The following is a 44,445-nucleotide window of genomic DNA, read 5'->3' as shown; positions in this document are numbered from 1 at the left end:
TTAAGTTGACACCAATGAGCACTGCTAAACCCCTACCCACAGAATCAAATAATTAAGCCGTGTTTAGTATAGACGTTTGGTGAAAATTAAACCTTCACTTCCTATTATCTCTATCAGAAACTCCTCACCGCAACCAGATACACTAGATCATGAACCTGCATAATAAATTTTAATAACTTATGAGTACAGATAGCCCTGTTAATGGTAAACTCGATCCTGGATCTACACTTGGCAAGCGGGTGAGAAACTTTGTAATTGCCATTGTCGCGATCGCTTTGGGTGTTACTCTATTTTTAGGACTACGAGCAGAGTCCAATTCAGTTTCTTTAGCTCAACTAGATCAAGCTTCCACACCATTAGAAGTAGCAGTCACTAACGGTAAACCCTCACTTGTGGAGTTTTATGCTGACTGGTGTACTGTCTGTCAAAAAATGGCTCCTGACATAGCACAGCTAAAACAACAGTATGCTGACAAATTAAATTTTGTCATGTTAAACGTAGATAATAACAAATGGTTGCCAGAACTGCTCAAATATAGAATTGATGGAATCCCCCATTTTGTATTTTTAAATCAGCAAGGAGAAACCATAGCCCAAGCAATTGGGGATCTTCCTCGTAGCGTCATGGATGGCAACCTAGCCGCCTTGGTTACAGGTTCTACTTTACCTTATGCTCAAGCGATCGGGCAAGTTTCCACATTTTCTGCCCCCGTAGCCATAGAAGGTAGTCAAGATGACCCTCGTAGCCATGGGAGTCAAGTAAATCAAGGTAGTTGAAACAGGGAAGAGGTAACAGGTTAATATTACTCAAGCCCTTTGTTTTTAACCATAGAGCGAATCATTAATTGCGGCCAAATTAACAAAAAAAAGCTCATCCAAGTTAATACTGGAATAGCTACGAGGATAGTTAGCCAATTGATTTTAAAAATTAACCAGCTACTACCGATTAATACTATACTGGTGAGCATTATCGACCATGGTTGACACCACCAAGGCTTATACTGCCAAGGACTAAGTGATTTTTGTTCAGACATTGATTTAAGTTAAAACAGTTTTTGATGACAGTAGGGAAAAATAATATCTATTAATTCCTCCCAGACTATATCCCAGCTTGACACACCACAACCAAATTGGGATATTTAGTCAAAAATTTGGATTTAAAAGTCAAAATTGGCGTTATCTGCCATCAGGATTCCATTTTTCTAATGAAATGTATTTATTGTTCACCCAATCTAAAGCCTCAATTGCTCCATTAGAACTTAACACACGAAACCAATAAACAGTGCTGGTGCTTTTGTCTGGGTGATTTTCCAAGACTCTTACCACATAGTAAGGTTCTTCAGAAGTGGGTAAACTATCCACAGCAGCAGCAACACGGATACTTCCCCTAGAAAGTCGTTCAATTTCTCTGGCCTTGCGTTTGACTTGGGGTAGCTTCCAGACCAAATCAAGAGCTTTTTTTTCATCTATAGAATAGGTAGTTTGAGAAACATTAACTGTAGTAGATGGAGAGCGTGAAGATGCTATAGTCATCTCTACACCTTTTTTGTCATTTCGATCAATAGTCGAATATCCTACTAAAATTAACAGCAATGAAGCAATGAGAGGGTAATAGGTTAATTGTTTGATTAAGTTACCCCTGAGCATTATCGTATCCCTCCGAAAGAATGTAAGGTAGTGCCATGTATAATTACTATAGCAGGGGTTAGACCACCCATAATTATTTTTTCGATAAATCAAGGATTTTTACTGAGTATTGTTTGTTTTTGATTTACTGATTTTTAAGTAAATGAGCGATCGCACTTTTGGCAAACTTTATAATATATTAATAATCACCACATCTGTCTTAATAATATATAAGTTACGCATTGACAGAATCTATTAAATAAGCATTATCAATTTTATCTCTTGTAGGGTGCGTCAGACCCGATAATTGAGCATCTAACAGACTTCCTCTATCTGACGCACCGCACTAAATATGGGATGACAAAAGTGTGAAACTAGGCAATTTCTTTCATACATATCATCTGCATTTTATACAGTGCGTAAGTCCTATAATATAAAAATCCCAATTTGATATTATTTTTCATAATTACTACTCCGAATGATAAAATAACTAATTGATAAAGACAAAATAGCAATACCAAGGCCAATAATTTGTATACCTTCAGTTGCTTTCAAATCAAGAATAATAATTTTACGAGCAATGGCAATTAAAGAAGTAACAATCACCAACTCAATTTGTAAAACGTGCTTTTTTAAATAACCAGTGATATTTTCTAAAATCTCTAAAGCAATTAAAACATTTAAAAATAAACCAAAAATACTAAATAGGGTTTCACCAAAAATTTTTTCGGTTGGATAAATTATTTGCTTAACTATAAATATTGCTAAATCTCCAAGCGCTGCAAAAATCACTAAAATCATTAGCAGAGATAGCAGTTTAGCAACTAGCACTTCTACAACTTCAATTAAATGCTTAAATTTCTCATCACTTGTTAAGCTTCTAAAGCTTTTGATTAATTTCTTCATTTACCACACCCTGTCTAAAGTAGATCAAAAAACAAATAGACATCAACCGAACTTAAATTTGCGTATCCCACCAGAAGTATTTTATACAGCATATCTACTTTTTCAGAGATATTTGTAGCCCCCTCCTCGCTTGCGGGGAGGGGGTTGGGGGTGGGGTTCTTGTATCTCACTGAATCAAGTGTTAATAGTAGCACCCGATCATAGCACAAATGACTACAATAGTCCAGAAAATAAAAAAAGGAAGAACTATAACATAATTACTTCCTTTATATTCCATTAAAAGTGATTATTCAAACTATTTAAAAACCTGGAGAATATACCAACAGATTCTTATATTCTTCAATTTTGTGTATTTTTCCTTGAGCCTCAAATGACTTAATAATCGGTTCAGCATTACCCCAACCAATTGACTTTGTGTAAAACAATATTTTCCCACCAGGATTCAACTTACTCAAAAATAGAGCTATCAAAGATTCTTCATTATGATGCACAAAAGGAGCATCTTCCGGCATATAAAATTCCCCTAAATGAAAGAGTGACACCACATCTAACATAGGCAAAGAACGATCTGTTAGAGTGAAGATATCCGTACAAATCACCTTGTAATATTTAGCAAGCAAACGATCTTTAAGAGACAAACGAATATATTCTTGATGTTCAGGAGCAGAAGCAGTAATACCAATAATTTCATTTGGCTTTTCTAACTTCTGATTCTCTAGCCCTAGAATATGATGAGAGCCTGTACCAAAATGGAATATAGTCTGATCCTGAATATTCATCTTCTGCAAATATTCAATAAATTCAAGATCACATGGACAACGTTCTGGTTGTAATTCCCACGATGACTTTTCGCGGTAGTAATCTGCTCCTACCCATTGAGGTAAAACGGGACGAGAAAAACTAACAAAGTAGTAAAGTCTAGCTAATTGTCTATTAGTGAAGACAATATCACGAACTGTTTTTCTAAAAGTTGTAACCATAAATCAATCAACCTCAATATGTTGAATAGGTGAATTAAATGCTGCTATTTCTCGAATATTTCCTTCATTACGAAACTGACATAGCAATTTCAAACCCCGATGTTTTATATCCCATGCGTAGACCTTGAGATAGACAGCAAGCCAAGATAGGATGTTAAAAGTTCTCATTATTTACCTGAAGCTAGAGTAAATAACAGTAGCTATCTTCATCAACTTGCCTATATATCTAGAGAATTTCCCTGTTTTATGCTATTTCTCAATATCATCACGTACCGAGAATTAACCTAAGTCCCAAAAACTGAATGTAGATGCTTGAAGGATACTTTTGCTGAGTTTTTGGCAATACAAGCAAGCTTATCACATGAAAAATAAAGCTATCATTAAGTTCAAATGAAAATTTCATCAAGTTTTGCACTGAATAAATATATACTTAGTAGTTACGCATTGACAAAATCTATTACATAAGGATGATAGATTTTATCTATTGTAGGGTGCGTCAGACCCGATAATTTAGGAAACAACAGATTTTTTGGATCTGACGCACCGCACTGATTTAGATGAAGTCAGGTGCGTCAGAATCTGAAAGTTAGTGATTTTAGCCTAAATTATTCTGTCTGACGCACCCTACAGACTACAAAATAAAGCCTGAAACTAGGCAATTTCGTTTATACATATCATCTGCATTTTGTACAGTGCGTAAGTCCTAATACTGTTTAGACTGAACCGTATTGTCCCTAATAGTCTGTTAGTCCAACAATGATGGGTTTAGTTCCAAGACTGTGAAGTTAGAGATAAATTGGTTTGACATAAGGAAACTCAATACTTTCGAGATTTTGTTCGATTAGGCTTACTAGATCACTAATCTTGGTATAATCCAACTTATTGACTAAGATTCACGTATTTTGATCATTGCGAGGTTGACCTAACTATCTCAAACCCTGATGTTTCGTATCCCGTGCGTAAGTCCGAAAATTGATTGATAATCTGAGGAATAAAGTAAATGGAAGCATTAAAAGTAATTGAGAAAATAATTACTAACCCACCAATTCCCCACGAACCCTATAAACAAACATTGAAAAATTGGGCAATGTATTGTTTACGCGATCGCGGATTTATTGTAATTTATGCCCAAAATGCTGATTTTGCTGTACAATTTAAAACGGGAGAAAAACTATATTTTAAAGTCACAAACAACGTCATTGATGTAGATGGTAAGGTTAATTGGATAGTTTGGGATAGTACAACTAAAACTACCAGTTTGATTACTACCCAATCTTAAAGTAGGGAATTAATATTGATTACTCATCACTTTTTCATAAACTCCTGCACTACTTTTTTAGTAATTTCTTGAATAGCTGCTAAAGTTGGTGGTATTGTTTCACTTTCCATTTCCAACCATAAAAGATATTCAATATTTCCCGCAGGTCCAGTTATAGGAGACCAAGTTAAACCCTTATATTTCCATCCTAACTCCAAAGCTGCTGTTAAAACTTGAAAAATTGCATCAGCGTGATCTTCAGAGTCACGCACTACTCCCTTTTTTCCAACACGGGATTTTCCGACTTCAAACTGAGGTTTAACTAATAGAACAGCTTCTCTAGGAAATTGACTTAAACGCCACACAGCAGGTAAAATTTTAGTTAAAGAAATAAACGAAACATCCACAACCACCAAATCAGGAAATATTGCATTTTCAGAATATAATTCTTCTGGTTGAAGTTGACGTAAGTTAGTACGTTCTTTTAAAATTACCCGTTCATCATTTCGCAACTTCCAATCAACTTGTCCATAACCGACATCAATTCCATAAACTTGAATCGCACCAGATTGTAATAAGCAATCAGTAAAACCACCCGTAGAAATTCCCCCATCTAAACAAATGCGTCCAGCTACAGAAATCGCAAATTGTTCCAAGGCTTTAGCCAATTTTTCACCACCACGAGAAACAAAAGGAGGACGTTCTTTAACTTGAATTTGGGCTTTGATATCAACTTCAGCCCCGGCTTTATCAATCATCTGTTGATTTACCGTCACTTCCCCAGCCTGAATTAGCCGTTGTGCTTGCTGACGGGAGGGACATAAACCCAAATCTACTAATAGGGTATCGAGTCTTTGTTTAACCAATTAACTTGACTCTCCTGGTAATATTAGATTTAAAGCATGATAGATAATTTCTTCTCGGTTAACCAGCTTTTCTAATTCTTTTGGTTCATAACGACCTTCTTCTACTTCTAGGGAAGCTTCACCAATAGCATTTAAATAAGCTTCTTCTAAAGTTTCTAAAAGTTCCTCTTTTGTCAGATAATACCCTCCAGCTTTACGTCGCTTATTTTCACGCTGAATTTCCAGAACCGAATTCCGAATTGAGACTTCCCAGGAACGAGTTGTGCGATTTTCAGCTTTTTGTTTAATCAAGTGCAACAATAAAACTACTGCATAACTACGAATTGTCTTGATAATGTCATTTCGGCTCATTTCTTCTAATTCTTCAACTATAGTTAATGCACCTTGAAAATCACCTTGTAGGAGTAGGTTTTTGAGAGTTAAGATTTCTTCCATAATTTAATACCTAGCAACTGAATCAATGACTCATAGTTTTATTGTACAGTCATCCTACTCCACAGCCCCCAACGCCTTCAAAGTTAATATTTCCGCCCGACTTAACCCCTTCACCCCCCGAATCTTCAACCCTGCATATAACTGATGGTTAAAGGTAGCAATACATTCCCCAGTCCGGACATCCCACAGTTTCACCGTTTCATCAGCACTACCACTAGCCAAGGTCAGACCATCTCCACTCCAGGCTACCGACCTAACCGAACTGCTATGACCCCTACCGTGTACACACAAGTGGTCGCCTCATAGGTTTCAGGTTTTTTAGCCACTGAAATGCCTGATATTTTGCAAAACTCAAACCTCCATCTCTCTATAAAATTGGGATTTGGAGTGGCAAAACCAAGCGTTAGGTATGATTTCAAGACTTGTGTGTACACCGTAGCTTAAAAAGGGGGATTTAGGGGGATATGCGGATGTTAGATACCACACGAAAATCTTTTCAAACACCCTCTTATACGACTAAGTACCTTTATCTGTCAATAAATCCTTTTTTACATTACAATACTATAGCTATTTCTGTGTAGGTTGGGTTGACGTAAGGAAACCCAACGCATTTGTTGGGTTGCGTGCCTTAACTACGAATCACTGCTTTTTTCAATTTGGCTATAGTATTGACATTACAAAAAGTAAACGCACCTTGACAAAAAGGCCAAAGTGCGGTGTCTAGTGAGTCCGCGCAAACGGACTTGAATTGTGTAGCTGCGGTTTCTAATCGCCAAAATTTAGATATTAAACATCAATCTCGCTCAATTCACGGGTAATATGGTCAAAAGGCTCATCCACAAAGGCGGTATTAGCAATACCAGCCGCCGCAACTTGCGCTTTGACAATATCCTTCATAATTTGCACACCGCGAACTGTAGGACTAATGGGGACACCCAAAGAATTGTAAGTTTCCCGTAACCCTTGTAGCACACGCTCATCCAACACATTCATATTGCCCGCTACCACCGCATAAGTCGCATAGCGCAGGTAATAGTCCATATCTCGCAAACAAGCCGCAAATCGACGAGTTGTGTAGGCATTACCACCAGGACGAATCAATTCTGGCAATTCTTCAAATAACTTTGCCCCGGCCTGCTTGACAATAGCTGCTGCATTAGAATTAATCGCTGCTGCCGCTTGTACCCGTGCTGTACCGCTTTCAAAATATGACTTGAGACTATCGATCGCATTCCGATCAAAATAACGCCCAACTACGTCATAATTCTTAATCAAAGTTGTTACCGCATCACGCATTTGTTTTTCTCCCAATCATTAACTATCTATGGTTTGATATTAATTTGGCTGCATTCATGCACCAGTAAGTTTTTGTGCTATTTAAATATAGATTCAGCACAAAAGCCATCCATCCACTACTTACGGATTTTATGCTAAAGTTGACCCCTCTGAGATGAACTTTTTTGTTTTGTGCAGATTATCAGAAAGGTTAATATAACCTGTAATCCAGATGATCTGTCACAATAACTACAAAAATGTCCTAAGTCAAGTATTTACGATATTTCAGGTGGTGTGTCACAACTTGGATTAGCGCAGCAAGATGGGGACACTTTGACAGATACTTTGGTTGTACTTTAGAAAATTGGCTACAGAAGGAGTAAAAATGACAACCCCACAAGAAGTCTTGAAGATGATTCGGGACCAAAACATTCAGATGATTGATCTGAAATTCATTGATACACCAGGAACTTGGCAGCATTTGACCGTGTTCCATAACCAAATTGATGAAAGTTCATTCTCTGATGGTGTCCCTTTCGATGGTTCCAGTATTCGGGGTTGGAAAGGCATCGAAGAATCTGACATGACAATGGTACTAGATCCCAACACCGCTTGGATCGACCCATTCATGAAAGAACCAACTCTAAGTATTATTTGTAGCATTAAAGAACCCCGCACAGGTGAATGGTACAACCGTTGCCCACGGGTTATTGCCCAAAAAGCAGTAGAGTATCTGGCTTCTACAGGTCTTGGTGACACAGCTTTCTTTGGTCCTGAAGCTGAATTTTTCATCTTTGATGATGTTCGCTACGACCAAACTGCTAACTCTGGTTACTACTACGTTGATTCCGTCGAAGGTCGTTGGAATACTGGTAGAAAGGGTGAAAAGGGTGAACCGGATAGTCCTAACCTGGGTTACAAAACACGCTTCAAAGAAGGTTATTTCCCCGTTCCACCAACGGATAGCTTCCAAGATATGCGTACAGAAATGCTGTTAACAATGGCAGCTTGCGGTGTACCCATTGAAAAGCAACACCACGAGGTTGCTACCGGTGGTCAATGTGAACTAGGTTTCCGCTTTGGTAAGTTAATCGAAGCTGCTGACTGGTTGATGACCTACAAATATGTGATCAAGAACGTAGCTAGAAAATACAACAAAACCGTTACCTTTATGCCAAAACCAATTTTTGGTGATAACGGTTCAGGTATGCACTGTCACCAATCTATTTGGAAAGGTGGTCAACCCTTATTTGCTGGTGATAAGTATGCTGGTATGAGTGAAATGGGACTTTACTACATTGGTGGTATTCTCAAACACGCACCCGCACTATTGGCAATTACCAACCCCACTACCAACTCTTACAAACGCCTCGTACCTGGTTATGAAGCTCCTGTAAACTTGGCTTATTCCCAAGGAAATCGTTCTGCTTCTGTGCGGATTCCTCTTTCTGGTAATAATCCCAAGGCCAAGCGGTTAGAATTCCGTTGTCCAGATGCCACTTCTAACCCCTACCTAGCCTTTGCTGCTATGCTTTGCGCTGGTTTAGATGGTATTAAGAACAAAATCCACCCTGGTGAACCCTTAGATAAAAATATCTATGAACTTTCTCCAGAAGAGTTGGCTAAGATTCCTTCTACTCCAGGTTCTTTAGAATTGGCTTTGGAAGCACTGGAAAATGATCACGCTTTCTTAACTGATACAGGTGTGTTCTCAGAAGATTTCATTCAAAACTGGATTGACTACAAGCTTGCTAACGAAGTTAAGCAGATGCAATTGCGTCCTCATCCTTATGAGTTCTTCTTATATTACGATTGCTAATTGCAATATGTAATTTAGTAAATTTTTTAGCCACCCTGGAGGGTGGCTTTTTTTCTAAATTAATTGAGACGCGCACTCAAAAAAATACTGTAGAGATGTTTCATGTAACCTCTCTACATCTATAAACCCATTCTCATAAATAAATGGGATTAGCTCATTGCGGCATGACTGCGACTATAAAGCGCCTGAGTTGTGGAATCTATCTTCCCTTGAATGGGATTCCAATAGTGGGATATTTCTTCGGGAAGACCGAGTTCCTGTGCAGCACGCATCAGCATGGATTGTTGGCGATTCTTCACTTGCTGATGTTGACGTACCATTAACGCACGAGATTTTTCTTGAATAGACATAACCCAGTCCTCCTCTTTTTTTAGTGATAATTCGATTAATTGTTTCTCTTCACATATTCATATTAACAGAGTATTCTGTAACGTAAACTACAAAATGCCTATTTTTAACAAAACTTAATATTTTTATCCTCCCATAGAATGATGGTAGGAATCCTGTACTTTTAGTGACTAAGTGAAAAAGTTAATCAAAAATTAACAATTCAGCGATCGCTCAGGTATAGATAAGTAATGAGACAGAATTAATTACACAACTGGTTTTTCTGTTCCCTCTCTCAACGAATGAATTTAATTGTGTCCGACTACTTAAAACTGTTACCGTGCCATAAAAATAAGATATTGCCTCCAGGAGTTCAGGATGATTTTTAGTTTTTCTCGTTTTGGGTTATTAGCGGCCATAGGAGTAGTAACAATAGTAATTAGCCAGTCGGCATCTGCTAAAACGGCCAAAGAAGTAGCTCAAATTGCAATTCCGACGACAGTGCGAATTGATAATTTATTACACAGTAATTATGGCGGTTCTGGAGTAATTATTGGCAAAAATAGAAATATTTATACTGTATTAACGGCGAGTCATGTAGTGGGAAATTTAAAAAATAAATACAGTATTCGGACTAGCAACAAAAACAAATATCGAATAATTTCGCTGCAAAATTTGCAGAAAACTGAAAATGATCCTGATTTGGCAATTGTTAAGTTTGAAAGTACAAAGGAGTATCCTGTTGCACCAATTAGCAATTCCGATCAGGCTGTAATTGGTACAGATGTGTATATTTCTGGCTATCCAATGTCAATTAAAGACAATACTGAACGGGAATATGAGTTTAGAAAAGGACAAATTATTAGTCGTTTTGAGAGCAAACCTCAAGGCTATACGATGCGTTATCATCCTGTGATGGCAAGAGGTACCAGCGGTGGTCCAGTGTTTGATGTTAGTGGTCGTGTCATAGGCATCCATGGACAAGGCAATAGTGATCCGATCAGTTATAATGCCGTAATGCGAAGCAGTATGAGTGATCCTGTGATCAGAATTAATAGACAGAGCGATCGCTATGGGACTTCAGAAGTAGAAACAGAAATCAAAATTGGCTATAGCGCGGCAGTTCCTATTAATACATTCAAGAAGTTAATTTTTCAAGCTGGAATAAAGGTTACTTTTAAAGAAGATAATTCCCCTATTGAAAATCTTAAAGCTACTCAACCCACAAAGTCTGAGGTGAGAAGCTGGGAAGAAGATTTTGCTACTCAATAGACCTGTTGCATAAATACTTTGGTGTCGCCAAAATTATTCTGGAAAAGCTCACGCAAAGGCGCAAAGTTGCTTTTCTGCCTCTTAAAGAGGAACTATGAATGTTAAAGCGTGTATTAGTGATCTAGTCACCAATACACGTCAGGATTTACGCCATTACCGGATATTTTTAGGAAAATACTCAACAGTTGTGTAGTGCTTTAACTGTCTATATCCCTGTCAGAGAAAATAAAATTTTTCCGGGCTGATAAGTCATGTAGTGCTTTAACTGTCTATATCCCTGTCAAAGAAGATGAAATTCCGCCGGGCTGATAAGTCATGTAGTGCTTTTAACTGTCTATAAATCCCTGTCAAAGAAGATGAAATTTGACAAGGCTGATGAGTCATGTAGAACTGTCTATATCCCTGTTCTAGAAGTTGTGCCAAGGATGCTAAACACTTGCTGATCCGGTAATTTGATTCCTTTGTTGACACTTAAAACCTCCTGGAGAAGTTTTTAGTGATTAAGCAGCAGAATAAATATTTCCGTCATCTTCCATGAACTCTCTGCGTCCACTACCCCGATGAGGAAGTGGCTGTTCGGGTTGGGTAGGCCCAACTTTTGTTCTACTTGCAACTAACTCCTGTGAACTAGAGCTAGTCAGTAGAGAGGATAACTCAGAAATGCAGTTAAAAGCTAAGGAGCCTAAGACGAGACTAGAAACTAAAAGTGAAAATGTAGTACGCATAGTAGATGTCTATTTTAGAACTATCTAATTCACTGTTACTGAAGTTTTGGGGTCCCATCCGGAAAATTTTCTAAAAAGTATTGTATTTGACTGAACAAAAATCAATTTTATACATTGTCGATATGTTCAACAATGAACCAATTGCCAGATGAATTGGGGCGACCCCGAATAGTTAGTTTTTGTCCAGAACTCAAAGATTGTAGGGTTTCGTCAATGGGCGATCGCTCAGTTACCAACTGCCAAGATAGGCTAGATAATTCAGTTGGGTCTGTGATTTTAAATCTATAATTTTGTGGTTCAATCCGGTGGAAAACACCCGTAAAACCTAGAGAATCAGAGTAATTATCCTCATAACCCCCTAAACAAGGGCAATGACCACTAACCGGATAAAGCTCTGGATGCTCCAAATAATGAAGTTGCCAGTGGGACCATTCTGGGTGGTGAGGTGGTAAATTGTAAAAAGGAACAATAGCTGGAGGAGCGATCGCACTGTTTAATAAAGCTATTTGCAACGTCCTCACAGATAAATCCCTGGGCTGACAATTTAATTCCACACAGAGAGCCGCAGCCATACCTGCCGCTTGACCAATACCCATGACAACAGGTTGGAGTCGAGTAGCACCATTAGCAATGTGAGATACAGAAATATTTTTTTCACAAACCAGCAACCCATCTGTAGTGGCAGGAATCAAACAACCGTAGGGAATAGTAAACGGAGTACCCGTCCAGCGTCCCCCCCAGCGAATAGATTTAGGTTGCAGAAAAAACTTAAATCCTGGATAATGGTGGTCATTGGCATAATTACCAATAGCGATCGCATCTTCAAATAAAGACGCAACTCTACCCCCAGTCATCGGCAAAATATCCTGTTCACAGATGGTCTTTAATCCCACTAAACGGCGACTTTCCCGATAGTAAGGATGGAGCGCGAAACCTGGAGCAAGACTAGGAAAAACCCCTTCTGCCAAGCCATAACGCCGACCAAACTGAGTTTGAATAAAATGGGCAAAGTTTTGACTATGCCAGAAACATTCTTGAACAAACTCATGTCTCCTTACTTCCGACTCTAGCAAACGGCCAATTTCCTCACCGTAGTCATTGCCACAAATAGGCCAATTCATCATCAACTTCCCCCCTGGCAACCGACCATAATTTAAAAATGTCTCTGGGCTATAATCATCCCAAGCCCCCACAAACAAAGAAGAATCATAATTAGGTGCAGGGGTAATCTCTGGGGCAATAACTTCTCCAAAATCTTGCATCACCACTACCCCAGTCGGTGCTTGAACTGGATACCTTTCGGTCAGAGAATTAGGAAACTCTGGGGCGCTAGGTTCTCTCCATTGTGAATGCCATTCCCAACCCCAACGGCAAGGTATGGAAGCTAAAGCTAATAAATCGCCTAATTCTGTACCATCAAGAATAATTTTGGCAGTGACCGTAAAATCAGCAAAGCGCACACCAGTAACACAATCTCCTTGAGAAAATACCTCTAAAGGCACTTTTCCCGGAATCCAATGGAGATTAGGTAATTCTTGCACCCAATCGGCGAAAATCTCTGCCCCGATTTGGGGTTCATAACTAAAAAAGCTCACCCAACTATGATCTAATCCCCCTGGTTGACGTTGGCGTAATTCCTGTAAAAACGCACCCCACAACCCAGTTTGAAAAGCCTCTAATTCATTACCATCTGGCGCAGAAACCCCCGCAGAGGTCAACATCCCCCCTAACCAGCAAAATTCACTCACCAGAATCGTTTTCGCTCCCCTACGTGCCGCTTGAATAGCCGCAGCCGTCCCACCTGTTCCCCCACCTACAACTAAAACATCGGCTGTATATTTTTGAGTAAGCATTGTTTTTATGACCTATTAAGATGTAAAAGATATATATCAGGCATTGGGTGATTGGTAATGGGTAATGGGTAATGGGTAATTGGTGATTGGTGATTGGATAATCTTCTCCCCCTGCCCCCCTGCCCTCCTCCCCCCTGCTCCCTGCCCCCACAGGCACTAAAATTAACCTTACCTACCAGGGATGCCTAGAAACTATAATTTATGGGTACATTAAATCAGGGACTGTATTGAGTGAGGTAAAAACTTATATGGCAAGCTACCAAGAAAATCTGATTGACGAAAGCAATGGCGTAAATCATATAGAACTGATTGAAAATGTGATCAGCACTTTAGATCAAGATAATAGTGCAATGGTTAAACGAACTGCCGACGGGGGTTATCTGTGGAAGTTTAAATATGGCAGCGTAGAAGTATTTGTGCAACTTACTGGTATTAGCAATGAAGATACAATCACAGTTTGGTCTTCGGTGTTGAAGTTACCGGCCAGAGATGAACTTAAATTGATGCGAAATCTATTAGAGTTAAGCTGTACTAGCACCTTTGAAGCCCGATTTGGGATTATTGAAAATCAGGTAGTTGTAATTTCCATCCGTACTTTAGCAGAGTTGTCACCCAGCGAAGTCTCTCGAATAATTACCATTGTTGCCACTATTGCTGATAATAATGATGAACTGTTGCAAGCTGAGTTTGGCCTAACCTAAGCTTAATTGTGTCTGTAAATAGGTTGGCGTTAAAAATTGTCGGTGGAATAAGGCAGGGATAAAAAGGGTAGGGGTGTATTGCAATACGCCCCTTCTTTACACGTAATTTTAAATTAAAGATGGGAGTTGGCGGCATTAAATGTCCAGTAAGCAGGTTTGGCGACTAATTCCTTTACTAGAAACTTCTGGTAATGTACAAATGGCTATTGATAAATGGTTGATAGGACAACACCAGTTGGGAAAACAACCCCCATGTCTGCGGTTTTATACTTGGTCGCCACCCGCTATTTCTCTTGGTTATCACCAACGTCAATACCCGGAATTTTGGCAAAATTTAACTTGGCAAGGTCAAAAGTTAGATCTAGTGCGTCGTCCTACTGGTGGTAGGGCAGTATTACATCAAGGTGATTTAAGCTATGCTGTGGTTACATCTGGACTTGTGGGGAGTCGTTTACAGGTATATGGTCAAATTTGTGAGTTTTTAATTCAAGGATGGCGATCGCTCAATGTAAACTTACACTATGGTCAAGCTGGGCGAGACTATATCCGCAATCCTAACTGTTTTGGTACTGCTACTGGTGCAGATTTAGTTTTGGCTAATGGTAGCAAACTCATTGGTAGCGCCCAACTGCGGCAAGGTGAAGCAGTTTTACAACACGGTTCTATTCAGTTAAAGCCAGATCCAGATTTATTCAAACTGGTATTTGGTAAAGATTCTATTATCCCAGTCGAGTTAATCAAAAATTTAGACCAACAAGCAATCATAGATGCCTTAATTAACTCAGCTTGTGAATGTTTCAATATCCAGTTAGACATTCAACCCCTATCTGACTCTGAATGGGAAGAAATAATCTGAAATTTTTGGTGAAAACTAACACCCCACCCCCTAGCCCCCTCCCCGCAAGCGAGGCTACGGTGTACACACAAGTGATCTGATTACCCAAAACAAGCCCTGGCGATTAGAAATCACGGCTACACAAACAAAGTCCACCTGCGTGGACTGAAGAAAAACTACTTATTTTTAACCCACGGAGGTGGGTTTTGCCTGTGTAGTTGCGGTTTCTAACCGCCGATTTAATCTTGATAAGACTTGTGTGTACACGGTAGGCAAGCGAGGAGGGGGGACAGGAATTGGATTTGGGGGAAATCTTTTCCCTCTTTTTAATAATGATTCCCGACTTTGCGGTGGTGAACGGCTGTAAGTGCTTCTGGGTTGGATACTCTTCCTGCGTAGACGGTGCTGTAGACTGCCCAGTGATCTCCGCAATCCATTCGGCTCATTACTTCACATTCCATGTAGGCTAAGGCTTCGGTGAGAATGGGTGTACCGTTTTGCGCTGGTTGGGTTTTGACTCCTTCAAATCGATCTGCACCGGGGGCAAATCTTTTTAAGAAATGTTTCATCAATTTTTGATAGTTGTCCTCTTCTAGTACATTGAGAACAAAGCGATCGCCTACTTGCATTAATGACTCAATCGCCCGATCTTTGGCTACGGCGATGGAAAATCCCAATGGTTTAAAACTGGCTTGACTCACCCAAGACGCTAACATGGCGCTGGATACGTCGCCTTTTTTGGCGGTAATAATGTACAATCCGCCGCTAATTCTTCCCAGGGCTTTGTCTAAATCCGCACCAAGAGATTTCATGGCTTTGATACTGCGATCGCGGCTTACCCATTGTCCTAAGTCTGTTCCGGCTTCTTCACATTTTTTGTAGGTGTTTTCTGTCGGTGTTTCCCGAATCTCAATCACGGGAAAAGCTACATTCAACCCTAAAGCCCGGAATTGATTTAATAGAGGGTAGGTTGGTTCGTCGTTTCCTCCACCGGTTTCAAAGATGCCAATTGTCTGTTTTTCTTTGGCAGATCCTAAAACGGTGCTGAGGGCGGCTTGAATGGTAGGATTAGCAGAGGTTGGGGGCATTCCTACGACTAAACCGGCACAACGTCCTACGAGTTCCCGCAGTTCTTGTAGTTCTTGTCCTGCGGCTAAATCAACTAATTCCACCGCCACACCTGTTTTAGTGATACCATTGGCTATGGCTTGCACTAAGCGATCGCTATATCCATAACCACCCACATAAAACAGCCCCACTGCGGTTTCGGCTTTGGTTTGTCCTTGACTCCAACTGCGATAACGTCCAATTAATTCTTCGACGTTGTGATAAAGTAGGGGTCCGTGACCGGTGGCGACCATTTTAATTTTCGGTAATTCTGCCATCCTCTTTAAGGCAGATAATACAGAACGGGCATTGGGACCCATCAAGCAGTCATAATAATAATGGAAGTCTGCTTCAATGGCGGCTAAATCGTCGTCAAAGGTGCTATCTGAGCAGTAGTGAGCGCCAAAAGCATCGCAGGTGAACAGGGTTTGGGTTTTGTGGTCAAAGCTGAAAATGGTGTCTGGCCAGTGTAAATTAGGGGCAATCACAAATTCTATTTCGTGACCATTTCCTAAATTTAAGCGATCGCCATTCTTGACAATTTGCCGTTTAAATGCTTGGTGTACTAGATCTTCTAAAAACTGAATTGCGACTTTTGAACCAACTACAGTAATTTCTGGGTTCTTAGAGAGCAAATCTTTAACCAACCCGCTATGGTCAGGCTCAGTATGACTAATGATCAGATAATTGATTTCCAGGGGATTGATTAATCCTGTTAATGTATCAAAATACAACTGTCGAAACTTTTCATGGGAAGTGTCAACGAGGGCTATTTGCTCACCACGGATGAGGAACGAGTTGTAGGTTGTGCCATTTTGCAAGCCAAACTCAATATCAAAGCGATCGCGATCCCAATCTAAAGAACGAATAGCTGTCGTATCTTCAGCAATTTCTACAGTATTTATAGTTAGTCTTTTTACGCTGTTTAACTTTACTGTTCCTTGAGTTTGATCGGTGAGCAATACCATAACCCCCTCCTTGACAAAATGAGTATTTATGCCTTGATCTTTATTGTGGCACAGCTTTAATATTAAGTTTTATTAAAAAACCTATCATTGACTTCAGAAAAATAAAAGTGTGAACGCAAACAACGCTTGGTTAGCCTTAATGATTGGTAATTCTCGTCTACATTGGGGATTATTTCACGGAAAAACGCTGCAATTAACCTGGGATACTGATCATTTACCCGATTATCTCATAGAACAGATCATTAAATGCCAAATACCGGCTGATTTTCCTGACTCAGTTGCAGAAATTCCCTCAAAACTGGTTTTGGCTTCCGTCGTTCCCACCCAAACAGCGCTATGGACAATTTACCCCAAGGTGCATTTAATTACTTTAGACCAAATTCCACTCAAACAAAAGTATACCACATTGGGGAGCGATCGCGCTTTGGCTGTGTGGGGTGCGGGTAAAACTTTAGGATTTCCCATTTTAGTCATTGACGCGGGAACAGCTATGACGTTTACGGGTGCGGATGCTAATCAATGTTTAGTTGGTGGAGCTATTTTACCAGGTTTAGGTTTACAATTTAGCAGTTTAGGGCAAAAAACCGGACAGTTACCATTATTAAAAACCAACACGATTACGAATTTACCGCGACGTTTTGCCTTGAATACACCAGAGTCAATCCAAAGCGGGATAATTTACACAATTTTAGCAGGAATTAAAGATTTTAGTGCAGATTGGTTGACTTTATTTCCAGAAAGTAAGATAGTAATCACAGGGGGCGATCGTACCTTATTAAAGACCCATCTTCAAACCCAATTTCCAGAAATAGCAAAGCATTTGATAGTAGAACAAAACCTGATTTTCTGGGGAATTGAAAAAGTTATCACAGATATGAATTTTCCTTGTGAAGTGAGTATGTAATTATCCAACTTTAATTCATCGAATTAATTTACAGCATATTCTGTAAACTGGCGCATAAATGGAGAATGAAAACCAATGACAATATCTTGATTTGGTACTCCTTTCTTGACCAATTCTTCAGCAAAATCAACTTCTGTACCATTGTATTGCAGCCAGATTTTACCTTGTTTGATATCAAAATGTAGGATACAACCATAAACACGATGATCCTTTTCCCAACCAACATTAACGATTTGGTAATGATCATGTTCTGTATCAAAAATTAATTCGCGCTCAACATCATTTCGTCTGTAATTCTCACCAGCGTATTCTTTAATGATATTTTTAACAATTTCACGATATTTACTTAGTTTATCCATTGTTCTATCTCCTCTTTATTTGGATTATAAATAATCAATTTGATGTTTTGAGTTTTGATAACCAGTTGAATTAACTCTAATTTAAAAAATGTTTCGTAGGTTATATTGGGAACAGCTAAATACATTATGCGTTCTGGTTCTTTTTGGCTTATGGCAGTTCGATAGTTGATAAATTGACCTAAAGCTTTGTGAAATTCAGAAATGGCGGAACTGCTAACAAAACTCTTGACTTCAACCGCAATTTTTTCACCTTCTCTTTCAGCCGCAATTAATTTTTCAGCCGCTAAGTCAATATAAATTTCTACTCCACTAAAATCTAAGTACAAAGGATCATTTGTAATTTCCCATCCTGCTTTTTGTAATCCTATTTTGACTGTGTTGTGGAAAATGTCTTTGGCTGGCATGATGTTTTGATATATCACTTAACACGGCTTAATTATTGGATTATGTGGGTAAGGGTTGAGTATTGCTAAACCCTTACAAATCTCGGTTTTTCGTAATTTTGTAAAAGTCGATGTCTCAACCATTTTTAGTATGATCAAAATGAATTATTTATTACTCTTCATTGTCACCATTCTGTACAGAACGATGAAATTGGTATTAGTCTACTGAATATAAATTAATAAAATCAAGAATAGCTTCAGCGACAACTCCAGTACAGGATTCTGGTAAATTGTTTTCTCCATGCGCTATTATTTTTAATTCAACATTAGGGATATGTTGAGCATAAGTATTACTTCTAGCTTTCGCTATTGATATATCTTGTCCACCTTGTAAAATTAAACAAGGAACTTTTAGAGAATACAATCGTTTTTGCAATAATTCTGCCTCAATTTCTGGCTGCTGACGATTAAAAAGTAAATTAGAGGCTGTAGGATATTGTAAAAACTTTTTTCTTAACTGTAAATCATCTCTAATTTTATCATTCAACCTAAAAGATTTAATTAGAGGACTTAGTAACTGAAAAAATTTAGTTATTGGTGGTAGACAATTAAATAAACGTCGCCCTTTTTGCCAATATTCTTTTTGTCCTTCTACTTCTACACCTTCTGGCGCTAACAAAACTAAACCAGATATTTGTTCAGGATATTTTAAACTATAACTTGCCCCAATCCAACCGCCAAGAGAATGTCCTACTAAATAAACTTTTTCCAATTTTAACGCTTTTAAAAAATCCGCTAAACATTCGACTTGCAAATCAACCGAGTGATGAATTTTAGGATTTTCTGATTCACCAAAACCTAATAAATCTATTGCAAAACAATGGCAATATTCAGCAAGTGATTCCATTACAGATACCCATTCACTGCTATCATTCCAAGCACCATGTAAAAAAACTACTGGAGTTCCTTTACCAACCTCCCGCCAAAATAATAACCCTTGAGTACCTTTTCTCCTGGAGTTACGAAATAATGTATTCATTATTTTACAGTCAATGTAAACAATACCTACTAATTTTTGTTTTTCTATGCCAGTGTTGTTAGTCCATTTAAGTAATCTTGTAATTGCTGGGTGTGGTCATGAGACATATCTGCCTTGGGTAAGCTGTTAGGAGCAAACGCTTGAATTTCCATCACTTCTAAAGCATCTGGAATTGTCATTTCTCCCTGTACGTCAGCTTCAACAACGATACAAATTGAGTGAATGCGAGGATCACGTTCTGGTGAAGAATAAACTCCGACTAATCGCCGGATATTAGTTACTTCTAGTCCGGTTTCTTCCATCAACTCTCTCCGCACTGTACTAGGAACATCTTCTCCCCAGTCTACCATACCACCAGGCAAAGCCCAGCGACCATTATCAGTACGTCGAATTAAAACAATCCGACCATCAGGTAAAATCGGAATCACACTTGTACCAGTAATAGGGTGACGGAAGATGATACCCAATACTGTTTGTGCAAAGCGCCATAAGCTATGTATTGACTGCATCACTGGTGTAAAAAAAGCAAAATTTTTCAGTCTTCAATTTTCTACTTGGTAATTTATGGTTTTCTAAAGACCAAATCAACTCAAGGAAGAGATTATTAATTGAGTTTTAAAAAGCTCCAATTTCTGTGGTAGCTTGAATATCAGCAATAATCCATACTAAGCTAATTATGTCAATTCAGGACATTTTTATGGAGATTCTAGTTTTTTAAGTAGGTGGGTCAAAATAAATATAATACCGTAATCCTCGACTTTTTTGAAAAGTGCCGGATCTATCTCCTCAGCATTTTACATTAACAGGACTTACACAACTGGTATATCAATATGGTGCGTCAGGTATTAACAATCTATTTATTTGCAGGATCTATGCCGTCTGACGCACCCTACAACTTACACAACTTGTATACTCAAGAAGTTCATAATTTGCGTTTTTGCATCTTTGAAAGATATGCCCTTTAGGTAAAACCTCAAATTGTGACCTTGAGAAGTATACTTGACTAGATTCAAGACTATTCTTATCTTCTTCTAATTCTGACTCCTGACTCCTGACTCCTAGCCCTAACCAAAAGACTTTTTTCTCAGTATTTGAGGAATAATGATTAATTTAGCTTGACAAACAATATTTTATTAGGTTATAATTGTATGCTGTTCAATGTAAATTGCTATAACTAGGCTAAAAGTATATCAATAACATCGGTAGCTAAATATTGCCTAGATGCTCATTTTTTGTTGTTTATTCATGAGGTGAATATGGCCAAGCGCCGTAACCCGAAAAAAGAAAAGGCGCTACGAAACCAGGCTTACGCCAGAAAGTTTCGTAAACGGACTACTACAGGAAGAATGCAAAGAAGATTCCAGCAAAGACCGCCTAAGAGTGAAGAAGAAGAAGGAGCAGCAACAACAGCAGCTGATGTTGATTGATTTGTCTGTTTAGATCTTTGTCTTTCGAGTCTTTTAATATCTAAGGTGTACAATAGTATACTGTTTTTTGATTCTGGGTTGTCAGTGCTGATTACTGAGCAAAAGAAAGAAACTGGGACGGGCAAGAAGCCAGCCATAAGTGGTATTCTCACTCAGGAGTCAGCACTCAGCACTCAGGAGTTAGTAATCAGGATTCACCACTGATTTGGGTACGGGCGGTAATTAGGGCTTGCTTGACTTGAGTAAAGCCAGTTCCTCCGTAGCTGTTACGGGCTGCAACTACTTGACGCGGAGATATTGCTTGATAAATATCTTCTGCAAAGGCTGGATGTATTTGTTGCCACTCTTCTAACTGCAAGTCTTTGAGTAGTTTACCTGCGGCAATACTGGTTTTTACGACTTTACCAACGAGATTGTAAGCTTCTCGAAATGGTACACCCCGCGCGGCTAGATAATCGGCGACATCGGTGGCGTTGGAAAAGTCTTCGGCTACGGCAGCTTGTAGGCGTTGGGTACGAAATTCTAATCCTTCTTGTAGCAAAATTGACATTGCTTCTAGACAGGCTTTAACTGTGTTAACGCTGTCAAATATCCCTTCTTTGTCTTCTTGTAAGTCCTTGTTGTATGCTAGGGGTAGTCCTTTCATAATTACTAACATGGCTTGGAGATGCCCAAAGACGCGGCCGGTTTTTCCCCTCACTAATTCTGGTACGTCGGGGTTTTTCTTTTGGGGCATGATGCTAGAACCTGTGGCACAGCTATCTTTGAGGGTGACGAAACGAAATTCTTCTGATGACCAGAGGATCACTTCTTCTGAGAGACGGCTGAGGTGAACCATGATCAGACTTGCTGCACAGAGAAATTCTACTGCAAAATCGCGATCGCTCACACCATCTAAGCTGTTAGCATAAACACTATCAAAAGTCAATAGGTCGGCTGTATAGTGGCGATCAATGGGAAAGGTAGTCCCGGCTAAAGCACCGCAACCCAGGGGAGAAATATTCACGCGACGATAAACATCTGCTAACCGTTCCCAGTCCCGTTGCGCCATTTGAAAGTATGCTAGGAGATGGTGGGCTAGACTAACTGGTTGGGCCCGTTGGAGGTGGGTATAACCAGGAATTAAGGTTTCAACGTGCTGTTCAGCGATATCCAGTAAGACTGTTTGGAATTCCCGTAAATTTTGGCGAATTTGGTGGATTTGGTCGCGCAGGTAGAGTCTAGTATCAGTTCCTACTTGATCGTTACGAGAACGGGCAGTATGTAACTTTTTGCCCACATCACCGACAATTTCTGTGAGTCGTTTCTCGACAGCAAAGTGGACATCTTCGGCATCAATACCGGGTTTAAAGTTTCCTTGACGGTATTCTTGACGGACTTGTTCTAAACCGGTGATTAGTTGCTCACCTTCTGAGGGGGAAATAATGCCGGTGTGTGCCAGCATTTTAGCATGAGCTTGAGAGCCAGTGATGTCGTACTCTATTAATTCGATATCAAAACTGATACTAGCATTAAAGCGAGCGATCGCTGGATGTAAGGCTGATTCAAATCGTTGACTCCAAGTTTGTTTTGCGGTCATAAAAAGAGTAAAGAGTTAGACTTAGGAGTTCAGAAATGGTGCTTCAATTAAAATGTCTGAAAAATTCTGAACTCCTTCTCCATCAATTTAACCGAAACTTGTTAAAGTCCGTAACATATAACCAATAACTACACCAATAAATAAAGCCCAAATTTGTCCTGTGAGGACAAAGTGATTCCAACTTTTTTGCATTTGACCCAAAAGATCAGGGTCGCTAACGCTTTGAGCAAAGGTGATGGCATTGACAGGTAAATGCCAAACTAACTGAGAGATGGCATCATTAAGGTAATTCATAATTTATCAAAGATTTGGGGAATAGGTCAAGTTGCCCTTATCATACCCAGTATTTAACCGGAGTCCTTCACATAATCTTATTATTTAGATGATGCCAAGCGCAATTTTTCCGATGTTCGCAAAATTTGCCCTGCTAAAATCGCTGCACCAAAGCCATTATCAATATTTACTACACCGACACCAGCAGCACAGGAGTTAAGCATGGTTAATAATGGTGCTAAACCGCCAAAACTTGCACCATAACCGATGCTGGTGGGGACGGCAATTACAGGGCAATTTGCTAAACCTGCGACTACACTGGGTAAAGCGCCTTCCATACCTGCAACTACGATTAATACTGATGCTGATTCAATAACATGACGATTATTCAGTAAGCGGTGAATCCCTGCAACACCGACATCCCAAAGACGTTGAACCTGGAAACCTGATAGTTCTGCTGTGACGGCCGCTTCTTCTGCTACGGGTAAATCGGCAGTACCGGCAGAGATAATACTAATTTGACCAGGGAAGGATGGTATGATGTGAGGATTGGCGATCGCGCAAATTTTCGCCATATCATAGTATTGTAAGCCTCTGACTTTTTTTTGGAGAATCTCAAATACTGATGGTTCAATCCGAGTAGCCATCACTACAGAGTTTTTGTCACGCATCACTTCCATAATTTGAGCAATTTGCTCTGGAGTTTTACCAATTCCCCAAATTACTTCGGGAAAACCGGTTCTGATTTGACGGTTGTGATCGATTTTGGCAAATTCCCCTACAGGTTGATATTTTAAGTCTTGGAGGGAGTTTAAGGCCATGTCTGGTGTTATTTTACCATTGGCAACTGATTCTAATAGGGATTTTAAGGCTTCTGGTTGGTTCACTGCAATTTTTTTGGGTAAGTTGGTAATTGGCAAAAACTAACAAAGTATCTATCTAACACCATATCCCATTGGCGTAATCTCTTAAAGAGAAGAGTTAGATCCAAAAATGTCTGAATCAGGATTTATACTAAATTCGTTGGGAAAATAGACTTTTGCAAAATTATCAAAAACCCCTACCCACGAATTATGGAATAAACTAACCGCAGAGGACGCAGAGGACACAGAGAAATAAGAGTTTGAGTGGTTTTTTGCGTAATTCCTGAATTGAACAGAATTAAGTCTGTAGGGTATTTTTTATAATAATATGTTGTATATTAATTCTTGCTGGGAACGGTTGATTTTGCTATTGCACCTAATTGTAATTTTGGTGGATAGTTACCTTCTTCTTTGATGCGTTTAATTTCTGCATCGTTAATTTGTAAGTTGAATTTTTCGGCTACACACTTAACAATATCTCCCCGGTCAATGATACCAGCTACAGTACCAGCAGGAGAAAGTACGGTAATTCGAGGTAGCTGTTCATTTTCCATTTTATTAATTATATCTGCTACGGAAGTAGATTCGGTAACGGTAGGGATTTCGGTTAATGGTTGGACAATATTTTGCAAAGTTTGGGTTTCCCATTCACTTCTTTCAGTTGTTCGCAAATGATCAATTGTCACTAATCCTTGGTAACGTCCATCAGCAACAGCAAAGTAAATTTGTGAACTTGCGGTTTCTAAAAGGTAGATATCAGCAAATTGTCGTAATGTTTGTTTTGCATCTACTACCCGAAAATCACGGGTCATAGCATCAGCGGCGACTAATTTTAACAAGGTTTCTTGTAATGTGGTTATGCGGTCATAACTGTTAGCGTTGCGTATCCCAAACCAACCGAGTAAGACAAGCCATAAACCAGTGATTACTTCTCTGGTGAAGAAATCAATTGCAAATCCAAGAGCGATCGCACTATAACCTAAAATTTGCCCAGCCCTGGCTGCAATGTGTACAGCTTGATAGCGATCGCCTGTAATTTTCCACATTGCTGCTTTTAATACCTGTCCCCCATCCAAGGGTAAACCGGGTATCAAGTTAAATAAAGCCACAATTAAGTTAATTCTCGCTAAATCTCCCACCATCAAATGCAGTGCTGATGTATCAGGAATTAATTTAGATCCTAAACTTAACAATCCAAATAAAAGGATACTTACCATTGGACCAGCGATCGCTACTTGAAAAGCCTCCCCTGGTGTTTTCGATTCTTCTTCAATCGCTGCAACTCCACCAAACAAAAACAAAGTGATAGAATTAACTTTAATTCCTTGGGACTGTGCCACTAAACTATGACCCAACTCATGTAATAACACAGAAGCAAATAACAACAAAGCCATCACCAATCCAGCAGTCCAACCTGTAACGGTTCCCAATTCTTGATAAGCTAAACCAAAATTTAGAGTTACTAAACCTAAAATTCCAAACCACAAAGGGTCTAAAAATAAAGGAATACCAAATAAAGAGCCAATTTGCCAATTTTTTTCCATTTTATTTACCTAAAATTCACTTTATTTTTGGGAAATCCCCGGCTTTGGGAAGCGGGGAAAATTAATTACAATACTCCTATATTAGTCAAACCTAAAACCGCCGCCACGCCGATAATATGACCAAAACTCATGGACGCTAAAAATGTGCCGACACTAGGGTGATTAAACAGTCCGGGAAAGGGTAAAGGCATTTTGGGTCCTACGTGGGGATAACGGATTGTCCAACCAGCGATCGCTAACGCCAATAAACAACTACCAATGATAACCGGTGTCCCCGCCCAATTCCAGCTAGTACCCGTATTGGGAACAGTGGATTGGAGTGTTAATAATATTGATAACATAACTTTGATTTCTCCGTGAATAAACTGAAAGGTAAGGAGTCAGGAGTCAGGAGTCAGAATATTGATGAAATCAGGCCTAGAGAGAAGTTCGGTTTTCTTCATTTCATCACACTGAACTCAAAAAGCTTTTATTAGTCTGAGATCCTGATTACTTACACTGAAGGATTTTTAAAGGTGGAATAACTTCCATTTCCAAAACCAGCTATATTCATAGTCGATCTGTTTTAATAGCTGAATCCTCTGTCTATAGGAAGGATTAAATCATTTATATTTCTCAATAAAAATGCGGTAGGAAATTTAGTTTTCACCTACCGCCTAATTTTTACCTTAACTCAAAAGGGAGTATCAGGTTAAATCTACAAACGGCCAGTGTTAGTCAGTCCTAAAACAATACCAACACCAATTACATGACCAAAAGCCATTGCACCAATAAACGTGGGGATACTGATGGGAAGCAAAGGCATTTGTGGTCCGACTTTGGGATATTTAATCGCAAAACTTAGTAACAGGACTACTAGGCTGCTTGCACTGATAATGATACCGACAGTAGGACTCCACACTGGTGTGGCGGGAACAGATGCAGCAGCAGCTAGTAAGATGGATGACATCAAATTTTTTCTCCTGAATATAAAAAAAGAATGTAAGCCTACAAGATTATAAAATTACAGAGGACAAACAAAAAGCCTTTAAGCTAATTTACAATCTTTTTGTGACTATTTTTAATTTATCAGATTTAAATGCGGGTTAAAATTTGCGGCATTACTCAACCACAGCAGTCTATAGCGATCGCTGCCCTTGGTGCAACTGCTCTAGGATTTATCTGTGTACCAGCCTCTCCTCGCTATGTTACCACCGGACAGATTCAGAGAGCGATCGCTCAATTACCCAAAAATATCCAAAAAATTGGTGTTTTTGCTAACACAAGTATTGTGGAAATTAGTCAAATAGTGATAGAATCTGGTTTAACTGGTGTACAATTACACGGTGATGAATCAACAGAATTTTGCTACCAATTACGTCAATTTTTACCCCAAATAGAAATAATTAAAGCCATCAGAGTTCGCAATTTGCAACATCTACAAACAGCCGAGAACTACACCAAATATGTAGATACCCTACTACTCGATGCCTATCACCCCCAACAATTAGGTGGTACAGGACAAACTTTAGATTGGCAAATGTTAAAAGAATTTAGTCCCAGTTGTCCTTGGTTACTAGCCGGGGGACTAACACCAAATAATATCATAGAAGCCCTCACTCAACTTAAACCCAATGGGATTGATTTATCTAGTGGTTTAGAACGTACCCCAGGAGATAAAGATTTAGATAAAGTAGCCCTGCTATTTCAAAAATTGAGACAAATTGGTTAATGAGAGTATTAATCTAGCCAGGTAATATTTACTCAGTCTTCAAAATTGATATATAGCAACCACATTGGCGGTTGCTATAACTGCATAAGTTACTAAAAGAGGTCAAACGATGATTGTTATTACAGGTGCATCAGGAATGTTAGGGCAATTGATCCTAAAAGAACTTTTAAAGTCATTTTCTGCTAATGAATTGGTAGCCGCAGTCCGAAGTCCACAAAAGGTCGCGGATTTTGCCAGCTTGGGTGTACAAGTTCGGCAGATTGATTACGATCGCCCCGATACTCTGGAGGAGGCTTTTACGAATGCCGAAAAAGTGTTGCTAATTTCTGGCAGTGAAGTCGGTAGCCGCGTTCCTCAACACGCAAACGTGATCGATGCTTGTAAAAATGCCGACGTAAAATTGCTGGCTTATACCAGCCTCCTCCACGCCGATAGTAGTCCGCTGCCCTTGGCTGCCGAACATCAGCAGACGGAAATTCTCCTGCAAGAGTCTGGGTTGCCCCATGTTATCTTGCGTCATGGCTGGTATACAGAAAATTATACTGCTGGTATTGCGGCAGCCCTTAAATATGGTGTTTTACTTGGCTGTGCGGGTGAAGGTAAAATTGCCTCCGCGACTCGTGCAGATTATGCCGCCGCTGCTGCTGTTTTATTGACGAGCGATCGCACTGACAAGGTGTATGAATTAGCAGGCGATGAGGCATATACTTTGAGCGAGTTTGCGGCTGAACTTAGTAGGCAGTCTGGTAAGACTGTTCAGTATCAAAATCTAAGTCAAAACGACTATGGTCGTGCGTTACAACATGCTGGTTTACCTCAGCCAATTGCTTTGATGTTAGCGGAATCGGATACGGGAGCATCAAAAGGAGGATTGTTTGACGACAGCAAAACTTTGAGTCAATTAATAGGTCGCCCAACTACTTCCCTTAGCGAATCAATTAAAGCTTCGCTAACCACATAACAAGTTCTAGGCGATCGCCTAGAAATCAAGGCTCACAGTAATAGCGATCGCCTTTAGGAGATAGATTGTTGGTGCGATCGCCTATAACTCACGACTCATAGTAATAGCGATCGCTTTGAGAAGATAGATTGTTAATGTGATCGCCTAATCATCACAACTCAGAATAATGGCGATCGCCTCCTCCAATCTCATCTTCACAAAAAGCGATCGCATAACTTTAATCAGGCCAAAGTGATCGCAGAAACTTGGCAATTAGCTAAAAATAGAGTTATAATTCTCTATTGCGAGATCGGTAATCGAACTTGAGTTGATCGCAATAACCCACAATCAGGTTATCATTTCCCATATTTGGGTTGCGTTCCTTAACCCAACCTACAAGATCGGCGATCGCTACTCGATCCAACTGCAAGGATTAATAAAAAAGCTTTTTATTTCGCTTACTCAACTAATATTCTACGTTTTGGTGTATGATCAAGCAATCTACCAAAACTTAACTATTTTTTAGATTAAGATTAAAGCGTTTTAAGGATATTTCCAGAAAAACTTATACCAGTAAGTCCCCCAGAATTTGGGAATTTAGGGGGCAAGATAACGGTATTGTTTTTAGCGGATATCGCCTAAGTCCACTTCCTAGTATAGGGAAAGAAAAAAATGCAATTAAAAGAAATAAGGATTTCCCGTTTTAAGAACCAACCTGATGAGTGGTCAATTGAAGGAAAACCTCTAAATAATGAATTTGGACAATGGCTCTCTTTCGGTGGGATGAATCTCATCGTAGGGAAAAATGCAACAGGTAAAAGTAAAACAATCGATGCCATACGTCATATTGCAGACCTATTTTGTGGGGATGTGCAAATATCTCGGCTTAATTCATTAGGCTATGGAACAACTGAATATAAATTAAAGTTCGATAGTGATGGGGAAGAAATACAATACTATTTGGATTTCAAAGAGGGAAAAATCATTCAGGAGACTTTAACGGTTAATAATGTAGAAAGGTTAAACCGTACTGAAGGACTGCTTTATTATGAGGGAGCTAAGGAAAAATTAGCTTTTGAGACAGATGATGATGTATTAGCTATATCAAAAAGAGATAAAAAACAACATTCTTTCTTTGAAACGTTATATTCTTGGGGGAAAAACTTAAATTACTATCCTTTTGGCACTCCATTAGGTAAAAACGCTCTTCTAAAAGATATAAATCTGGTCAAATATGATAGTGACGAAGTAGATTTAAAAGATGGTGATGAAGTAACTCGAATTTTTTGTATGGGGGAGAAGCAATTTCCCAATTCATTTGTAAATACCATACTTGAGGATATGAAAGCAATTTCATACGATCTACAAAAAATAGAAGTAAGTCCCTTAAAAAAATTTCCTATTCCTGCATATGGCTTAAATGTACAAGAGAGAGATTTAGAGGCTATTACAGATCAGACAGAAATGTCTCAAGGAATGTTCAGGGCTTTATCACTCCTTGTACAACTCAATTATTCTCTGTTAAGCAAGACTCCAAGTTGCATTTTGATTGACGATATCGGAGAAGGATTAGATTACGATAGATCTAACAGCCTTATTGAACTTATTATTGAGAAGATAAAAGATTCATCTGTCCAAGTTATCATGACCACAAATGATAGATTTGTAATGAATAAAGTTCCTTTGGAATATTGGTCTGTTATTCAAAGAATACCCAAAAAGTCTTTATTTTATAATTATCAAAATTCTAAATCAACTTTTGAAGAATTTAAACGTACAGGGCTTAATAACTTTGATTTCTTATCCTACGAATACTATATTGAAGATTTTGATATCGAATAACAACCATGAAAAAAATTGCTTTTTTTGTTGAAGGACAAACAGAACAGCTTTTTATAAATAAGCTACTCATAGAAATAGCAGGACAAAAAAATATTTCAATTGAGCTAGAACAATTTCAAGGTTATGGAAGAACACCTACAAAAAATATTTATCCTAAAACAACTTCAAGTCCAATTTCTCCAAATCATTATGCTCTGATTCATGATTGCAGAGGTGATAGCAGTGTACGATCAAGGATTATAGAAAACTATCAGACATTATTTTTACAAGGACATACTCAAATAATAGGTCTGTTAGATTTTTATCCACAAAATCTATGTTTACAAACCAATCTAACTCAATTTGAAAATGAGTTGATAAATGGTACTGTAAAACGGAATCGCCAAGTAACTCCGCCTTTACCCGCTAACACTGCAATTGTGGTGGCTGTCAATGAAATTGAGTCGTGGTTCTTATCTGAATGCAATCACTTCACCTGTGTTGATGCGATTCTGACAAACTCTTTTATAGTATCAAGAGTAGGCTTTGACCCTTGTATTGATGATATGACTTTACGCTCCCATCCAGCCCAGGATTTACATGATATCTATCAGCTTGTAGGTAAAGCATATATAAATAAGAAAAAAGATACCGTAGAAAGAACTATAGAATGTTTGGATTATGCAAATATTTACATAAAACTCGCAAGTAAAATAACAAAATTAAATGATTTAGTTTCAATAATCAATACATTTTTGACATAATAAAGAATTCGATATGTCAAGATTATCTACTTCACCCTCAGGGCAAACGCATACTAATTTTGCGCTAACGAAAGAATAAGGCTTTCAGGAATTTATTACTGACGAATTATCTTGTTTTTCTCAACAAGCTCAGTTTTTATGGTTCTTATTGCGAAAATTATGGAGTATGCGTTTGCCCTGATTTCACCCTTACCTCACATTGTAAAGCGATCGCCTAATCATCACAACTCAGAATAATGGAGATCGCCTTTATGAGATAGGTTGTTGGTGCGATCGCCTTTAGAAGATTGATTGTTAATGCGATCGCCTAAAAATCACGACTCACAGGACTGGCGATCGCCTCCAACACAACCTTTAGCAGATAGATGATTGAGGAGATCGCCTAGAAATCACGACGCACAGTAATAGCGATCGCCTTGAGGAGATAGATTGTTGATGCGATCGCCTAGAAATCACGAATCACGGTAATAGCGATCGCCTTTAGCAGATAGATTGTTGGGGCGATCTCCAAAAAATCATGACTCATGGTAGTAGCGATCGCTTTTAGGCGATAGATTGTTGATGCGATCCCGTTTTAGCTATAGCAACCGCCAAGGTGGTTAGGACATCAATTGTTAGCGCAGCTTGACGTAACCCATTGATGAAACGAGTTTCACAACAGGGTTTTACTCCTGACTCCTGCTATATTTGCCATCAAGTTAAGTGCGAGTTAACAAGCCCGTTGCACGTCGACCGTATAACCCACATTTCGCAGATACAAAAGCAAATTTAGGAATTAAAAATTTAAAGGAAATAAAGCCTGAAAAGATTGTCTAGCAAAGATTTCAGGCTTTATTTTGGTAAAATGATCAAGTCTTGAAAAAAAAGGGAAAAACCATGAAAGAGTCAAAAGAAGCTATACAAGCCCTATATAGGTAAGGGAGAAAATTATTTCTTTTCCCCCTTTTTTTCAATCACCAATTCCTAAAAGAATGCTGCTTGATGGCGAATCAAATTAAAAAATTCTTCACGGGTTTTGTGTTCTTCTTTAAACACACCGACCATAGAACTGGTAACTGTCCAAGAACCAGGTTTTTGTACACCACGCATCACCATGCACATATGGGAGGCTTCCATCACCACAGCCACACCCTTGGGTTCAAGAATAGTTTGAACTGCTTCAGCGATTTGTCGAGTCAGTCTCTCTTGAACTTGTAACCGACGAGAATACATCTCCACAATTCGAGCTAGTTTACTTAATCCTACAACTTTTTGATTGGGAATATAGGCAACGTGCGCTCTACCCATAAATGGCAACATATGATGTTCGCATAGACTAAAGAAATTAATATCTCTAACTAGTACCATTTCATCATGTCCTTCATCAAAAATGGCACCATTAATTAGTTCTTCTAAAGATTGGTTATAGCCACTGGTGAGAAACATCATTGCCTCAGCAACACGCTTGGGGGTTTTGAGTAGTCCTTCCCGTTCAGGATCTTCTCCAACCCCTACAATCATCGTCCGCACAGATTCCATCATTTGCTCCATATTTTCCACTGTGGGTGGACGCAAATTTGGTTGTCTTCCTTCATGAGTATTGCGATCAGGTCTGGTAGTGATCGCTTCTGCTAAATCGGGAATTAGAGGAGATTGTAAACGATTAGAACCGTTGGAACTAGCGGTAGTCATGGTATCTGTCTTGGTGAAGGTTTGAATAAGTGATGAGTGATGAGTTGAAAATCAGGAGTTATACTAGATGAGAGGGTTGAACGTCTTTTTGTCTGCAATTAGAGAACCCCAGCATTTGACATTAGGGTTAATTCTTCAATTACTGCCTGTTGCGGTAATAGGGCAATATGGAGAATTGTCTGAGCCACAATTTCTGGCGTTAACATTTTGGAACGGTCAAAGTTAGCATTGACTGTTGCTGTATCCCAAAGTTCAGTATTGACGGCACCGGGACATATAGTGGTGACGCGAATGCCGTGGCTTCGTTCTTCTTGTGCCAGTGTTTGAGAAAAAGCTAATAACCCGGCTTTGCTAACGGTGTATGCTCCCCAACCAGGAAAGGATTGTTTGGCGGCTATGGAGGCAACATTGATAATTGTTCCTTTACCGCGCTGTCGCATTCCTGGCAAAATTCCCATTACGCACTGAAACACACTGGTGAGATTTAAGTTAATTACTTGCTGCCAGTCGTCTAGCGGGGTTTCACTTAAATTACCTGTGTATGCAATACCAGCGTTGTTTACTAATATGTCTATGTCACCAAATTCCTGGGCGATCGCTTGCATCTTGGTTTGTACCTCAGATACACAAGCTAGATCCATTGGAAAGGCTTTTGCTTCTACGCCAAATTTTTTTGCTGCTTCTGCTACTGCCTCCAATTTGTCCCCAGAACGGCTGACTAAAGCGACATCTATTCCTGCCTTTGCCAGCGTCAAAGCCGTTGCTTTGCCGATTCCACTGCTGCCCCCGGTAATTAGGGCGCGTTGTTTCTGCTCAAAACCCATGCGATCTCCAAATTTTTTGGCAGTGCTGCAAGCCTTCAATTACCCACACAAAAAATCAATTTTCAAATCAGTTGATTTTTTTAACAATGGGCTGATTGTCTATCTTTCACCTTTCCCAAGGAAAATAGTTAAGATTGGCTCGGCACATCAGTTTATAGCTTTAAAGCTAATTTCCAAATCGAATCCAAACGACTCAATCAAATTGAGTGCGATTGTTAATAAAAAAAACAAATACCTATAGCTGAGAAGATTGTTAAAAATCTTTAAGCAGCTATAGGCAATTATAGCACTGCTGTAGAGCAGTTTAATTGTGTCCAATGTTTTTAGTGAGCAAGTTCGGTAAAGACACCGATTTTGCGGAATTTCTCATAACGGAGTTGGCGACGCTCTGGGGCTGTTAGGCGGTTGAGTTCATCCAAGTTGTTGAGTAGGGCTTGTTTGAGGGTATTAGCTGCTGTTAAGGGATCAGAATGAGCGCCACCGATGGGTTCAGCTAATATTTGATCGATGATGCCCAGGTTTTTGAGGTCGTGGGAGATAATTTTCAGGGCGATCGCTGCTTGGGGGGCTTTACTGGCATCTTTCCACAGAATCGCAGCGCAAGCTTCGGGGGTAGCAACGGTATAAACGGAATGTTCAAACATCATCAGGCGATCGCCCACTCCTATACCCAAAGCGCCACCGGATCCGCCTTCTCCAATAACTGTACATAGGATTGGCACATCAAAACAGAACATTTCTCGGAGGTTGTAAGCGATCGCTTCTCCTTGTCCTTGATGTTCGGCTTCTATACCCGCCCAAGCGCCTGGGGTATCAATAAAAGTGATGATTGGCATTCCAAATTTATTGGCGTGTTCCATCAGCCGCAGGGCTTTACGGTAGCCACCAGGAGAGGCCATACCAAAGTTCCGCACGACGTTATCTTTGGTATCCCGTCCTTTTTGATGGCCGAGCATCACCACCGGTTGACCACCTAAACGACCAACACCACCAACCAAGGCTGGATCATCTCCTCCACAGCGATCGCCATGTAGTTCCATCCATTCATCACTGATAGACTGAATATAATCTAAAGTGCTGGGACGGCGGGGATGACGTGCTACCTGTAATCGCTGAGAAGGGGATAAGCTAGTAAAAATTTCCTCGCGCAACTCTAAAGCCCTTGTCTCTAGTTGGCGAATTTGACCAGAAACATCAACACCATTTTCGTCAGCAAGTTTCCGAATTTGCTCAATCCGGGTTGCCAGTTCTGCTAAGGGTTTTTCAAAATCCAACAGTAGCGGTTTACGCTCAGTAATTGCCATAGTTAGAGATCATAGAGGGAAATAAAAAGGAAGGGGGCAGGGGGCAGGGGGCAGGGGGCAGGGGAGGCAGGGGAGGCAGGGGAGGCAGGGGAGGCAGGGGAGGCAGGGGAGGAATAATTAATTTATCACCCATTACCCATTACCCATTACCCATTACCCATTACCAATCCAAAAGCGGTCTAAAACCGTGTTTAATGGACACTTGACCAATCTGCTCCATTTTGTCTACGGTAATCTGATTACGCCCCCAAGAAAAGTTTGTGTATAACTTCTCAAATTCCAAGAGCATAGATTCTGCAAAACAAGCAAATAATTGACGGGCTGGAACTTCCATATTGACGATTTTCATGATCTTCCAGTCAATATCTAGGGAATGCTCGACAATTCCACCATTTAACACATATATTCCAGGATGCTGGATTTTTGATGCTAAATTTTTAGGATAGCCACCATCAATCAACAGACAAGGCTGTTTTAATGTGGTTGGGTCAATTTCTACACCTTTTGGCATACTGGCAACCCAAACTACAATATCTGCCTGGGGTAGTGCTGTGCTTAAATCCATGATTTTCCCCCGTCCTAGTTCATCTTGCAGATATTGGAGACGTTCTTGGTTACGGGCTATTAACAGTAGTTCCTTCACATCTGTTTTTTTATCTAACCAACGTGTCACGGCACTACCAATGTCCCCTGTTGCTCCACACACAGCCACAGTTGCTTGCGACAGTTCGATTCCTATTCGTTTTGAGGCTGCTTCTATCTGACGACAGATAATGTAGGCAGTATGAGTGTTTCCTGTGGTGAAGCGTTCAAATTCTAGTTTGATGTTGCGGACTTGATCAAACTGTTCCAAATTAAAGTTTTCAAAGATAATTGAAGAAAATCCACCTAAAGCCGTGATATCTATACCATGCTTTTGGGCATGAGCCATAGCGTTGAGAATTTTGCGTGTTGCTGCCTTAATGCGACGATTTGCCAACATTTCCGGCAAAAAGCAAGATTCTACATACTTTCCTTCAATTTTCTGCCCAGTGATGCTGGTGACTGTGATGTGATCGACGATTTGGGGTGGGGCGCTACACCAAAAGTCTAGCCCTTGATCGGCATATTCTGGGTATCCCAATTCTTGAGCTACTGATCGGGCGTGTTCTAAACTTGTGAGATGTCCAATTAGACCAAACATGTGGTGATAGATTAGGCGTGATCTGTCGTTCGCGTAGCTTGCCGGGGGCAAAGGGGTAGAATTGGAGCAGGATTTACAGGATGAATAGGATTATTTTCAGGATTTTGGATTTCGGTTTGTATTTGATGAACTTCCATCTAAAATCTCAAATTTCTTCTTCCTGTACGGGTGAACGGCCGTTCACTCACCTCCTGACTCCTGCTGTATGGTGCTGAGTTTTGAGTGATTCATCGCCCAGCACCCAGCAATATTTTAAACAGAAGCTAGTCCGTAGGCTGAAAGACGCATGATGTCGCGGGTGGTGAAACCGATATTACTCAATGCTTCACCGTATTGAATCATGAAATCTTCTACCAATGCTTCCTTTTCCATTGCCAAGATGTGGGCATCTTTTTCGACTTGGTTGAGCATTTTCCAAACTAGGGGCAGGTTTCGGCGATTTGCTTCTTCTAGTTCGGCTTTAGATTCTGTAAAGTGTTCTTTGAGCCACACTTCGCCAAAATTCAGGTGACTATATTCTTCTTTTACTACTCCTTCTGTAATTTTACGGGCAAAATCATCGGCTACGGGTATGTAGATGTTGTAGGCAGCGATCGCAAAACATTCAATAATTAATGATTGAATTAGCAAGCAAGTGACAACTTTACCTGCGGCGGCTGCGGTTTGGAAATTTTCGTGCAATCCTGAGAAAAACTCACGGGCAAATTCCATATCTGGCGTAACTTTTAAATTGCGTCCACAGGCTTCAAACCCTTTCTTATGGCGCAGTTCCATCTTCGATAGCCGGATGAGTTCATCTTTATCTGCTGTCAGCAAATTAGATAATGTAATGTAATTGTCGTGGGCTTCTTGCTCCCCTTCGATCACAATGGCGTTAATGCGGCTGTAAGCGTCTTTATATTCCGCGCTTTGGAAATCAAGTTTTTTATCTTGTTCTACAAGTTGCTGCATGGTGTGTTTACTCCGTTGAAACTGAATCATTTGATACGAAAATTTAATTTATCCTAGAAATTCAGGATAATCATGACTGTGGTTTAATTTAACTTAACAAGAAACTATTATTAAAGATTAGCTTTTAGTGGGTGCAATGCCCTAATACTAGAAAAAAATAAATTATTGGCAGTCATATCCGATGTTCAAATTCAAGTGGAATCTGAAAAATGAGAATTTTTGGAGCTTAGTGGCCTTACTGCTAGGAGCATTGATTGTTTTACTGCCTTTATTTGTAGTTTTTATTACATCATTTATGCCCGTGGGGTCAACCTTGGGGATTTGGACACAGAAAAACTGGACTTTAGCCAATTATCGACAAGCTTGGGAACAGGGAAAGTTTTTATTGGCGTTTGCTAATTCTACCTTGGTAGCGATCGCCGTGACATTTTTTCAGATTATCACTTCTGCCTTAGCTGGTTATGCCCTGGCTAGGTTGAAATTTCGGGGTAGACAAGCTATAATGTTAATTGTCTTGGCAACCTTGGTCATTCCCTTTCAATTACTGGTTATACCCATCTTTTTAGTCCTCAAGTGGGGACACCTGATCAATACTTACTGGGCATTGATTTTACCCACTGCGGTCAACGGCTTCGGAATTTTCTTATTACGTCAATATTTCCAGACAATTCCCCTGGAGTTGGAGGAAGCAGCGGCCATAGATGGGGCAAATAGACTCCAGATTTTGTGGAGAGTGATGTTACCTTTAGCACGTCCGGCTTTAGTGACGCTGTTTTTATTCACTTTTATTGGTGAATGGAATGATTTATTTAAACCTTTAGTCTTCACCACCAAACCAGAACTGAGAACAGTACAGTTAGCCTTGGCAGAATTTCAAGAACAATTTACCAATAACTGGCCATTAATGATGGCAGCAGTGACAATTTCTACTATACCAGTGATGGTGTTATTCTTTATTGGACAAAAGCAATTTATTCAAGGTATTGCGGCAACAGGAATTAAAAATTAAAATGACTCTCTTATAGGGTGTGGTTCGGCAAGCTCACCAACCACGTCAGACCCGATAATTGAACATCTAACAGATTTTTTCTATCTGACGCACCGCACTAATATGTCTGAATTGTTTGAATCAGGATATCCAGGATTAAAGGATGTACAGGATTTATTTTCACAGTGATCGGGTACTTGTACTAAAATAAAGATATCCTAAATGGTACTAAAACATCCTCGAATGACATGAAATCAGTTACTGTGTCCCCAGATATAGAAATTGTGATCCCATCAGAGATTTGTCAATTTCTCAATGTTGCCCAGGGGCAAAAATTTCGGGCAGAACGAGATGGGGATCGAATTATACTCACGCTCCTCAAACCAATCAACAGTATGCGCGGATTTCTTAAAGGGATTGATACAACCATCGAGAGAGAGTTAGATCGGGTATAGACTTCTTGCAAAAGTCGTGATTTTCAAATTCTTCTTTGCGCCTACCCTATGCCTCCGGCACGCTACGCGAACGGGATATGCCTCCGGCACGTTACACGAACGCGAAGCGCGATTGCGTGAGCTTTTCAAAAATAATTTTGGCGACACCAAAGTATTTATGCAAGAGGTCTTATGAATGTGGTTGATTCCTCCGATTGGGTGGCAGATAAAAGATTTTTCATTGAAAATGTGCAGTACATTTCCAAATAGCTTAGTCTTGTAATTGTAGATGATTTAGGAATCAGCGATCGCGAAGGGAATTGTCGCCTTGGGTATGGCTTTGTTGATTTAAATGTTGATCAAGTAAATAAATGGTTTAATTTTCTCCTTTCCTTTTTCCTTCTTCGCGCTCTTTGCGTCTATCCCTACGGGACGCTACGCGAATGCGGTTGGTTTCTTTATTCCTCAAAATTTATTTGACATGACTTACGCTAGGCTATCAGCAAGTCCTAATTTATTGATCACCAATTAGTAAACCTATGTTAGAAAATAAACCCCGTGATGTCCAAATTTTGCCCATTGGGACAAATACAACCATAGTGCGATCGCGCAGTTGGACTAGACTAAGATTTGAAATAGAATATGCTTTAGCCAAAGGAACAACCGCTAATTCCTACTTAATCCAAGCCGATAAAACCGCCATCATTGACCCACCAGGGGAAACCTTCACGGAAATTTATCTGGCAGCTTTGCAACAACGCCTCGACTTACAACAACTAGATTACATTATCCTGGGACACGTCAACCCCAACCGTGCCGCCACCTTAAAAACCCTGTTAGAAATAGCCCCCCAAATCACCTTTGTTTGCTCAAATCCAGGGGCTATGAACCTCCGCACAGCCTTAGAAAACCCAGATATAGCAATTTTGGTCATGAGGGGAGAAGAAACCCTAGATTTAGGTCAAGGCCATCACCTGCAATTTATCCCCACCCCCAACCCCCGTTACGCCGACCAACTTTGTACCTACGACCCCCAAACAGAGATATTATTTTCCGATAAGTTATTTGGGGCGCATATTTGCGGAGATCAGGTATTTGATGAAGGTTGGGAAGTTTTTAACGAAGACCGCCGCTATTATTTTGACTGTTTAATGGCTCCCCACGCCAGACAAGTGGAAACAGCCTTAGAAAAACTTGCTGATTTACCCGTAAGAATGTACGCCACAGGACACGGACCGATTGTACGGTACGGCTTAATTGACCTAACCAAAGCCTATCGAGAATGGAGTCAACAGCAAACCACCGCAGATACCACAGTGGCCTTAATCTATGCGTCGGCCTATGGGAATACTGCTACTTTAGCTCAAGCGATCGCTCGCGGCATCACTAAAGCTGGAGTGAGTGTAGAATCAATTAACTGCGAATTTACCGACCCGGAAGAAATCCGCGCTGCTGTGGAAAAATCCGCCGGTTTCGTCATTGGTTCACCCACCCTGGGCGGTCATGCACCCACACCAGTACAAACAGCATTAGGAATAGTTTTATCTACTGCAACTAACAACAAACTGGCCGGTGTATTTGGTTCTTTTGGTTGGAGTGGGGAAGCGGTTGATTTAATTGAAGGTAAACTCAAAGATGCCGGTTACAGATTTGGTTTCGACACCATTCGCGTCAAATTTAAACCCAACGATGTCACCCTGCAAACCTGCGAAGAAGCCGGTACAGATTTTGCTCAAGCCTTGAAAAAAGCGAAAAAGAAAGTAGTAGCCAAACAACCAGCCACCACCGTAGAACAAGCTGTAGGTCGGATTATTGGTTCTCTGTGTGTAGTTACAGCCACCCAAGGAGATGTGAAAAGTGGGATGTTAGCATCTTGGGTAACACAAGCTAGTTTTAATCCCCCTGGTTTAACGATCGCAGTAGCAAAAGACCGGGCAATGGAATCACTATCTCACACTGGCAACCAATTTGTCGTGAATATTTTGGCAGAAGGAAAGGAACTCAGAAAGCAATTTATGAAAACCTTCACCCCTGGACAAGATAGGTTTGCGGGTTTAGCAATGGAAGAAGCCAGTAATGGGGGTATTATTCTCACCGATGCCTTAGCTTATTTGGAATGTTCTGTACAAAGTCGCATGGAAGCTGGTGATCATTGGTTAGTTTATGCCACCGTGGATAGTGGGAAAGTGTTAAATCAAGATGGTGTGACGGCAGTGCATCATCGTAAATCTGCAAATTATTATTAGGTAGGGTTTGTGGAAAAAGTCCTTTCGTTAGGGCTAGGAGTCAGCAAAAGTAGGGTGTGTTAGCGACAGCGTAACGCACCATTCCAGGTTAAATCAGAATTGCAGGTTATTAAATTTGCGTTCCTAAGAGCGATGATCACAAGGGAGAATGTCGTCTGTGAACGACCTATTGAGATTCAATACTTCTCGGTTAAGGAGTGTAGAGACGTTCCTCATGTAGGGATTCTCGGCTCTACAGGGGTTTTCGGCTACCCCTGGCATTGAGTACAAAAATGACTAGAACGCCCACCTAATTTAATTCGTTCAATCACATGACCGCAAACTTTACAAGGTTTTCCAGCCCGGTTGTAAACCCACGCTTCACCACCATAATTGCCGTTAATGCCCTTAACATTGAGAAAATTACTAAAAGTTGTTCCTCCAGCCGCAATACTGGCTGATAAGACTTCAATAATTGCCTTTCGCAACCGTTCAACCTGTTCAACCTGCAACTCTGGAGAGAGAGTAGTTGGTAATATACCACTTTTAAATAGAGCCTCATCAGCATAAATATTACCTAATCCCGCCACCACCGACTGATCTAAAAGGGCAGTTTTGATCGGACGACGGCCTTTTTGCAACTTATTCCCTAAATATTCAACAGTAAATTCTGGAGAAAAAGGGTCAACTGCCAACTTTGCTAAACCAGTAATAATAGTTTCTATCGGCACACCAGAGGGAACAATCCACATTTGCCCAAAAGTACGCTGATCAACAAAACGTAATTCTTGGCGATCGCCAAAAAATAATCTCACCCTTGTATGTTTGTGTAAGGGTTCATCTCTATCTAACCAGAGTAATTGGCCAGTCATCCGTAGATGCACACCAAGCCAAAGTGGAGATAGAGGAACTGGGGAATTTTGAATTTCTACCGTTTGGGAGAGTTCAGCGACAAGATATTTACCGCGACGATGCCAACATTTAATCACACAGCCTTTAATAGTGTCTAAAAACTCACCAACAAAAAACGGGTAGGCAATGGTGCGATCGCGCAACACATCCCCCCCCGTAATTTCCAAGTTCAGGGTCGATTCATTCAAACCCCGTCGGACTGTTTCGACTTCAGGCAATTCAGGCATTTAATATCTTAGGAGACTATTCAGGTTAAACATCGGGAATAATAGAGCTTTTAGTCTTCTGACTGGATGCCCTACACTCCCTTGATTATCCCATTTAACAGCCCCCTTAAACTAAAATAGCCTTACTTTTTAGCCGCCTTAGCCTTGGGTGCTTCCACCTCAATTAGTTCATCTACTGCAAAGTTGTTGGTGTTAATACCAGAGTAATTGACCTTATCAAACCGAACAATCACGGGATATTTAATACCGCTTTGGTCAATGGAGGCCACGGTTCCTAGATCCTGAAACCAGTAGGATTCGGGGCGGAGAATTCGTACTTTAGAACCACGTTGAACCATGAGAATCTTCCCTTTAAATTATCAAGTACAAGAATAGGGCTAATTGCACTGTACAACCTCAAGGTTGTTGCTAGAGGATTTGTTAAGTTATTTATCTGAAAGGCAGGGGGAAGGGGGGGCAGGGGGGGCAGGGGAGGCAGGGGGCAGGGGGCAGGGGGCAGGGGAGGCAGGGGAGGCAGGGGGAGAGAGGAATAAATTTTAATTACCAATTACCAATTACCAATTACCAATTACCCATTACCCATTACCCATTACCCATTACCCATTACCCCATGACCCCATAACCCCCTAGTTTATTTCACTCTTGACAAACTCAAGACAATAGAATACCTTCATTCGCAGATACTACTGCTACATTATTTTATGACTTGCTCAAAACAAACACACTCCCTTCATTTCCTCGGCCAATACGCAGATCATCATCTAGATAGGTGATATCTAACCACCCTTGTTGTTCTTCCTTTTTAATAGGAAAATCCAGGGCTGTAAACTTTTGACCAGATTCAATTTGTTGAATCAAATTTCCTGGTGATTGATAACCGATTAATCTTTGCAACCCGATGATAAAACGTTTAAACTTAACCTGAACGCGACGATCTGAGACTGGTTCAAATTTAGCCGCAACGCTAACTAAACCTTCCAGCGAAGGTAAACCGTAGATCTCAGCTATGTTATAAACACTGGCAGACTCTACCCGAATACACTGGTAAATTTGACCAAGTTTGTATAAAGGTATATTGTCTAGGTTTAATAAAGCCTTGCTTGTGGTGTATAGTAGTCGCCAATTGCCTTCTAGCAAGTTACTGGCTTCTAAAGGCCGTGGTGTAGGATTTAGGTCTTCTAAATTAGCGATCGCTGCTAAAATTGCCTGTTTTTGTGCCTCCGTGGCCACCAAACCGCGATTTGTCCCAGCAATTACATCTATTAGTCTAGATTTTCCGATCATAGTCTTGAACCTCTCAAATCAGCATTAACTTGATATTAATGTTGTTACTTAGTTACTCAATCCACCAAATCCCCTCTCTGGCTTACCTGACCGTAATTAGATAAAGATTTTTGTTTAATTCGGATTGATTAATCAAAGAGTGGAATTAGTGAATAACTAGCTCGTATCAAATGATAGACTCTTAATGTCTGGTTACATAAATACCTGTTTGTTTTGAGTGATATGTTAAACTCCCCCATATATGAAGCCCCTCGCAACCAGAGGGCTGCGGTTATTCCCTTAAAACCAGAATCTTCTATGGTAGACTGGCTTTTGTCTAAAGGTCGTCTTGTAGCCCGTGAAGTTCACGAACAAGATTTATTAACAGGATCAGGAATCACAGATTTACTGGGTGGAGAAGATGGTATTCCCGATCTAGATTATGATGATGACGAAATCAGTATAGAAGAAGAATAACCTTCACCTCTGAGGGTTGGTTTTTATACATTTAAAAAAACTGTGTTTCTTGTTTTAGTGTGGAGTGAAGGAAATTTTTTGTGGACGCAAAATTGTTTCATGACCAAAGTTTAAATTTTTCTGGGATTGGTTTAGCCTCTTTGCTAACCATTACTCTTGGTGGAAGCGGCTTTATTTTAGATTTGATGGCGAATAGGATGCCCTGGTATCTTAATTCGTTAAGCTTACCTCTGTTGTTATGTGCTGTCGTTACAGCCGCTTTAGGATACTGGGTAGTTCCATTATTGCAAGCGCTGAAAACCGGGCAAATAATCCGTGAAGATGGACCTCAAGCCCATCTCAAAAAAGCCGGTACCCCGACTATGGGAGGAATATTTTTTATCCCTGTGGCTGTGGTAGTTGCTTGTATATTCTCTAACTTTGCCCAAGATGTAGTTGCGGTTTCCGCTTTAACACTCAGTTATGGACTAATTGGCTGGCTTGACGATTGGCAAATTTTACGCCGTAAGTCAAATAAAGGGATATCACCACGGATGAAGTTGATTTTACAAATCATTTTTGCGGCGGTGTTTTGCTTATGGCTAATGTTTAATCGTGATTCTAGTATAACTAATATCACTTTTCCTTGGGTGAATTTTGTCTTGCCTTTAGGATTTATGTTCTGGCCTTTCGCTGGGTTTGTCCTAGTTGCAGAAAGTAATGCTACTAATTTAACCGATGGTATTGATGGCTTGGCTGCTGGTACAGTAGCGATCGCTATTTTTGCACTAGGCGTTTTAATTAGTCCATCCTCCCCAGAATTAATGATATTCTGTGCCTCCCTCAGTGGCAGTTGTTTAGGCTTTTTAGCCCACAACCGCAATCCAGCCCGTGTATTCATGGGAGACACCGGTTCTTTAGCCTTGGGAGGTGCGTTAGCTGCCGTTGCCTTGTTAACCAACAGTTTAGTAGCTTTATTTATCCTCAGTGGCATCTTCTTTGTCGAAACCCTCTCTGTAATGGCGCAAGTTAGCTATTACAAAGCCACCAAGGGTCCAGATGGTAAAGGTAAGCGTTTATTTAAAATGGCTCCCTTACATCACCATCTAGAATTAACTGGTTGGTCAGAATTGCAAGTGGTAGCAGTTTTCTACGCCATTTCCGCGATTTTGGCTCTAATTTGCTTCCTGGGGATCAAATTCTAAAAAGCAGAAAAACTTTTGTTAGCTCTAAAAAAATCTAAACCTCTTTCTGTATGAGAGAGGTTTTTTAATGGCATTTCCATTTTGTTTCAAAAGATTTAGAATTTGCTAAATATACTAAAAACGCAATATATTCATAAATCAGGGATTTAACGGCTATTCAAGGGTGATAATATGCAAGAAATCAGCCTTGAAACGATTAAAACTCAAACTCATTTTTAAGATTCTAGATTATCCTGACTCCTG

The 44,445-nt window shown here is 40.0% G+C and carries 48 protein-coding genes and 1 pseudogene; 17 read left to right on the top strand and 32 right to left on the bottom strand.

Going from position 1 to position 44,445, the window contains the following annotated elements; translation table 11 throughout:
• Positions 1–179: 179 nt before the first annotated feature.
• Positions 180–776, top strand: a complete 597-nt coding sequence (locus tag VB711_RS10790) for a thioredoxin family protein (protein WP_323285961.1) — start codon at positions 180–182, stop codon at positions 774–776.
• A gap of 26 nt (positions 777–802) precedes the next feature.
• Here the strand turns inward: VB711_RS10790 and VB711_RS10785 are convergent, their stop codons facing one another.
• The 5 genes from VB711_RS10785 to VB711_RS10765 all read right to left on the bottom strand — a co-directional run bounded on the left by VB711_RS10785 (position 803) and on the right by VB711_RS10765 (position 3,679).
• The gene (locus tag VB711_RS10785; RefSeq protein ID WP_323285960.1) at positions 803–1,033 is read right to left on the bottom strand and encodes a DUF6737 family protein; all 231 of its coding nucleotides are present in this window, start codon (positions 1,031–1,033) and stop codon (positions 803–805) included.
• A gap of 142 nt (positions 1,034–1,175) precedes the next feature.
• Positions 1,176–1,532, bottom strand: a complete 357-nt coding sequence (locus VB711_RS10780; protein ID WP_323285958.1) for a hypothetical protein — start codon at positions 1,530–1,532, stop codon at positions 1,176–1,178.
• A gap of 546 nt (positions 1,533–2,078) precedes the next feature.
• Positions 2,079–2,531 carry a phosphate-starvation-inducible PsiE family protein gene (locus VB711_RS10775; RefSeq protein WP_323285957.1) on the bottom strand — a complete coding sequence of 151 codons (453 nt, stop codon included), beginning with the start codon at positions 2,529–2,531 and terminating at the stop codon, positions 2,079–2,081.
• 299 nt (positions 2,532–2,830) lie between these two features.
• The gene (locus VB711_RS10770; protein WP_323285955.1) at positions 2,831–3,511 is read right to left on the bottom strand and encodes a hypothetical protein; all 681 of its coding nucleotides are present in this window, start codon (positions 3,509–3,511) and stop codon (positions 2,831–2,833) included.
• A 3-nt stretch (positions 3,512–3,514) separates the two neighbouring features.
• On the bottom strand, positions 3,515–3,679 hold the full coding sequence (locus tag VB711_RS10765; protein WP_323285954.1) for a hypothetical protein: 165 nt from the start codon (positions 3,677–3,679) through the stop codon (positions 3,515–3,517).
• Between the two features lie 832 nt (positions 3,680–4,511).
• On the opposite strand from VB711_RS10765, the gene VB711_RS10760 reads away from it, so the two are divergent.
• Positions 4,512–4,790: a hypothetical protein gene (locus tag VB711_RS10760; RefSeq protein ID WP_323285953.1), complete on the top strand. Its 279-nt coding sequence runs from the start codon at positions 4,512–4,514 to the stop codon at positions 4,788–4,790.
• A 26-nt stretch (positions 4,791–4,816) separates the two neighbouring features.
• On the opposite strand, the gene VB711_RS10755 is transcribed toward VB711_RS10760, so the two are convergent.
• From VB711_RS10755 to apcB, 5 genes and pseudogenes are all read right to left on the bottom strand, one after another.
• The gene (locus VB711_RS10755; protein WP_323285952.1) at positions 4,817–5,635 is read right to left on the bottom strand and encodes a TlyA family RNA methyltransferase; all 819 of its coding nucleotides are present in this window, start codon (positions 5,633–5,635) and stop codon (positions 4,817–4,819) included.
• Positions 5,636–6,070 carry a DUF29 family protein gene (locus tag VB711_RS10750; RefSeq protein WP_323285950.1) on the bottom strand — a complete coding sequence of 145 codons (435 nt, stop codon included), beginning with the start codon at positions 6,068–6,070 and terminating at the stop codon, positions 5,636–5,638.
• Positions 6,071–6,124: 54 nt separating this feature from the next.
• Positions 6,125–6,292, bottom strand: coding sequence for a hypothetical protein (locus VB711_RS10745; RefSeq protein ID WP_323286008.1), 168 nt, complete (start codon positions 6,290–6,292; stop codon positions 6,125–6,127).
• A 3-nt stretch (positions 6,293–6,295) separates the two neighbouring features.
• Positions 6,296–6,361 (bottom strand): annotated as a pseudogene (locus tag VB711_RS10740) (hypothetical protein); the annotation flags it as partial.
• A 495-nt stretch (positions 6,362–6,856) separates the two neighbouring features.
• A complete protein-coding gene (gene apcB, locus VB711_RS10735; RefSeq protein ID WP_323285949.1) occupies positions 6,857–7,366 on the bottom strand; it encodes an allophycocyanin subunit beta in 510 nt (169 codons plus the stop codon).
• A gap of 364 nt (positions 7,367–7,730) precedes the next feature.
• Here apcB and glnA point away from each other — a divergent pair, with 364 nt between their 5' ends.
• Entirely contained in the window at positions 7,731–9,164 is a 1,434-nt protein-coding gene (glnA, locus tag VB711_RS10730; RefSeq protein ID WP_323285948.1) for a type I glutamate--ammonia ligase, read from the top strand.
• A gap of 149 nt (positions 9,165–9,313) precedes the next feature.
• Here glnA and VB711_RS10725 read toward each other — a convergent pair whose 3' ends face one another.
• Positions 9,314–9,514: a hypothetical protein gene (locus tag VB711_RS10725; RefSeq protein WP_323285945.1), complete on the bottom strand. Its 201-nt coding sequence runs from the start codon at positions 9,512–9,514 to the stop codon at positions 9,314–9,316.
• A gap of 355 nt (positions 9,515–9,869) precedes the next feature.
• Here VB711_RS10725 and VB711_RS10720 point away from each other — a divergent pair, with 355 nt between their 5' ends.
• A complete protein-coding gene (locus tag VB711_RS10720) occupies positions 9,870–10,763 on the top strand; it encodes a serine protease (RefSeq protein WP_323285943.1) in 894 nt (297 codons plus the stop codon).
• A 500-nt stretch (positions 10,764–11,263) separates the two neighbouring features.
• On the opposite strand, the gene patX is transcribed toward VB711_RS10720, so the two are convergent.
• Together patX and VB711_RS10710 are read right to left on the bottom strand one after the other, a co-directional pair.
• A complete protein-coding gene (patX, locus tag VB711_RS10715) occupies positions 11,264–11,488 on the bottom strand; it encodes a heterocyst-inhibiting protein PatX (RefSeq protein ID WP_323285942.1) in 225 nt (74 codons plus the stop codon).
• Between the two features lie 107 nt (positions 11,489–11,595).
• Entirely contained in the window at positions 11,596–13,341 is a 1,746-nt protein-coding gene (locus tag VB711_RS10710) for an FAD-dependent oxidoreductase (protein WP_323285941.1), read from the bottom strand.
• Positions 13,342–13,589: 248 nt separating this feature from the next.
• Here VB711_RS10710 and VB711_RS10705 point away from each other — a divergent pair, with 248 nt between their 5' ends.
• Positions 13,590–14,042: a YbjN domain-containing protein gene (locus VB711_RS10705; RefSeq protein ID WP_323285940.1), complete on the top strand. Its 453-nt coding sequence runs from the start codon at positions 13,590–13,592 to the stop codon at positions 14,040–14,042.
• Positions 14,043–14,181: 139 nt separating this feature from the next.
• Positions 14,182–14,898, top strand: coding sequence for a biotin/lipoate A/B protein ligase family protein (locus VB711_RS10700; protein ID WP_323285939.1), 717 nt, complete (start codon positions 14,182–14,184; stop codon positions 14,896–14,898).
• Positions 14,899–15,203: 305 nt separating this feature from the next.
• Here VB711_RS10700 and VB711_RS10695 read toward each other — a convergent pair whose 3' ends face one another.
• Positions 15,204–16,952 (bottom strand): diflavin flavoprotein, encoded by a 1,749-nt coding sequence (locus VB711_RS10695; RefSeq protein WP_323285938.1) that lies wholly within the window; start codon positions 16,950–16,952, stop codon positions 15,204–15,206.
• 109 nt (positions 16,953–17,061) lie between these two features.
• Between VB711_RS10695 and VB711_RS10690 the strand changes: the two genes are divergently transcribed.
• Positions 17,062–17,856 (top strand): pantothenate kinase, encoded by a 795-nt coding sequence (locus VB711_RS10690; RefSeq protein ID WP_323285937.1) that lies wholly within the window; start codon positions 17,062–17,064, stop codon positions 17,854–17,856.
• 23 nt (positions 17,857–17,879) lie between these two features.
• On the opposite strand, the gene VB711_RS10685 is transcribed toward VB711_RS10690, so the two are convergent.
• From VB711_RS10685 to VB711_RS10670, 4 genes are all read right to left on the bottom strand, one after another.
• Positions 17,880–18,215, bottom strand: coding sequence for a XisI protein (locus VB711_RS10685; protein ID WP_323285936.1), 336 nt, complete (start codon positions 18,213–18,215; stop codon positions 17,880–17,882).
• Positions 18,203–18,619 (bottom strand): XisH family protein, encoded by a 417-nt coding sequence (locus VB711_RS10680; protein WP_323285935.1) that lies wholly within the window; start codon positions 18,617–18,619, stop codon positions 18,203–18,205. Before VB711_RS10680 ends, VB711_RS10685 begins: the two co-directional genes overlap by 13 nt.
• 196 nt (positions 18,620–18,815) lie before the next feature.
• Positions 18,816–19,637, bottom strand: coding sequence for an alpha/beta hydrolase (locus tag VB711_RS10675; RefSeq protein WP_323285934.1), 822 nt, complete (start codon positions 19,635–19,637; stop codon positions 18,816–18,818).
• A 44-nt stretch (positions 19,638–19,681) separates the two neighbouring features.
• Complete coding sequence (locus VB711_RS10670; protein ID WP_323286007.1) at positions 19,682–20,176, bottom strand: NUDIX hydrolase; 495 nt, start codon at positions 20,174–20,176, stop codon at positions 19,682–19,684.
• 717 nt (positions 20,177–20,893) lie between these two features.
• On the opposite strand from VB711_RS10670, the gene VB711_RS10665 reads away from it, so the two are divergent.
• Positions 20,894–21,064, top strand: a complete 171-nt coding sequence (locus tag VB711_RS10665; protein ID WP_323285933.1) for a hypothetical protein — start codon at positions 20,894–20,896, stop codon at positions 21,062–21,064.
• Between the two features lie 187 nt (positions 21,065–21,251).
• On the opposite strand, the gene argH is transcribed toward VB711_RS10665, so the two are convergent.
• The 6 genes from argH to psaK (VB711_RS10635) all read right to left on the bottom strand — a co-directional run bounded on the left by argH (position 21,252) and on the right by psaK (VB711_RS10635) (position 26,275).
• Entirely contained in the window at positions 21,252–22,643 is a 1,392-nt protein-coding gene (gene argH / locus VB711_RS10660) for an argininosuccinate lyase (protein WP_323285932.1), read from the bottom strand.
• An 87-nt stretch (positions 22,644–22,730) separates the two neighbouring features.
• Positions 22,731–22,937 carry a hypothetical protein gene (locus tag VB711_RS10655; RefSeq protein WP_323285931.1) on the bottom strand — a complete coding sequence of 69 codons (207 nt, stop codon included), beginning with the start codon at positions 22,935–22,937 and terminating at the stop codon, positions 22,731–22,733.
• A gap of 80 nt (positions 22,938–23,017) precedes the next feature.
• The gene (gene larB, locus VB711_RS10650) at positions 23,018–23,803 is read right to left on the bottom strand and encodes a nickel pincer cofactor biosynthesis protein LarB (RefSeq protein ID WP_323285930.1); all 786 of its coding nucleotides are present in this window, start codon (positions 23,801–23,803) and stop codon (positions 23,018–23,020) included.
• Positions 23,804–24,117: 314 nt separating this feature from the next.
• Entirely contained in the window at positions 24,118–25,323 is a 1,206-nt protein-coding gene (locus VB711_RS10645; protein WP_323285929.1) for a site-2 protease family protein, read from the bottom strand.
• Between the two features lie 65 nt (positions 25,324–25,388).
• Positions 25,389–25,664, bottom strand: a complete 276-nt coding sequence (gene psaK, locus VB711_RS10640; RefSeq protein ID WP_323285928.1) for a photosystem I reaction center subunit PsaK — start codon at positions 25,662–25,664, stop codon at positions 25,389–25,391.
• A gap of 356 nt (positions 25,665–26,020) precedes the next feature.
• On the bottom strand, positions 26,021–26,275 hold the full coding sequence (psaK, locus tag VB711_RS10635; protein ID WP_323285927.1) for a photosystem I reaction center subunit PsaK: 255 nt from the start codon (positions 26,273–26,275) through the stop codon (positions 26,021–26,023).
• A gap of 126 nt (positions 26,276–26,401) precedes the next feature.
• On the opposite strand from psaK (VB711_RS10635), the gene VB711_RS10630 reads away from it, so the two are divergent.
• The 4 genes from VB711_RS10630 to VB711_RS10615 all read left to right on the top strand — a co-directional run bounded on the left by VB711_RS10630 (position 26,402) and on the right by VB711_RS10615 (position 30,559).
• A complete protein-coding gene (locus VB711_RS10630; protein ID WP_323285925.1) occupies positions 26,402–27,034 on the top strand; it encodes a phosphoribosylanthranilate isomerase in 633 nt (210 codons plus the stop codon).
• Between the two features lie 109 nt (positions 27,035–27,143).
• Complete coding sequence (locus VB711_RS10625) at positions 27,144–27,995, top strand: SDR family oxidoreductase (protein WP_323285924.1); 852 nt, start codon at positions 27,144–27,146, stop codon at positions 27,993–27,995.
• Positions 27,996–28,646: 651 nt separating this feature from the next.
• A complete protein-coding gene (locus VB711_RS10620) occupies positions 28,647–29,816 on the top strand; it encodes an ATP-binding protein (RefSeq protein ID WP_323285923.1) in 1,170 nt (389 codons plus the stop codon).
• A gap of 5 nt (positions 29,817–29,821) precedes the next feature.
• Positions 29,822–30,559: a DUF4276 family protein gene (locus VB711_RS10615; RefSeq protein WP_323285922.1), complete on the top strand. Its 738-nt coding sequence runs from the start codon at positions 29,822–29,824 to the stop codon at positions 30,557–30,559.
• A gap of 963 nt (positions 30,560–31,522) precedes the next feature.
• Here the strand turns inward: VB711_RS10615 and folE are convergent.
• The 5 genes from folE to VB711_RS10590 form a co-directional block, all read right to left on the bottom strand.
• Complete coding sequence (folE, locus tag VB711_RS10610) at positions 31,523–32,230, bottom strand: GTP cyclohydrolase I FolE (RefSeq protein WP_323285919.1); 708 nt, start codon at positions 32,228–32,230, stop codon at positions 31,523–31,525.
• A gap of 98 nt (positions 32,231–32,328) precedes the next feature.
• Entirely contained in the window at positions 32,329–33,054 is a 726-nt protein-coding gene (locus VB711_RS10605; RefSeq protein WP_323285917.1) for an SDR family oxidoreductase, read from the bottom strand.
• A gap of 323 nt (positions 33,055–33,377) precedes the next feature.
• A complete protein-coding gene (locus VB711_RS10600) occupies positions 33,378–34,358 on the bottom strand; it encodes an acetyl-CoA carboxylase carboxyltransferase subunit alpha (RefSeq protein WP_323285915.1) in 981 nt (326 codons plus the stop codon).
• 160 nt (positions 34,359–34,518) lie between these two features.
• Entirely contained in the window at positions 34,519–35,541 is a 1,023-nt protein-coding gene (locus VB711_RS10595) for a long-chain acyl-[acyl-carrier-protein] reductase (RefSeq protein WP_323285913.1), read from the bottom strand.
• Between the two features lie 252 nt (positions 35,542–35,793).
• Complete coding sequence (locus VB711_RS10590) at positions 35,794–36,492, bottom strand: aldehyde oxygenase (deformylating) (RefSeq protein ID WP_323285911.1); 699 nt, start codon at positions 36,490–36,492, stop codon at positions 35,794–35,796.
• A gap of 181 nt (positions 36,493–36,673) precedes the next feature.
• Between VB711_RS10590 and VB711_RS10585 the strand changes: the two genes are divergently transcribed.
• From VB711_RS10585 to VB711_RS10575, 3 genes are all read left to right on the top strand, one after another.
• On the top strand, positions 36,674–37,501 hold the full coding sequence (locus VB711_RS10585; protein ID WP_323285910.1) for a carbohydrate ABC transporter permease: 828 nt from the start codon (positions 36,674–36,676) through the stop codon (positions 37,499–37,501).
• A 227-nt stretch (positions 37,502–37,728) separates the two neighbouring features.
• Positions 37,729–37,935: an AbrB/MazE/SpoVT family DNA-binding domain-containing protein gene (locus tag VB711_RS10580; RefSeq protein ID WP_323285908.1), complete on the top strand. Its 207-nt coding sequence runs from the start codon at positions 37,729–37,731 to the stop codon at positions 37,933–37,935.
• A gap of 518 nt (positions 37,936–38,453) precedes the next feature.
• Positions 38,454–40,160, top strand: coding sequence for a diflavin flavoprotein (locus tag VB711_RS10575; RefSeq protein WP_323285906.1), 1,707 nt, complete (start codon positions 38,454–38,456; stop codon positions 40,158–40,160).
• Positions 40,161–40,408: 248 nt separating this feature from the next.
• On the opposite strand, the gene VB711_RS10570 is transcribed toward VB711_RS10575, so the two are convergent.
• The 3 genes from VB711_RS10570 to VB711_RS10560 all read right to left on the bottom strand — a co-directional run bounded on the left by VB711_RS10570 (position 40,409) and on the right by VB711_RS10560 (position 42,562).
• Positions 40,409–41,278, bottom strand: coding sequence for a DNA-formamidopyrimidine glycosylase (locus tag VB711_RS10570; RefSeq protein ID WP_323285903.1), 870 nt, complete (start codon positions 41,276–41,278; stop codon positions 40,409–40,411).
• A 122-nt stretch (positions 41,279–41,400) separates the two neighbouring features.
• A complete protein-coding gene (locus VB711_RS10565) occupies positions 41,401–41,616 on the bottom strand; it encodes a photosystem I reaction center subunit IV (protein ID WP_323285901.1) in 216 nt (71 codons plus the stop codon).
• Between the two features lie 361 nt (positions 41,617–41,977).
• Positions 41,978–42,562, bottom strand: a complete 585-nt coding sequence (locus VB711_RS10560) for a PAP/fibrillin family protein (RefSeq protein ID WP_323285899.1) — start codon at positions 42,560–42,562, stop codon at positions 41,978–41,980.
• Positions 42,563–42,784: 222 nt separating this feature from the next.
• On the opposite strand from VB711_RS10560, the gene VB711_RS10555 reads away from it, so the two are divergent.
• Positions 42,785–43,018: a DUF3134 domain-containing protein gene (locus tag VB711_RS10555; protein WP_323285896.1), complete on the top strand. Its 234-nt coding sequence runs from the start codon at positions 42,785–42,787 to the stop codon at positions 43,016–43,018.
• Between the two features lie 80 nt (positions 43,019–43,098).
• On the top strand, positions 43,099–44,202 hold the full coding sequence (gene mraY / locus VB711_RS10550; protein WP_323285895.1) for a phospho-N-acetylmuramoyl-pentapeptide-transferase: 1,104 nt from the start codon (positions 43,099–43,101) through the stop codon (positions 44,200–44,202).
• Positions 44,203–44,445 lie beyond the last annotated feature (243 nt).

Source organism: Cronbergia sp. UHCC 0137 (assembly GCF_034932285.1).
GTDB lineage: Bacteria > Cyanobacteriota > Cyanobacteriia > Cyanobacteriales > Nostocaceae > Cronbergia.
Note: the sequence above shows the minus strand (reverse complement) of the source record. Positions and strands in the feature narration are given on the sequence as shown.

Bases quoted from the DNA above. Each gene is read 5' to 3' on its own strand.
- VB711_RS10680 (WP_323285935.1), bottom strand. From the start codon at position 18,619: ATGCCAGCCAAAGACATTTTCCACAACACAGTCAAAATAGGATTACAA.
- VB711_RS10615 (WP_323285922.1), top strand. From the start codon at position 29,822: ATGAAAAAAATTGCTTTTTTTGTTGAAGGACAAACAGAACAGCTTTTT.
- VB711_RS10700 (WP_323285939.1), top strand. From the start codon at position 14,182: ATGTCCAGTAAGCAGGTTTGGCGACTAATTCCTTTACTAGAAACTTCT.
- VB711_RS10720 (WP_323285943.1), top strand. From the start codon at position 9,870: ATGATTTTTAGTTTTTCTCGTTTTGGGTTATTAGCGGCCATAGGAGTA.
- VB711_RS10555 (WP_323285896.1), top strand. From the start codon at position 42,785: ATGTTAAACTCCCCCATATATGAAGCCCCTCGCAACCAGAGGGCTGCG.
- VB711_RS10570 (WP_323285903.1), bottom strand. From the start codon at position 41,278: ATGCCTGAATTGCCTGAAGTCGAAACAGTCCGACGGGGTTTGAATGAA.
- VB711_RS10630 (WP_323285925.1), top strand. From the start codon at position 26,402: ATGCGGGTTAAAATTTGCGGCATTACTCAACCACAGCAGTCTATAGCG.
- VB711_RS10595 (WP_323285913.1), bottom strand. From the start codon at position 35,541: ATGTTTGGTCTAATTGGACATCTCACAAGTTTAGAACACGCCCGATCA.
- VB711_RS10625 (WP_323285924.1), top strand. From the start codon at position 27,144: ATGATTGTTATTACAGGTGCATCAGGAATGTTAGGGCAATTGATCCTA.
- VB711_RS10750 (WP_323285950.1), bottom strand. From the start codon at position 6,070: ATGGAAGAAATCTTAACTCTCAAAAACCTACTCCTACAAGGTGATTTT.
- VB711_RS10645 (WP_323285929.1), bottom strand. From the start codon at position 25,323: ATGGAAAAAAATTGGCAAATTGGCTCTTTATTTGGTATTCCTTTATTT.
- VB711_RS10695 (WP_323285938.1), bottom strand. From the start codon at position 16,952: ATGGTATTGCTCACCGATCAAACTCAAGGAACAGTAAAGTTAAACAGC.
- VB711_RS10665 (WP_323285933.1), top strand. From the start codon at position 20,894: ATGGCCAAGCGCCGTAACCCGAAAAAAGAAAAGGCGCTACGAAACCAG.
- VB711_RS10620 (WP_323285923.1), top strand. From the start codon at position 28,647: ATGCAATTAAAAGAAATAAGGATTTCCCGTTTTAAGAACCAACCTGAT.
- VB711_RS10775 (WP_323285957.1), bottom strand. From the start codon at position 2,531: ATGAAGAAATTAATCAAAAGCTTTAGAAGCTTAACAAGTGATGAGAAA.
- apcB (WP_323285949.1), bottom strand. From the start codon at position 7,366: ATGCGTGATGCGGTAACAACTTTGATTAAGAATTATGACGTAGTTGGG.
- VB711_RS10760 (WP_323285953.1), top strand. From the start codon at position 4,512: ATGGAAGCATTAAAAGTAATTGAGAAAATAATTACTAACCCACCAATT.
- VB711_RS10765 (WP_323285954.1), bottom strand. From the start codon at position 3,679: ATGAGAACTTTTAACATCCTATCTTGGCTTGCTGTCTATCTCAAGGTC.
- VB711_RS10790 (WP_323285961.1), top strand. From the start codon at position 180: ATGAGTACAGATAGCCCTGTTAATGGTAAACTCGATCCTGGATCTACA.
- VB711_RS10705 (WP_323285940.1), top strand. From the start codon at position 13,590: ATGGCAAGCTACCAAGAAAATCTGATTGACGAAAGCAATGGCGTAAAT.
- VB711_RS10565 (WP_323285901.1), bottom strand. From the start codon at position 41,616: ATGGTTCAACGTGGTTCTAAAGTACGAATTCTCCGCCCCGAATCCTAC.
- VB711_RS10725 (WP_323285945.1), bottom strand. From the start codon at position 9,514: ATGTCTATTCAAGAAAAATCTCGTGCGTTAATGGTACGTCAACATCAG.
- patX (WP_323285942.1), bottom strand. From the start codon at position 11,488: ATGCGTACTACATTTTCACTTTTAGTTTCTAGTCTCGTCTTAGGCTCC.
- VB711_RS10590 (WP_323285911.1), bottom strand. From the start codon at position 36,492: ATGCAGCAACTTGTAGAACAAGATAAAAAACTTGATTTCCAAAGCGCG.
- VB711_RS10785 (WP_323285960.1), bottom strand. From the start codon at position 1,033: ATGTCTGAACAAAAATCACTTAGTCCTTGGCAGTATAAGCCTTGGTGG.
- VB711_RS10580 (WP_323285908.1), top strand. From the start codon at position 37,729: ATGAAATCAGTTACTGTGTCCCCAGATATAGAAATTGTGATCCCATCA.
- VB711_RS10655 (WP_323285931.1), bottom strand. From the start codon at position 22,937: ATGAATTACCTTAATGATGCCATCTCTCAGTTAGTTTGGCATTTACCT.
- folE (WP_323285919.1), bottom strand. From the start codon at position 32,230: ATGACTACCGCTAGTTCCAACGGTTCTAATCGTTTACAATCTCCTCTA.
- VB711_RS10585 (WP_323285910.1), top strand. From the start codon at position 36,674: ATGTTCAAATTCAAGTGGAATCTGAAAAATGAGAATTTTTGGAGCTTA.
- argH (WP_323285932.1), bottom strand. From the start codon at position 22,643: ATGACCGCAAAACAAACTTGGAGTCAACGATTTGAATCAGCCTTACAT.
- VB711_RS10710 (WP_323285941.1), bottom strand. From the start codon at position 13,341: ATGCTTACTCAAAAATATACAGCCGATGTTTTAGTTGTAGGTGGGGGA.
- VB711_RS10600 (WP_323285915.1), bottom strand. From the start codon at position 34,358: ATGGCAATTACTGAGCGTAAACCGCTACTGTTGGATTTTGAAAAACCC.
- VB711_RS10770 (WP_323285955.1), bottom strand. From the start codon at position 3,511: ATGGTTACAACTTTTAGAAAAACAGTTCGTGATATTGTCTTCACTAAT.
- VB711_RS10560 (WP_323285899.1), bottom strand. From the start codon at position 42,562: ATGATCGGAAAATCTAGACTAATAGATGTAATTGCTGGGACAAATCGC.
- VB711_RS10575 (WP_323285906.1), top strand. From the start codon at position 38,454: ATGTTAGAAAATAAACCCCGTGATGTCCAAATTTTGCCCATTGGGACA.
- VB711_RS10675 (WP_323285934.1), bottom strand. From the start codon at position 19,637: ATGAATACATTATTTCGTAACTCCAGGAGAAAAGGTACTCAAGGGTTA.
- glnA (WP_323285948.1), top strand. From the start codon at position 7,731: ATGACAACCCCACAAGAAGTCTTGAAGATGATTCGGGACCAAAACATT.
- VB711_RS10685 (WP_323285936.1), bottom strand. From the start codon at position 18,215: ATGGATAAACTAAGTAAATATCGTGAAATTGTTAAAAATATCATTAAA.
- VB711_RS10605 (WP_323285917.1), bottom strand. From the start codon at position 33,054: ATGGGTTTTGAGCAGAAACAACGCGCCCTAATTACCGGGGGCAGCAGT.
- psaK (WP_323285928.1), bottom strand. From the start codon at position 25,664: ATGTTATCAATATTATTAACACTCCAATCCACTGTTCCCAATACGGGT.
- VB711_RS10780 (WP_323285958.1), bottom strand. From the start codon at position 1,532: ATGACTATAGCATCTTCACGCTCTCCATCTACTACAGTTAATGTTTCT.